Source organism: Paraglaciecola polaris LMG 21857 (assembly GCF_000315055.1).
Lineage (GTDB): Bacteria > Pseudomonadota > Gammaproteobacteria > Enterobacterales > Alteromonadaceae > Paraglaciecola > Paraglaciecola polaris.
The window spans coordinates 1-45,977 of record NZ_BAER01000083.1 but is presented as its reverse complement, the minus strand read 5'-3'; the positions used below and the strand labels follow the sequence as shown (position 1 = coordinate 45,977).

The following is a 45,977-nucleotide window of genomic DNA, read 5'->3' as shown; positions in this document are numbered from 1 at the left end:
AAGTAAGCACATTTAGTGGTAAGTAGGGTATTTCAACACAAAACCTTTATTTCGAGCGCTGCTCAAACGAGATACGCATATTGGCAATATGTGCATCTAATGCTAATTTTGCAATTTCATATGCTTTCGCGCTGTCGGGAGAATTGGGATACTTTTTAAATTCTTCAAAGGCGACGTCAGACTGACGTAGGAGGGTATGTAATTTAATCTGCACAACATCCATATTATGACTTTCTCGAATTGATTTTTACCCTTCCAGATTAGCAAATGCCACGTTGAACGCAAACTAGATATGCCATGATTTACAAATATTTACATTACACTCGTCGGGTTAAATAAATTTCACTACAGCTAAACATACAATTGCCAGTAGAACCAAAACAGGTGCTTCATTTAAAAAGCGATAAAAACGTGATGAATGGGTATTTTCGTCTCGAGCGAATACTTTTACCAGATGGTAAAGATAAAAGTGATAAGCATACAACAATGCGACTAATAGCAATTTGAGATGTAACCAACCTGAGCTTGCCAACCACGAAGTGCCGTATTGGTAAATAAGACTGATGCCAAATATCAAGGTGAGTAGTGCAAAGGGGGTGATAAAAAACCACAATTTACGTTCCATCACTTTAAATTGATCCCGCACGGCTTGAATATCCGTTTGCGCATGGTAAACAAATAGTCGGGGCAAATAGAAGATCCCTGCCATCCATGCCACCATGAAAAATATATGTAACGCCTTGAGCCATAATATGCTCATTTAACCTTCTCCGCGTGAAAAATAGTCATGACTCCGCTAGTACTGAGCTTTATGTAAATAGCTACGCAGCATGTTCCAGGTGATGACACCTGTTATATTGCTCGGCTCATTTTCATACACATACACAGCTCCTTCACGGCTGCTTTGTAATAATTGGTACACTTCCGCTAACGTAGACTGAAACGGCACGCCTTGCATGGTATAAAAAGCCAACGATGACTCTTCCCGGCTAAGGCTAATATCATATTGCACAAGGGAATATTGCACGTCGATTTCAACGCTATTGCATTGCACGACAGGGTGAGTAGGTGAGGTTTCCAAAAATTGTAAAATATGATGTTGCTGGGCATTATTGAACAGCTTAAATTCCTTGTCCATCACAGCCAATACACCGGTTTTCTGCAAGGCTTCCAGCACCGATGAAGTGCTATAGGGCAATTTTTGATAATCTAACTGACGAATGAATATCGAACTGTTACCTAAAAACTGCGTAGATGTGACATAAGCTGGCACAATCACCAGAATCGCTGGCAGAATAAGTTCAGGGCTATAAGACAGCTCCATAACTGCGGATAATGCAGCAAGTGGCGCATGCACCACAGAGGTCATTAACCCAGCCATTCCCAGTAACGCAAAACTACCGCTTAGTTGCTCAATGTTATCCACCGCGAGCCCTAAAGGTGCAGCAAGTAAAGCTCCGCTTAACATCCCAAGCACAAACACCGGTCCCATAATCCCACCAGGGATCCCTAACCCGATTGCAATAATAGTGATGAAAAATTTGGCGCACAACACAGCGACAAGTAACAACACGTCTTGTTGTTGCAATACCATATCGTGCACCGAGAAAAAGTGTGCACCTAATGCCTGAGGTAATATATAGCCTACTATTCCAGTGATGACTGCCGCAATTAGCAGGCGCTTAATCATGTTAAAGCGCTGAAAGATATGCATTACTTTCATCAGAGCGTTATTGAATAACGTTGCTAGGCCTCCGAGCAAAATACCGAAAATAATTAAATATAGGTATATCCAGCGGCTGAACTCAAAAAACTCAATGAAATCTAATTCTTGGGCTTGGCCAAATACCGCCCGGGTCATAACCGTGCCACACGCAGCGGCTAACATAATAGGAATAAAAATGTGGATCTTATATTCGCGTAACACCACCTCCATCACGAATATAACAGCAGCAAAAGGTGTATTAAATGAAGCAGAAATACCAGCCGCGATACCACAGCCAGACAAAATACGAATACTGTTGTGCGGTAATTTAAGCCATTGCCCAAAAAAGCTACTACCAGCGGCACCAAGATGTACAGATGGACCTTCCCGCCCCACAGAAAACCCACTGGCCAACGCGAATGCACCACCGAAAAACTGGTTAATAGTAGTGCGTAGAGGTATATGTCCAAAACGCTGTTTCACCCGGTGAATGACAAACGGGATCCCCATACGATAGTGTTTAAAACCCGTTAAATAAGCCACGCACAGGATCAAAAAGACACCAATTAACGGCATAAGAAGGCGTTCGAGTCCAGATAAAGACGTGAAATTATTCACTTCGTCGAGGTACAAGAGCTGCAGCCACTCGACGCTCAAGCGAAACAAAATAATCAAAGATGCAGCACACACTCCACCAATAATACCCAGCAAACACAACTGAATAGAGGTGCGCGGGGTAGCCAGCTCTTGTCGAAATGCATCAAGGGACATATATTAGCGCTGTTAATATATTACAGAATGGCAATATCTTACCACAAGCCGCTGTAATGTAAGGAGTTACCTTATTTATTTGGTTTTATTGTGCTAACAGGGTCAAGCAATTTGTGAATTATTCAGAGTTAAAGCGACGTTTTGGTCCTTACCAGTTCTATACAGTGTGTTTTTTTATATTAGCAGTAACGGCATCCTTAGCTTTTTCCTTTGGCTTTAATTTGAGCCAAGAACAGCAGCAATTATTAAATCAGTTAACAAGCAGTAGTCAGAGTTTGCGCTCAGAAAATGCCAACTTTTCACAGCAAGTAAATGTGATGAGCGTCGAACTAGACATAGCAAAATCGACTCAACGCAAACTAGCCGAAGATGTAGAACACGCGCTTGCCCGAGAAGATTCACTGCGAAAAGAACTGGCCTTTTATCAGCAGGTGATGGCACCTGAACTAACCGCTACTGGCCTTGCCATTGATGGCTTTGCAATAGAGAAAACCTTAAGTGAAGGATATTTCCGTTTTAAATTAGTGTTATTACAACAAGATAAAATTAAAGCAACACTCAATGGCAATGTGAACTTAGAATTACATGGCAGCGAAAACGGCCGCCCTGTGAGTTATAATTTCGATCAATTAAACGCACACGAAAATGGTGCACTGTCATTTCGTTTCAAATATTTTCAAATGCTGGAATGTGAATTTCAGTTACCAGAAAGCTTTTTACCGGAGAAGGTGGTCATCAATGCACAAGTGTATAAGTACAAACGTAAGCTAGGAGAATTAAATAAAACCTTTGATTGGGCACTATCGACGAGCGAATAGTTGATTAGATTAGTCAGGTATTAGATAATGCCCTCATTATGTTAGCTCGTTTATGTAAAACGTTCAGACCCGCGCTATCCCAATTCACTCATTTGTATACACAGAGGTAATTTATGTCGGTGCAAACAGCAGTCCCTATCGAATTCTCCGACGCCGCCGCACGTAAAGTTAAGGCGCTAGTTGAAGAGGAAGAAAACCCTAACTTGAAATTACGCGTTTACGTAACAGGTGGCGGATGTTCAGGTTTTCAATACGGCTTCACGTTCGATGAAAAAGTTAATGAAGGTGACACCACTATTGATAAAGACCAAGTTACATTAGTCGTCGATCCGATGAGCTTACAATATTTAGTCGGCGGCGAGGTAGATTATACCGAGGGCCTTGAAGGCTCGCGCTTTTTGGTAAATAACCCGAATGCCACCACAACCTGTGGCTGCGGCGCGTCATTTACTGTGTAATAACAGCAATACTTGTGGGAACTGTTGCAAAATGGTCTCCCGCATTTTGTTTACCCTTATCCCTGCCATTTATGTCCTTTTTGCTAAAACTTGCGTGAATTTTTTTCATTTGTTCCGCCAAAGTTACGTAACATTCAATTAACACGTCTAAGCCAAAGCTATCTAACCACTTGAAATAAAGAACTATTTACAGGTGGCATGGGTTATGTATTACCTTCCTTGAAAGTAACCTCTCCTAAGTGATTTACGGAGAAACGCTAACCGAGGAACGAATTATGAAAAAATTAACCTTAGCATCAATTATCAGCAGTATCCTAGCCACAACCGCAATTGCGGCGCCACAAGATATGGACAATAAACAGGCTCCTACGCCCGCAGATAGTACCTTCGCAACGCTAGATAAAGACGAAGATGGCTTTATCTCACAAGGTGAAGCGAGCAAGGACAATGTGTGGAATTACTTTGTTAAAGTCGATGAGGATGCCGACGGACAACTCAGTCCGAATGAGTTTAATACCTATGTGAGCATGTACGGCGACGCGGATATGGATAACGCTGAAACGGAAAATTCAGATCCAGAAAACGCCTTGGATGACTCAGACATGGATGACTCAGACATGGATGCTTCAGACATGGACGATTCAGACATGGATGCTTCAGACATGGACGATTCGGACATGGATGCTTCAGACATGGACGATTCAGACATGGATGCTTCAGACATGGACGATTCGGACATGGATGCTTCAGACATGGATGACTCAGGTATGGATGATGCAAAGATGAATGCTGAGGAAACAGAATCTGCAGTCGAACATGAATTAAGCCAAGCAAAGCAAGATGCAATTTCAGCGAAGGCGCAAAACAGCAACGCTATGGCCGAAAAACAACTCACGCAACATGATAATCATGATGACGTTAATGCCAATACAACGCTCGATGACCCGATGAAGGATGCTGAGTCCAATGCTCAAAACGCACTAGACAATGCAAAAGAGCTGGCTATCCAGGAGCAAGATACATTAAAACAAGCCCATGAAAGTAAAAAAGCACAGATGTCTGAGCAAGGTAACAACGCTAAACATAAAATGACTGAATCTTCGGACGAAAAAATTAACTCCGATTTAGAACAAGACAATCCGGCGCTGAAGGCTCCAGAGCAACCCGCTCCTATCAAGCAAGAGTTTGCAGAAGTGGATGTGAATGCCGATGGGTTTATCAGTAGAGAGGAAGCTAAAAACTCGGAAATTGCCGAACACTTTGATAATGCTGATATCGACAGCGATGACAAAATTAGCCAGCAAGAATATGATACTTTTGTAAAAGGTCAACAATTAACCGCTCGGTATTCAGTACGCTTTCCATATGAATCTGAATAATTAATTTATTGGATAGTGTAATTATACACACAAGCCGGATCCATAAGGAGCCCGGCTTTTTCATGCTTTGCATCAAAATCAGGGCTTAAAAAGGGTAGGCTCGAGCCCTATCATGATTGTGCAAGACTGATAAAAATCCCCCTTTAACTCGCTGGTTTGTGACTCGTGCGCACCGCTCGATAACACACTGAGCAAGTTTTGACACATACCCCCATAGACATATCAAATAGTGCAGCGAACAATAAAGCAATGCCGATACCCCAGCCCAGCGCAGAAGGATTCAAAGGCACCGTATAACTGTACTGATTGACTGTTTCTTGCAAAATCTGCGGATTGTGATCCGTCAGTAAATAGTAAGCTCGTTTAATTATCCCTGCACTCAGGTTGTCCCACTGTGCCTGCAAGGATTGCTCCCGCTCAAATATTAGTTGCACGTTTTCTGCATCACGTTTAAAAACGCTGTCAGTACTGTTTCGATAATGCGTAATTAGCTTCTCGATATCGCCCTCAAAATAACGTTCAGCCGTGAGTTTAAATCCCGCCAAATTCTGCTGGGCTTCAAGTAAATGGGCATCCACGCGCTTCTGGTACTGATCAACGAATGCGGGTATTTGCACACCGCACAATAGGCCTATCGCAAAGATAGCAAGTCGCAAATATTCTCTTATGATCCTCATACGTCTCCCATTTAAGCCATGCTCCCGATTACACTCATACCCTAGCGCGGTTTTGTATACCCAAATTTGAGCGGTTGAGATTGCTTAGGCCAAGCTTGGCACCTATGATAAAACTTCTTTCACGGGGGCGTTATGTTTAATCCAGTTACATTGTACAAACCAACAATGTTTATTTGCTCAATGACTATTTTATTCAGTAGCTTTGCGCAAGCAGCAAACCCTGTTTTGAGCAGCCAAATCGCTATGTCATTTGGTGCACACTGCCCGACATCCTTTTATGGTACGGTGCTTTCTAATGATGCAAGTGCCTGCCATATATTTGCCGACACGTTACCAGCATCATTAACTTATCATAGTAAGGTGTCCCCTAACGAGCTCCAAGCATTCTTCCGTCAACAAATAGACGGACCTATCACGCAAGGCGTGTCGCAAAACCGTATATTGATACGCCTAACTGATAACCGAAAAATCATCGTGATATCCCCAGATGGTGACGGCAGCCAAGTGGATATACTGGTCAACCCTAGTTGACATAGAATTGTTTATGCCCTGATTCTACTTATCTACTTTTAGCCCAACGTCTGGCATTGTCTTTGCTATATCTCCTGTAAGTAACAACACAGGCAACAACTGTCAAAATTTTGGCAGGCCTTTAGGAGCAAGTATGGAATTGGCAATTATCTTAATGATGATATTAATCGTGGTAGCGATTGGTGCTGTGAAATTGAATGAACCCAGTTTAACCTTTCCGTTTAAGAAAAAGACGAATCTATTCACCCCCGTCGAGCGCAGTTTTGTAACGCTGATTGATGAGGCTGTTGGCAACCAGTTTCGTATTATGTGCCGGGTAAAGCTATCTGATGTAGTGGCGACCCGTGAAAGCGTCAATAAGAAAACCAGCAAAAGTGCATTTAGTCGAACCAGTGGTCGTCAACTCGATTTCGTCTTGTGCTCCAGAGAAGACATGTCACCTGTTATAGCCATTGATTTAGTTCACGCTAATCAAAATGGTAAAGATGGATATAAGCGCCAACGCGATTGGTTTGTCAGTGGTGCATTGGATGCAGCTCGTATTCCTCATGTACGTATAAAAGTTCGTTCTGGCTATACCGCACAAGATATTCGTCAATGTATCGATGCTAAGCTCGCCTCGGTGCGCATTGCATCAAGCAATACCCCCCTTATATCAGGGACGGCCGGTCAGGTAAAAGACCCAAACGTGGCAACTCGCCCAACCAAACCTTTGGGACAAAACCCCATAGCGGCGTAAAATTCTGTTAGTTACACAGAGTTAGTAATATCAATGTGCTGAATAACAAATATAAAAAAACCAGCTTTCGCTGGTTTTTTGTTAACTAGGAATATGAATTAGTTGTTAACGAATTCAACGCCCAATTTAATGTCGCCACGTAGGCCTTCTAACATTGACTCTTTAGCTTTCTGCTCGAAATCACTCAACTCACCATAAGGTAGAATTTCTTCTACGCCATTTTTACCCAAACGAACTGGGTGTGAGAAGAACTGTGCATCATCGCTGTTGGTTTCAACATAAGTGTATTCCACTACGTTTTCACCGCGCATAGCAGATACCAGTGACAAGCAGAAACGTGCCGCTGCTTGACCCATAGACAAGGTCGCAGATCCGCCGCCAGCTTTAGCTTCAACGACTTCAGTACCCGCGTTTTGAATACGTGTTGTCAAGCTTGCTACTTCTTCGTCAGTAAACTCAACCCCTTCAACTTGTGAAAGTAAAGGTAGAATTGTCGTACCCGAGTGACCGCCAATAACAGGAACATGTACGTTAGCTGGATTCAGACCACGTAAGTTACCGACAAATGTCTCTGCACGAATAACGTCTAGGGTCGTCACACCGAATAATTTGTTTTTGTCGTATACACCCTTAGCCTTCAACGTTTCAGCAGCGATAGCCACTGTCGTATTAACCGGGTTGGTAATAATACATAAACAGGCTTTAGGGCAATTATCTGCAACAGCATCAACTAGGTTTTTAACAATACCTGCATTGATGTTGAACAAATCTGAACGATCCATACCTGGTTTACGTGGCACACCAGCGGGAATAAGCACAATGTCACAACCGGCTAATGCTTTATCTAGGTCGTCTTTACCGAAGCCTTCGACTTTAACATCAGTGGGTATGTGACTTAAATCAACTGCAACGCCAGGTACAACGGGGGCAACGTCATATAGGGCGAGTTCTGTGCCAGCTGGCAATTGAGTCTTTAACAACAATGATAACGCTTGGCCTATACCGCCAGCTGCACCTAATACCGCTACTTTCATAATTCTCTCCTGTGGAATGCTAATCAATTCGCGAACGAAACACTAATGCAAGACCCGCGAAAAAACAATTAAATGCTGAGCTGGAATTGTTCGAATTTCTATGTATGGGCAAATTGCTTAACTTCAAGTACTAAGGCAAAATAGCCAGCATAAACAGAGGAATATATGGCTACTAATAAGCAAGAAGAACTCATCAAGGCATTTAAGGATATTTTAAAGGCCGAAAACTTTGGATCTCAAGGCGATATTGTCGACGCGCTCAAAACGCAAAACTTTGATAATATTAGTCAATCTAAAGTGTCACGCATGCTCAGTAAATTTGGTGCGGTGCGCACACGTAACGCCCGGGGCGATATGGTGTATTGCTTGCCGCCCGAGCTAGGTATGCCTACCGCTCGCAGCCCACTGCGTCAGTTGGTATTAGACATAGTACACAACAATGTCATGATCATTATTCGCACGAGCCCTGGCGCAGCACAATTGATAGCAAGGTTACTCGATTCCTTGAGTCAAAAAGATGGCGTGCTCGGCACTATCGCTGGTGACGACACTATTTTTATCGCCCCATCCGATATTAATCAAATTGAAGAAATACGCGTGCGTGTCGAAGCGCTTTTTGAAAATGTTTAGTATCAATCTCCCCTTTGGGCCCGCTCACTCTCTGTATCTTTGTTAAAGAGGTGAGCACAATAAATGATTATGTTTTTATTTGTGGCCAGATTCTAATTCGACATCAATCCACACTAGACGATGATCGGAAGATGATTGGCGATCTTTAATCAGACGATATTGAAAGTCTTGCGGCGCAGGCCAAAATACGCCGCTGTCAATCACCTCACCTAGTTTGGTACTTGGTAATACATAATCAGCCCGCATTCGCCAAAAAGCCGTGTGAGTTGCCGCATAGGCATTATTTTTAGTGTGTAACGATGCACCTTTGCTGGTCGGTATCGCGCTGACATTCATTGCCTCGTGGCTCAGCAATGCTTGAATTCCATCTTTGTCCGCATCTCCTTCTTCAATTGATGCGTTTAAATCCCCTAGAATAATAAATTCTTCGCTGCTAATACCACCAGACACGCCTTTGTCATCATAAATATAATCAGCTTTTGGTGAACCCGATATGTAATCTACCCAAAAGCGAATCTCGTCATGGTTGCGTTTCCCGTTACGGTTTTCAGGTCCATCAAATACCGGTGGTGTGGGGTGGCTAGCCAATACATGTATAATATTGCCATTGATTTTTACTGGAACATCCCAGTGAGACTTTGAAGAGAGTCTAAAAACAGACTGAGCTTGAGCAGAATACCAATCCTCACCGTCATCGTTTTTAATGCTATCGATGAGCCCATTTGGCATATCTTTCCACAGAAAGTGCTGGAACGTTCTTATTTGTGCCGTCTCAATCGGGAAGCGACTCAGTATCACCATGCCGTATTGACCAGGATAAAGACCAAAAGCAAACGTATCGCCACCGTTTTCAGCGCTCGAGCCATCGTGATTTAAATCAATCCCAGAGGGCACACCTGTATTTACCGGCGCCGTATAATGATAGGGGTAATCAATAGGGTCAGCGCCGTGTTGCGAAAACGCCAAGTAATTCTTGATAAATGCCCGCACACCTTGAGCATCATCCCCAGTGTAATCGAATTCATTAAGCAGGATAATATCAGGGCGAACCCGTTGAATGATTTCGGCAATATTGCGGATTTGCTGATGTTGACCCGAGGCGAGACGCTCAAACAGCTCGGCGCCTGTTGGCTGATGATTTTTAGGTAAGTAATTACTCGCTTCCATACTCACATTAAACGTCCCAATTCGTATCGATTGTGCCTGACTCACTAACACCACTCCCATCCATAATGCGATTAAGATTAACGCTTTATACATTTATGATTTCCTTAAACAAATAAAAAAGCCGGCTACAAGAGCCGGCTTCTTAGCATTATCAAATTAATGATTAGAACGTGTATTTAACACCAGCTCGAACTTCCCAAAGTGACGCATCAGCCACTCTAGTCTGTCCTGCAGGCGTAATAAATGCGTTATAAACATATTGACCTGCGTCGTTGATTGAAGCATCAACTACAGATTGTTGACGTGGGAACGACGCTTCTTTCAAAACCCCCCAATCATCATTCAACAAGTTACCAATATTTTCGATAACGATGAAGGCACTTCCTTTATGACCTTCGTAGAAGCCTGCGAATTCTTGGCTAACTTTAACGTCGAACTTAACCCACCAGTCACTGTTAACGCTATTACGGTCCATGATTTCACCGCGAGTAAGGCCTTCCGCATCAATAAACGCATTGAATGCATCTAAGTCAAACCCTTCACCGTATATTACGCTAGCATCATTAACTGTTGGGATATAAACCAACTGACGGTCATTGCTGTCGCTTTGCCCCAATGTATCGTTAAGGAAGTTATCGCCATCATTTCGATCTTGGTTATCAAACGTGTAGCTGTAAGGACGTCCTTCGTTCGCTGTTCCGAAAAGGCTGAAGCTAGTATTGTATCCGTCAAAGAATTCATGCTTATAAGACAAACGAAGCGTGAAGCGATGAGGTATTTCAAAGTTAGAGGTTGCTATGCCAGGGTTTTGAGGATCAAAAACTGCAGTACTTGTGTAGTTCGAGAACGCTACAGAGCTAGTCATAGGGCTAACTTCATTTGATTCGGTGAAAGCATAAGCAAATGATGCATCTAAACCGAAATCAAAGGTCTTACTTAAGGCCAATGAAATTGACGTCGAATCACCTGAATCACCATCGACGTTGGTCAACAAGTAATCTTGTGAACGGCCGTTGCTAGTGTAAATTGGGCGTCCGTCAGGCGCTGTCTGGTCAGTAAGAACGCGTGAAACATCACTGATAATCGCAGCGTTTTGCTTCTTAGAATATAAATAGTCAACCATCAATACATAGTCGTTTTCGAACGTATATGTACCACCAATTGCATATTTCCACTCAGATGGGATTTCAAAGTTGGGATCTTGGAAGTTAAGGCCACGGTTAGAGGCTGTTCCGCTAGCAACGCCGTCAAACAAGTCTTGAGGAATATCATAAATTGGGCGACCTTCACCAGTGAACGCCATGTCAAATACAGATGTGCCAGAGCGGTCTTGCTGCTCTACTTGTATTACACCATTGTTCGAATAGTTGTTAGACAACCAAACGTTAGGATTACCACCCGAATACAAACCAACACCGCCTCGCACTTCTAACTGCTCTGTCAACATCCAGTTAACGCCCAAACGAGGTTGAAGCAAATCGATACCGTCTAAGTTTTGCTGATTAGAGAAACCATATGTTTCTTCAACAAATGGGTTTTCAGGCGGCAAATCATCACTTGAGTACCAGTCATAACGAAGGCCGTAGGTGATCGTCATATCTTGGTCTAACCAGTAATACTCGTCTTGGATATAAGCAGTATGGATATCGTAAGAGAAAGCCGCAGCAGCATCGTTAACGTCATTGGTTACAGCAGCATTTTCGTAAGTGATACGGAAAGGCGTTCCAGCTTCGAAATCATCAATAGAACCGAAACGGTATTCACCTTCAGCTTCTTGCACGAACAAGTTGAAAACATCTAAACTTTCAAACTCATAACCACCAGTAATAATGTGGTCACCTGTTGTGTAGGTACCAGCCAACTTCAATGTATCTGTGCTGTAACTCAACTTGTTAGCATGGCGAGAATCATCGGCACCCAGATAAACAGTTGCACGAGAACCGTCGTTTTCGGTAGAAATCTGAACTTCACCAAAATCTGTTCCGCCTAAAGGAACTACATTTGCATCGTAGTCAGAGGTACCGATACGTAATTCGGTTGAGAAATTATCAGACCAATCAGAGTATAAAGACCCTACATATGACTCTAATTTTCCGCCTTGCTCATAATAATGGTTAGAAAACTCATATTCGTCAGAATCCCCATCAGATTCACGGATAGTATTACCATCGTTGTAGTTGTAAACAAGAGACGCACGATGATCGGCATTAATCTGCCAATCAAGTTTAAGCATGATTTTTTCATCTTCTACCGGAATGCTAGTTGTAAATGCACCCGGATCATAGCCGTAGATATCGTTAGCTATTTGTTCAATTCGGTCTAGTTGAGCCTGAGAAACACCTGCAACCTGAACAGCTTGATTTGAGTCTGCTGAACCACGGTCAAACAACGTCGCCCCTTCAAGTTTTTCATATGAACCGAAGAAGAATAATTTGTCTTCGATTAATGCGCCGCCAACATTGAAACCGTAACGCTTTTCGTTAAAGTTGCCTACCGTTAGCTTCTCGCCTTCCAATTGATCACCACGAAGAGAGTCATTGGTATAGTCGAAGAAAGCCCCACCATGCCATTCATTTGTACCAGACTTAGTCACAGCATTGATGTTACATGCTGTAAAACCACCGTACTGAACATCGAAAGGTGCTAATTCCACTGCGACTTGATCGATCGAGTCATAAGAAAAAGGAATTCGAATGGTTGGATAACCATTGCTATTCAACCCGAAGTTATCGTTGGTACGGATACCGTCGACCGTCAAACTGTTAAAACGTGAGTTAGCACCGGCACACTGAATACCGTCGCCGAAAGCTTCATCTACGTAGATACGCGGATCGATACGTACTAAGTCTTTGATATCACGGTTAATGGCAGGAGCTGCCTCCAAGTCAGATAAACTAAAGTTAGCCACGGGTCCAGAAGCGCCATAGGTTGCGTTGGTTACGCGGCCGCTTACTGTAATAGTTTCAAGGTTCTCTTCCTGTTGAGTGGCTAAATCTAAATTAAGGCTTTTAGTTTCGCCTAAATTCAAGAAAACACCTTGCTCAACCGTTTTATTGCCTGATTGATCCATCACTTCTACGGTGTAAGGACCACCAACACGCACACCACGAAGGTTATAACGACCGGTTTCGTTAGTAGTCAACACTTTCACAGCCCCTGTGCGGGTGTCTGTGATAGTAACTGTTGCGTTTGATACTGATTGACCACTTTGTGAAAGAACTGTACCGCCTATGCTTGAAGACGTTTCCTGCGCAAGAGCAGCAGAAGACATGCCTAATGACATGGCTACCGCAAGCGCGATGCTGGTGAGTTTAGTTTTTCTTAGCATTGTGTGTTTCCTAAGGTTTGTGAGTATTAAATCGTGTTAATTTTTATGCCGCTATTATTTTATTTTTATGTTGCATTTATATTACTGCACTGACCAGTAACCAAAAAATTTGACTAACTGGTCAAAAATTCCCTGCCCGCTTTCTTATTTTCTTTGTAAACGGTCACTTTTATTTTTATACGTCATGAGGTGACACGATTTGTGACAAACTTTGACTTAGCCAGTGTGAACAAATTTTGCTAAGTAAAAACCCCTCAACAACATTCATAACTTCTTATTATTAATTATTTTAAATCAATAACTTACCGCCTTCAAATAAATTTACCTATTGCTTTAAGTAAGACTAACTGGTCAAATCAGTACAACAAGTAAAAATACCGAACTTGAGTGCAGAAAAGAATTTTGTCGATTAACGCGATTGCCTTGCCCATCCTATCCGGAATATTTATGCTCGCCAGCTGGTATGCAGGTGTCTATTCAAGCGTAATAAAAAGTGAAAATTTATCTAATTTAATTTCGCAATCGCTCACTTGCCAAACAAAATCGGTAAAAAATAGTGACGAATTTGTTGCATTTATAACCGATCAAGGAATGGCGAGCAAACTTCTTTCTGCATTATGTAGCAACCAAACGCTCAATCGTCAATACGGTAAGGTCACCGTGCAGTGGAGCCACAACGAGCAAGAAATTATTCAGTATGTAGGTAAAGGAATTGCTGATCTTGCCTTGGTCAAAGAAAATGTCATGTTGGCTTTTGCTGCAGAAACGACTTATAGATACCAAACTGTAGCTCAATACAAAGACTACTCCACTTATTTAATCTCCTTAAAAGAAAAACCAAAACTGACTAAACAATATTTATGGGGTAAACGCTTGGGGCTGTTGGACTACCCTAGCAGCCGCTCGGGGCATATTGTACCTAAAGGACTACTGAATGAGCTGGGCATTTCAGAAGCTAATATGGATATTGTGTATGTAAATTCTCATGAGGCACTGCGCGACCTTCTTGCAACAGGTAGCGTGGATATCATCTCGTCATTTTGGAAAGATATCGATGATCAACGCTTCTCGGCAAATTATATTACACCGATAAAAACCAAAGTAAGCGGCAGCAAATGGTATTTAAAAATGGAGACCCAAAATACTGATTTGATTTGTGAAATTCAAAAAACTTTATTGCAACTATCAAGCAAAACACAGTCAGATTATTACAGCCAGCTGCAACTTATCCCCAACCACTGCCAGTTGCCTTTAAATGCAAAGATACCGGTGCCAGATGAAAAATAAATTTATATATGCTGCGGTATTTGTGCTGTCATGGCTGATATTTCAGTTCGCATTTGTCATTGGAGTACATTTTCAATCCACTGCTAACCAGACACAATCTTTAGCCAGTGTTGAGAAGCGCATTGCAATCGATCTGCCAAAACTCCGGCTAGCTAACCCAAAATTTAAAACCGTTGCAGACTCTCGTTCTGTCAGTCGTTATTTATCTGACCTAAATGCAGCTTTGGATCTACAGTCTTCGCCGTTATATGTGATCAGCATTCAAGGGATTGCAGCCCCCGATGTGATACCAGCCAAAGCGCCTTTAGAAGCATATTTGCTGACAAATGACCAAAAAATCGTCATTCAGTACGCAGCAAAATCGCTGACTTTCTTAGACTATTTTGGCACTATTCCACTTTTATTGGCCTTAATTATCAGCCTGTTATGTATACGGAAACTACGTACCTCACATAATAAAGCCGCTACTGTGATGGACGAACTAGAAACAATCGCGAGCCATCAGTTAATCATCGATTTAAAAAGTAAAACATTAGCTTATATCGATACGAGTACCGCGATAGTTTTACCCAATAAGCCCTTCTGTTTTTACGCTGCCTTAGTTGATTTTTGCATACAAGATAAAAGTGCCAATTTAAGCAATAGCAGTGATGTACCTGATGAACTCGTGCAAACAGCAAACAAGTACTTTTACCGCTTAATAGATTTAGGTCACACAAAGCGGAAACGTCCTGACTTTGCTGCAAACTTAGATAAAACCCTCAGTGAAATTCGTTCGGCGCTGGATGATATATTCGTCGACTACCAAGATGAAAAAGAACAATTTTATCCGCCAAAAGCTCAAGGTGAAGGTTCACGTTCAAAGTTACATAATTATGCATTGCCTAATATTAAAGCAGATAAGGTTCTCTTCATTGGAAAATAACCATCAGAGTTCACGCAACACTGACGCTCAGTCTAGACGCTCAAATACTTAATCCTAAGTGTAAAATGCGTCTATCCGCCTACCAAAAAACTTTCTGGCTTCATGAGTAGCAGAAAATTTCATACAAACAAACTTGACCAGTTGGTCAACAAACCGTAATCTTGTTGCGTTAATGTTAACCAATGGGGCTGACATTGTACTGGTTTACGAATTGTCATAAAAATTGCTATATAAATGGGCTGTGAAAACTGACTTTTTCACCGTTCGCTGGTATCTTTCAAGCAATCTCATATCTATCAATTCGGAGTAGTATGTCTGCCCCTCTCGTTATCGCTATCTCCGGTGCTTCTGGCTCGGGTAAATCGCTGTTTACTGAGAATTTATTAAAAGAATTTTCTGAAGACGGTAAACATGTACAAATTCTTCGTGAAGATCATTATTACCGCGCTCAAGATCATCTACCGATGCAAGAACGCGAAAAAAATAATTATGATCACCCCAAAGCATTTGAACATGAATTATTAGTTGAGCATCTACAAGCCCTGAAGAACTGGCAGTCAGTTGATTATCCTCACTACTGCTATAAAACGCATACACGCTTGGCTCAGACCGAAAAACTAATGTCAGCACCGGTTATCATTATTGAAGGTATTATGTTGTTAGCGAATCAAGAGTTACAACCCTTATTCGATATCAAAATCTTTGTTGATACGCCCCTAGACATTTGTTTATTACGGCGCATGAAACGCGATATCGCTGAACGTGGTCGCACCTTGGATTCCGTTGCGAAGCAATACGAATCGACTGTTAAGCCTATGTATCATCAATTTATCGCACCTAGTCGTTTCACTGCCGATGTGATTGTGACCCAAGGCGGGAAAAATCGTATTGCCCTGGATGTGATTAAATCACATATTCAGCAAACTTTACTTTAGCCCGATAAAATAACGACGACATAATAACAATAATTAAGGAGTTAGGATGGTCAGCTTGATTGGCATCGCCGTTCTGTTCATTCTTGCGATATTGCTCTCTGCACATCGCAAGTCAATAAACTGGCGCACCGTGGGTGGAGCATTTGCCATTCAAGCCATAATTGGCGCATTAGTACTGTATTTCCCTCCAGGAAAAGACTTTTTATTAGGCCTGACGGTCTACGTCAAAAATATTATCGAATATAGCCAACAAGGTATTGATTTCATTTTTGGTCAATTAGGGAACAAATCCTTAGGATTCATTTTTGCTTTTAACGTGTTGCCCGTTATTGTATTTTTCTCGTCATTAATCACCGTCCTTTATCATTTGGGTATCATGTCTTGGATTATCCGTTTAATAGGCGGATTCTTGCAGTTCGCACTTAAAACAAGTCGTCCTGAATCCATGTCAGCCGCTGCCAATATATTTGTTGGCCAGACAGAAGCCCCCCTCGTCGTTAAACCTTTTATTCCGCATATGACACGTTCGGAACTGTTTGCCATTATGGTTGGCGGGTTAGCCTCTATTGCGGGCTCCGTCATGGCCGGGTATGCGGGTATGGGAGTCGAGATAAAGTATCTGTTGGCCGCTAGTTTTATGGCTGCTCCCGGCGGCTTGCTGATGGCTAAAATCATCATGCCTGAAACCCAAGAAGTTAAGAACGAACTAGCTGAAGTCGATAACGAGGAAGACAAGTACGCTAACATCTTCGATGCAGCAGCTAGCGGTGCAGCCTCAGGTATGCACTTAGCGCTCAATGTTGGCGCCATGTTGCTTGCTTTTATTGCGCTTATCGCTTTATTAAACGGCCTCATTGGCTGGGCCGGCGGAGTTGTCGGCATTGAAAACTTAAGTTTCGAAGTCATACTGGGATACGTTTTTCAACCCCTAGCATGGGCCTTAGGTGTGCCATGGGATGAAGCCAACCTTGCGGGTAGCTTTATTGGACAGAAAATGGTCGTCAATGAATTTGTTGCTTATGTAGACTTTTTGAAATATCAGGCGGATTTGTCACCTGGTACGCAAGCTATCGTAATATTTTCGCTGTGTGGCTTTGCTAACTTTTCATCCATTGCAATATTAATGGGCGGGATCGGCGCATTGGCGCCTACCAGACGTAAAGAAATAGCTCAATTGGGCCTCAAAGCTGTATTAGCCGCAACCTTGGCCAATTTAATGAGCGCCGCCCTAGCTGGCCTATACTTGAGTCTTTGAACCATTACTCATAATAAAGGAATGAATGCCAAGGTGGGCACTCCATTCACACTACACGACAGACAGGAAAGAATATTATGCAATTGCTAGCCGTCGATTATCTAGCGCCTGACGCAGACAAAAAATTCGTAGAATCACTACGCCAAACGGGTTTTGGTGTACTTAAAAACCACCCCATTGAACAATCTACTGTTACGAGTATCTATCAGAACTGGCAGGCTTTTTTTAACCGTGATGATAAACTTCATTATGCATTCGATAATCAAAGCCATGATGGTTTTTTCTCTACCAAAGTATCAGAGACCGCCAAAGGTTTTAAAAAGAAAGATATTAAAGAATACTTTCATTATTACCCTTGGGGGAAGTGCCCACCAGACTTGAAACAAGAGTTACAAGATTATTATCAGGCCGCCAACAACTTAGCGTCTGAATTACTTGCTTGGGTTGAGAAGTATTCACCTTCAGAAGTGGCCGCATTATACAGTGAACCGCTTTCAGGCATGGCGAAAGATAGTGATCAAACATTATTGCGGGTTTTGCATTACCCACCCATTACGGGTGCTGAAGAGCCTGACGCAATTCGCGCGGCAGCACATGAAGACATTAACCTGTTGACTATTTTACCGTCCGCTAACGAACCCGGCTTACAGGTTAAAGGGACGGGAGATGAGTGGATCGACGTACCTTGTGATTTCGGAACCTTAATTGTCAACATTGGAGATATGCTCCAGGAAGCCTCAGGGGGATATTTCCCATCAACATCACACCGGGTCATTAATCCTAAAGGTGCTGATCAATCTAAATCACGCATATCACTGCCATTGTTTTTGCATCCACGTCCCGAGGTCGTTTTATCTGAACGACATACAGCCAAATCTTACTTGGCTGAACGTTTGCGGGAACTGGGCGTGGCATAAATAGATTTAGCTACCCCCATTAGAACCTACCTTGTGGATAGCCATCCGTGAGGTAGGTTCATGTTAAACGAAAATTCGCTTATTAAGAACGACTCAGTAAATCTAACTTTCCTTGGTACAACTCTTTCTCCTGCATGTTCTTAGCGGTGCGCTTCGCTTTCTTCAAATAACGTTCGGTTTCTGCTACCTCACCAAGAGCAAAATAGGTTTTTGCTAAAGCAAAAAAGATTTCATGACGCGTTTTATCGATAGCAAGTGCACGATTGAAATGTGCTAACGCTTGCTGTAAGTCCCCACTGTCATAATCCCTTCGACCTAAATCCAAATGGTAATAAGGGTTGCGTAATCGTTTGCTTTCTACACGGGCAAGGATCTCAGCAGACTGCTCAGGTTTATTTGAGTATGCATAGAGATAGGCTAAATTCTCCCAGGCAGTTAAATTATCAGGCGACGATGCCAGCGCTATTAAATATACCCGCTCAGCTAAATCAAATAGCTTAGACACTCGATATAAGAAACCCAAATTCACTAAGGCTGAATCAAAGTTTGGTTCTACTTTTAGGGCCGCTGAAAAATAAGCGTAGGCTAAATCTCGCTCATTATTGATCAGGGCGTCAGCGCCTTTATTATTGTAAAACATTGCAATCACTTGGTTTTTACTAAGGATTTTTCGCGGAAAGTGTTTCTTCTGGGTTTGTGGATCAAAATCAATTTGGTACCCACGTTTATATAAATAAAACGAGTTGGTGCTTCGCGCTTGGGGGATTATCTGTAAATTAATATGCCCGTTTAACAAACTTACGCCTTCTCGACGCGTCCAATATTCAGGTATTTGAATGTCCTGAAAACGTACACTTAAATCGGCTTCATTGGCCAATGCGTAGGTCATAATCGATAAAGACAAACAATTTGCGGCCCGATTATGAAATGTCTCATTGGCCGTCGTATTTGCATCGCCCCGGTAAAGTAAGTCGAAATTTAAACGCTTAAATATACTGCGTGCTAGGGTTTCCGTACGCTCGATTGGATCTTGTATATGGCCAACTGTTTGCTGAACATAAGTTCTTGCTTCTTTATCTAAACGGAAGATGTCTTTTTCTGACTCTATTGAAATGTGCTTGGCACTAGGGAAGGCTTCATCATCAAAAATGGGACCGGATACGTGTTTTACGATTGGCGCACTCTGACATGCTGTTAACATAAACGTAAAGATAAGAACTAACCAGAATGTATGCTGCTTGGTAAAGTGGTTCACAATACTTCTCCTCTTTGCTACTCCTTTAAATCTAGTTAAAAAGAGCGCTTTTTACTATAGCTCAGAGGTATATTTTGCAACATTATATTAACAGACACTAAACGTAGAATTTACACATACTTATATGGTTTATATTCAGAGCTGATCAAGTGGCGCTGGAAATACGTCAATGGCATCCGTAATCAGCAGACTTTTTAAGGTGTCACTATTTTGGGGAGCAAACTTTTGGATTTGCGCAAAGAGTAATTCCATCGTCGCCATAGCATCGTCTAGGGCGTTGTGCGCGGGTACTGCAGGTAAATTATAACGCGCACGGCATACAGGTAATACAACAGCATTCGGCGGTGGTGGGCGTAAATTTCTAGTCAACTGGTATAAACCAAAGCGCAAGGTGTCTAGCGTAACTACGGTAGGTAAAGGAATATTCAACTTCTTAAATACACCGTTTAGAACCGTCATGTCCAAACCAGTACAGTGAAAAACCCAAATGTGGCTGCTGGCATATTGTTTCAACTCTTCAAGCGCAATACGCACTGGTTGGCCTTGGGCGATATCTTGGGCTGTTAAGCCGTGTATGACTGGGCTTTGGTTTAACGAGGCAGTCGTTGACACGACTTGGTAGAAACAGCTTTGCATCGCTATCTGCTTACCCTTTCCTTCAACCCAACCAATTGACAGAATTTTAGTATCGTTTAGGTTAAGTGAGGTCAATTCTAAATCTATACACAGAAAAGGTATTTCCCTCAACGGCATATTTAACCACTCTGGAGGTATTTGTGGTTTAGGGGCAAACCACTTACGTATTTTTTGCCACATTAAATATCCCTCTTAGTCTCGATTAGCCTAACCCGCCGGCAAACTTAAACACGGCAGCTTGCTGAGTACGGCGAATAACCCGCATGGCTTCTTTTAATTGGTACTTCTCAATGGACGATAAGTCACTGATTGAGACGTAGTTGTCGGTGACTTTGTTTTGGATTTGATGACGCCAGCGTAATCGATTAAACAACAACCAAATATCCCGTAGATTTTTGACATCTTTACTGGATAATCCCGAATGCGTTAACAGTCCATCTAAACGATGGGGAATAGACGGCATAGTTAAGCCGTTGGCTAAGGAGTATATACGCACTAAATTATTGATGATCGCCACGCCGCTGTTTTTCAAATCGATACAATCTTTTTTCCCTAAGCCCTTTTTGTAAACAAATTTTTGAAACATAGATAAAGGAACATGCCCTTCACTTGCGTGGCGCGTTAAGGCCGCAATAAATCGGGACTGTTTGAGCAGTTCTTTACGTTCAGTATGCAATTGATTGAGTAAAAAACGATTCCCTGCAACCGCACGTACATCAAGAAAAATATTACAGTTTAAAATAGCTTGAGGGCTTGGCTCTCTTACCCAAGACTCCGCTTGGGCGACCGCCTGTTCTACCGATAAACGCAATTCTGGGTTACTGGCCATAATATTGCCAGTACACAGCTTGATCCCGCATTTATCAAGTCCTCTGCACACGTACTCGGCCATATCGGCAAAATACTGTGCTTGTTCAGGATTCGGCTCTGTCGAAAATAGCATGCCATTGTCTTGATCAGATCCCATCGTTTGGTCTTCTCGCGCTTGCGAGCCATAAACCAACCAACAAAACGCTAACGGTGCTTCACCATGTTGTTGTTGAAAAAAACCAATCAGCTTGCGAGTCATGATATCGGTTGCTTGAGATAGCACTTTGCCCGCGATATCAAAATCACCTAAACGTTTGGCATGTTTAGAGAAGTAATGAGGAAGTTGCCAAGACAATCGTGTTAAATCATACAGAGAAGGGGCTTTGGTAAGCTCGTTAATAACAAATAATACATTACCACGTTGGTGGCGGATCATGTCGCTAGCGGTCAACATGCCAAGTGGCACACCAGTATTTTTATCGACAACCGGTAAATGATGAACATTGTGCTCTGTCATCATGCATAGCGCGTCAAATAAAGTGCGCTGATCATTAATTTTCACTGGATCTCGGGTCATGACCTCACTGACCGATAGGTTTACATCGGTTTGCTGGGCGACCACTCGATTGCGTATGTCTCTGTCAGTTAATATACCGACCAAAGTTTGCTTATCCGTTATCACCAGCGACGACACGCTGCTATGGGACATTTTCTGCACGCCTTGCAGAATACTGCTGTGGATATCTTCACTCACGACCCCATCCGATATAACCTCTCGGATCGGTTTATATAACCACATAGACTTGGAATCATCTACCTGCTCAGTGTAAATTTGCTCTGAAGTGTAATTTCGAAAAAATATCTCAATACTAGGATGATTTTTAGCGCATTGCGCAAAACCCTTTTTGGGAATGCAATAGACTAAGCCTGGACTGTCTACTTTAACCGTGATCTCATTTGGTTGTTTTTGCCATAAATTATCACACCCAAAATAATCTCCATCACTGACATGACGCTCAGCTTCTGCGGAGTCTTGCACCGAGTATTGACCATTGTAGATGAGAAACAATGCGCCCTGTTGTTGCTTTAAAATACCGGTAACATCTTCTTGGCTAAAGTAGGCAACAGTAATAGATTGCGCCAGAACATTGATTTCTTGTTCGTTCAATGAATCAAAGGGAGCGGAATCACGCAGAAATTCTAATGTATGCTGGGGAATATGATTCATAACTATTTTCTACCAATAACTAACAATAAAGCGCAGAACAAAAGAATACCTTAGTTATCGATAAATTCGGTACATATTAATGAAGAAGTGCGCTTAGTGGATTGCGTTTATTAATGCAACAAATGCGCTTTCGGGTTGTGGCTTAAAGAAATGAAAACCTTGGATCGCTGCGACGCCCTTATCACTAAAGTACGCCCGTTCTTCGAGAGTTTCTACCCCTTCAACGACGCACTCCAACGAAAAGTGCCGGGAAATATAAATGATGGCTTCGACAATTACCTGATTATCTGCACTTTGATCAATTTTAGCCACAAAACTACGATCGATTTTGACGGATTTTAATGGCAACTTATGCAGATAAGATAACGACGAATAACCACTTCCAAAATCATCCAACATAAAATGCAAATTGTGAGCGGCTAAGGCATTCATAATACTGATAGCAGTGGTAATGTTTTCCATGGCTACACCTTCCGTTATTTCTAATAGCAAGTATGAATGAGAAATATTATACTCATCTATCACTGCTAATATCTGCTCAACAAAATGTGCTTGGCTGAACTGGCGAGGACTAATATTGACACTGATGTAACGTAATTTACCCCTATCAAACCAATCGCGATTCTGCGCGATCAACTCGCAAGTATGCCTTAAAACCCAAAGTCCAATATCAACAATAAGCCCGGATTCCTCCGCTACCGGTATAAAGTCTTGCGGACCGACCCAGCCTAACGTTTCGTCATGCCAACGTATTAATGCCTCAGCGGCCACAACCTTACCGTCAACATCCACGAGCGGTTGAAAATATAAGCTAAACAATTGTTCACGTAGTGCGATATGAAGGCGTTGCTCCACACTAGAACGAAATGCTGACATTACTTGTAATTCTTGACGATAGAACATGTAACCGTTACGGCTCGTATGCTTAATTTTGTACATAGCAACATCTGCATGTTTGATGAGATGTTTAGCCTGCTCACCAATGGTTAAGTTCGCACTCAATTCAGGAGAGGGAAACAAAGCAATCCCTATGCTAAAACTGGTATACACAGAACAGTGAGATAGCTCAATACTCTCACGCGTAATGTCGAGCATTTTATCGGCTACCTTAGTTGCCCTCGTCACAGCGCTTTGCTCATCACTGCCTATATTGCTCAGTAACAAGATAAATTCATCGCCACCCACTCGCGCCAAGGTATCATCACGGCGAATGCAGGTTTTCAATTGACTGGTAATATTGATCAGCAATTCATCACCTACAGAATGGCCCGACGTATCGTTGATTAACTTAAATCTGTCCAAGTCAATAAAAAATACCGCACCAAACTGCCCCCGCTGCTGAACATTTATCAGCAGGCTTTGCAAATTGATGCTTAACATTTTACGGTTAGGTAATCCGGTTAATACATCCTGATAGGTTTGCCTTCTAAGTTGTTCTTCGATTGCCTTACGATTCTTGATTTCATCAACAAGTTTTTGATGCTCCAAACAGGCTTGGCAACTCACGGCTAAGCGCTCAAACAGCGGTAGCAGTGCATGTAACACTATGTCATCTATGGGTTGTATTCTTCGCTCAAAGCTAATCGCGCCAAAATGCGGAATTTTAAACAGATAAAAGAAGCTTTGCCCTTTTTTGTGGCAAAACGTCATCATGTCCAATTGATTAAACTGGTATACCTGTTCGACCAACCAGTCGTTCACTTCGTCAGATCTATGGTCATAGGGATAACAAAGCAAATCATTTTCTTTGCCAGCCCTAGGGGCCTCCTTAAACACAACGGCTCGGCGTAGACTTAAACGCTTTTTTGCTCTGTCTAAAAAAAGTTGCAGCATTTTGTCTAGATTGAGATCCAAACCAATGTGCATAGCCAGTTCGTGCTGAATTGAAATGATTTGGAGAGTACGGCTCATTTCGGTCATCTATATTCTAATCATAAATCTAAGCAATAAAGTGCAGTAACGCAGAGCCGTGCTCATCATCTGACCCGTTCCTCAGCGTTGACTCGAGCTAGTGCCGTTACAGCAGTTTTATTATGCAAACTCAATATACCGCTTTCATCTAGGGCAATCTCGCCTAACACTAACCCGCCAACAAGCCGATGATGCTGGCCCAGTTCAGCATGGATTTGCTGTAATTCGCGAGTAAATTCGTCACGCAGAAACAATTGCCGACTCACACAATCGAACAATATACAGTCACCCATATGTTGTGTAGATATCATATTAACAAGCGTATTTCTCACCGCTCCTGATGCTGCTGAAATTAATTTTTGCGCGTCCCCGCGCATAATATACAACATGGTGTTTTCCGGTATGTCTCCAGCACAAATCAGTCCTTTTTCATCAACTTTAATGGGATCGCGAATAAGGACTGTGTCGTCCAGCCGTGCTAAGCCAAAAGGAAAGGTTTTCGCGATATCAAAAAAGTCGTGCTCATCAAATAACAGGGAGCTGTGCTCTTCGACCACACGTTGATAAAGTTTGTCCGCGGACTCAAAATTGAGTTCAACAATTCGGTTATCATCGACTTTGTTCGCTAAATAAGGACCCGCGAGCACTTCCCAACCATGCCCAACGGCTAAATCCCATTCAGTGGTCATTTCGACCAATAACATGGCATCTTGATGCATACCTTTAGGGCTGAAAAGACAGGGCTGCGGATGAAAGGCTAAGGTACCTGCTCCGCCGCCGAATACGCAACAATCATCAGATATCGAATGCAGTACCTGTTGTAAATAACCATCGATTTGCCTTGATAAGGCATCCACCATAATCACAACTGAGTGAACAGACGAGGAAGTTAAGCTTACATTTACGGAATGAGGCGAGATGTTTGAAATATTTTCAATTACCGAGACATGTATATCATTGGCCAACCCCACCGCCAAAATCCCTTTAGGCTCGAATCGAGAGTTGACGATAAGACCAGGGAATACCCCACCGAAGATTGGCACTTTGAGTTTATTTACCCATAGGTTAAACGTTTCCCCCCAAGATGCGGCCTTATCAGTGCACAGGAGCATGATCCCCTTAGGATTACTGGACATCAGCAGGCTCACACTCTCGGCTAACGCTTGAACTGTCACATCCGAGGTAAATCGTACATCGGTAAATACCGCCATCAACGTCCTTGTCACTGCAAAAAAATTTTAAATGTTTGATATGACAACAATAATAGCTAAAAACGCTTAAATTACCAGCGCTGAGTGACGACTGCTCAACCAGAAGTTGGCGGAAAATAAAAAGCGCCGGAACGAGTGGGCGCTTTTGTAGTAAAGGGGTATTTTTAACACCCCGATATTGATTGTATCGCTACCGATTCGTTAATGCGCAGTTGCCTCTCCCGCACCTTTTGGATAACGAATATCCTCGACTAATTGCTGGATCTCTTGGGGGGCTTCCTTCGTCATTTTAAAGACCAATAACGCCACAGCGAAATTAACCAACATACCGATTGCTCCAATGCCTTCAGGCGAGACACCAAACCACCAGTTTTCAGCCACATTGGCTGCTGGGTTAACAAACTTAAAGTAGATAATATACGCAGCAGTAAAACCTATTCCGGCGAGCATGCCAGAAATAGCGCCTTTGTCATTCATACGCTTCATGAATATCCCCAAAATGATGACAGGGAAGAACGACGAAGCTGCTAAGCCGAACGCAAAGGCAACTACTTGTGCGACAAATCCGGGCGGATTAACACCAAAGTACCCTGCAATAACGATAGCAACGCCTGCCGCCAGACGGGCATAAAACAGCTCTTTTTTATCCGAAATATTTGGCATTAAATTACGCTTTAATAAGTCATGGGATACCGACGTTGAAATAACCAACAACAAACCTGCTGACGTAGAAAGCGCTGCTGCAATACCACCAGCTGCGACCAAAGCAATCACCCATGCTGGTAGATTGGCAATCTCTGGATTGGCCATGACAATAATGTCCCGGTCTACGTGCATTTCATTGCGCTCATCACCTGAATAGAACATTTTACCATCTTGGTTTTTATCGTCCCAGCTGATAAGTCCCGTTTTTTCCCAGCTAGTGATCCAACTTGGTGCTTCGCTGTGAGGTGTGCCGGTAGCCACTTGTTCATTAACCGTTGGGCCATTAATGGTTTCTATCATGTTTACACGTGCAAATGCAGCGATAGAAGGCGCAGTAGTATATAAAATAGCGATAAATAACAATGCCCAACCCGCGCTCTTACGGGCATCACGCACTTTGGGTACGGTAAAGAAGCGTACAATGACGTGGGGTAATCCAGCGGTTCCCACCATGAGAGCGGCAGTAATGCAGAACACATCGAACGTGCCTTTTGTGCCGGACGTATACTCGTTAAATCCCAGCTGGGTTGAGAGCCCATCTAATTTGTCGAGCAGGTACACACCTGACCCGTCCGCCAAGGACGCGCCAAAACCTGTTTGCGGTAACACATGGCCTGTTGCCAGTATTGAGATAAAGACAGCAGGCACCAAGTAAGCAAAAATCAGTACGCAGTACTGTGCAACTTGGGTGTAGGTTATACCTTTCATGCCGCCAAGCACTGTGTAGAAAAATACGATTGCCATACCGATAACAACACCGGTGACAATATCCACTTCCAAGAAACGACTGAAGACCACACCAACTCCGCGCATTTGACCTGCTACATAGGTAAAACATACAAATATCGCGCAGATAACCGCCACCGTACGTGCAGTTTGAGAATAATAGCGGTCGCCTATAAAGTCCGGCACGGTAAACTTACCAAACTTCCGCAGATACGGAGCAAGACACAAGGCAAGTAATACATATCCTCCGGTCCAACCTAGTAAATATACAGCACCGTCGTATCCCATGAATGATATAAGCCCAGCCATCGAGATGAAAGATGCTGCTGACATCCAATCCGCAGCCGTTGCCATACCGTTAGCAATCGGGTGAACTCCGCCACCTGCCACATAAAATTCTTGTGTAGACCCAGCTCGCGCCCATATGGCAATGGCTATATATAATGCGAACGACGCGCCTACGATAATAAAGGTTAATAATTGAACATCCATAGCCCTGCTCCTATTCTTCGTCGACGCCGTAGCGCTTGTCGAGTTGATTCATTTTGTACATGTAGATAAATATCAACGCGACAAAAACATAAATTGCGCCTTGCTGGGCAAACCAGAAGCCCAACTTAAAGCCAAAGACCTGAATTTGGTTGAGTACGTCCACCAGCAAAATACCGAAACCAAAGGACACAACAAACCAAATAACCAGTAGTTTTGCCATCAGAGCGAGGTTCTCCCGCCAGTATGCTTTTTTGTCGTCTTCATTTCTAAATGCCATGTTGTTTCTCATTCAAGGTTAATAAGATGTAAATAACTTTAGTCTTATGTTTTATAAGACGGAATGAGACCATGGTCTTACTGGGTGATTTAGTGCAATAGGCTGTGCTAAAGTCCTGATAAATAAACGTCTTACGCCGAAAATAAGTTGAGAGTTTTATGGCACTAGGTTGGATGGTACTCGCCATCATCTATTTAACGGGCTTGTTTTGGGTAGCCAAATGGGGTGATGGCAATAGTGCGCTAGCAAAACGAATAAGCTCGCATCCAGCGATTTACTCGTTAGCTTTGGCCATTTATTGCACCGCATGGACGTTTTTTGGCTCGGTAGGTGAGGCATCTAGAGATACTTGGGATTACCTACCCATATTACTCGGGCCTATGTTGCTGTATCTATTTGGATATCGATTTTTACGCAAATTGATTGCCGTAAGCAAACGTCAGCACATCACCACCATTGCTGATTTTATTTCATCACGTTACGGTAAACGTCAAACTATCGCCTTACTCGTTACTTTGATAGCGCTACTGGCGACCATTCCTTATATAGCATTGCAGCTAAAAGCGGTCGGTTCAGCATTTTTAATGTTTTCAGGGCAAACTCACGCTGAGTTAGTCGTACTGGGTGCCACCACTTTTATCGCACTATTTTCCATTTATTTTGGTACTAAGCACACAGATGTCACTGAGTATCGTCGGGGTTTGATGGTTGCCATTTCTTTCGAGTCGGTGATAAAACTATGTGCACTTATTGCGGTCGCCACTTTTGGTTATCTAGCCTATAGCCAAACTTCTAGCGCACCATTACTTGGCAAATTTACGACCTACGAAGCAATGGACAATATTTTGTCGTTTTCGTTTGTGGCCCAAACCCTAATGGCAGCTGGTGCTGTGGTGTGCCTACCCCGGCAATTCCATGTCGCCATTGTAGACAACTTAAAGCTCAGTCACTTAAAAACTGCACGCTGGTTATTCCCACTTTATCTTTTGTGCATTGCGGTCCTGATCCCCATTATTTCTGCCGCTGGGGATGAAATGTTTCGCTATACAAGCCAAGAGCCCGATACCTATGTTTTGGGTATGGCAATCAACAGCGGCAGTATATTGTTGCAGATGCTGGTCTTTGTCGGCGGGTTATCCGCTGCTACAGCCATGATCATTGTCGCTACTTTGACCCTTAGTACCATGCTAACGAACGATGTCATTTTACCGAACTTACTGTCAGAGCATCGCAGCGCCAATGCGCCCCCGAATTTCACTAAACGTATTTTATTGATCCGTAGGTTGGTGATTGCTGGAATTCTGTTTTTAGCTTTTTTGTATTATCAGCAAATGACTGACAGCCGCTCGTTAGCTTCTATCGGCTTAATTGCTTTTTCCTTAGTGATACAACTTATGCCCGCCATAATCGGCGGTTTGTATTGGAAACGTGGTCATGCACAAGGTGTTTATGCGGGCTTGATGGTCGGGATAGGCTCGTGGATATTATGGCTATTGCTGCCGTTATTAAACGACTCTGGGCAGAATTTGTTATTAAACGACACGATTAATGCCGTAGCCATTTATAGTTTACTCGCTAACACCCTTGCCTATATGTTGTTTTCATATGTGGCCGATGTGCGTTTAATCGATCGGATCCAAGCTGAAGCTTTTGTCACCACCACAGATGATAAAAGCAAGCAGCACAATACACCGCGCACCCACACTACAGTTGAAGATTTGCAAACCCTATTGAGTACCTTTTTAGGTGAAAAGCGCTGCCGTCAATTGCTCAGTGATTACCAGCAACGAAATGGCCAAATACTCAACCCCGCCGAGTCTGCCAGTGAAGAGTTTGTGCTGTTCAGTGAACGGGCGTTAGGTGGAGTCATTGGTGCGTCTTCTGCCAAAGCATTAGTAGACAGCGCCATTAGCGGCAAGAAACTCAATTTCGAAGAAGTCGTTAACTTTTTCGACGATACAACCCAGGCAATACAATTTAACATGAGTGCCTTAGTCGCCTCCCTTGAAAGCCTAGAGCAAGGCATAAGTGTGATCGATCGGGATCTCAATCTAGTCGCGTGGAATAAAAGCTACTTAGCACTTTTTAGTTATCCAGCAAATATGATCCGTGTGGGTCGTCCCATCGAAGACTTAGTCAGGTACAACGCTCAACGCGGTGAATGTGGCTCTGGGGAAGTAGAGTATTTAGTGCATAAACGACTTGAGCATATGCGTAAAGGCACCAGCCATCGATTCTTACGCCAACGAAGTGATGGACGAACATTGGAAATGATTGGCACGCCTTTGCCTGGCGGTGGCTTTGTCACCAGTTTCAATGATGTTACTGAACACATTGAGACCCAACATGCCCTCAAAGAAGCGAACATAGATTTAGAAAATCGCATTCAAAAACGTACACAAGAAGTGCAAACCATCAACGCTGAATTGAGATCTGAGATACAAAGGCGTGCCCAAGCAGAAACACAATTGGTGAGCGCTAGAAGCACTGCTGAACAGGCTAATGCCAGTAAAACACGCTTTTTGGCACTGGCCAGCCACGATATTTTACAGCCACTCAATGCCGCAAAACTTTACCTTGGGGCGCTGCAAGAAGCCGTATTAAATGACGACGCCCGGCAAACTGTGGGGAAATTATCAAACAGTATTCAAGCCAGTGAGGCATTAATAGCGACATTACTGGATATTGCACGACTCGATCAAGGTGAACTTCAGCCTGAGCCTCACGCAACCAATGTTCAAGATGTGTTACAACCACTTGTGGCTGAGTTTGAGCTTATTGCCGAGCAAAAAGGGTTACAACTGCGCTCGCGTATTCCTGAAATATGGGTAAAAACAGATCGCACTTATCTTTACCGCATCATGCAAAACTTCCTGTCAAATGCGCTGAAATATACAGAATCAGGTGGTGTGTTGGTATCAGTCAGGCAACGGGGAGATAAAGTATTATTCCAAGTATTCGATACTGGCACGGGTATCGAACCACAACAATTAGATAAGATTTTCAGCGATTTTTATCGTGTCAGTGGAAACCAGCAACAAGGAGTTGGCTTAGGTTTAGGAGTCGTGCAACGGCTAAGCGCAATTTTACAAGCCAATCTGCGCGTTAGCTCCAAGCTCCACCATGGTAGTTGCTTTAGCATCCAATTACCCCTTTGTGAACCTCTCAAAGCCAAGCCCGTTATGAAAGTTAACAAGGTGGGCTTACATGAACTAAAAGTGCTGTGCGTAGACGACCAAATGCAAAATCTCGATGCCCTGCAATCCTTACTGGTGAAATGGAAAGTTATCGCGCATTGCGCGCAAACGCCCGCCGATGCACTAGCCTCTCTTGGTGACTTTACACCGGATGTCATTTTAATGGACTTTCAATTAAGCAGTGATGTAGATGGACTACAACTTATTGCGTTATTAAGAAGGCAGCTCGCAGAACAAACACCAGGTCAGGTTCCGGCAATACTGATCACTGCGAACATTGAAACTGGGCTGATTGAACGCTGCCAAGAACAGGGCTGTGGATACTTATCTAAGCCAGTTAAACCCGCTAAGTTGAGGGCGTTGCTGCAGGCGGCTCAAGCTGAAGTTGCGAGGCAATAAGCACGGCTTGAGTACGATTATTAATATGTAATTTCTTGAAGATCGCAGTCACATGGGCTTTGACGGTAGCAGTGGCAATATCGAGGTTATAGGCAATTTGCTTATTCAGCAATCCATCACGCATGTAACAAAGTACCTTGTACTGAGCAGGCGTTAAACTTGCTATTTTGTCGGCCAGTTCAGTAAAAGCGTTGTCCAACTCCACGCCGTCACTGGCATAACCTTCAGGTAGCCAAATATCACCTTCAAGCATGCTAGTTACTGCATGCGCAATCTGCGCCGCCCCCGTTGTTTTAGGGACAAAACCGAGGGCTCCGAGGTTAATCACCTTGGTAATGATAGTCGGTTCATCCAAGCCAGAAACCACGGCCACCGGCAGCTCAGGAAACAACTTACGGATGTGAATTAAGCCAAACAAATCACCGCTACCCGGCATATGTAAATCAAGTAGCAGTAAATCGATGTCTGAGTGTTGTTCTAATAACGCTACGGTTTGCATCAGATCGGCGGCTTCTAACAGTTTTAAATCACTGAAAGACATAGTCAGAGCTCCGCGTAAAGCATCGCGGTACAAAGGGTGATCATCTGCAACAAGTAGCGTTATCATATTTGGCTGTTATTTTTACTCGACGCTAGCGATTTAAACGCTGTTCTATCAACGTGTCAACTACACTTGGGTCAGCCAAGGTGGAAGTATCTCCCAGTTGCTCATACTCATTTGCCGCAATCTTACGTAAAATACGGCGCATAATTTTACCAGAGCGTGTCTTAGGTAACCCTGCAGACCATTGAATAAGATCAGGAGTCGCAATAGGACTCAACTCTTTACGTACCCAATTAGACAACTCTTTGCTTAGTTCATCCGTGACCTCGACACCCTCGTTAGGCATAACATACACGTATATACCCTGACCTTTTAAATCATGGGGATAACCCACTACAGCCGCCTCCGCTACCGCGTAGTGAGACACTAACGCGCTCTCGATTTCGGCGGTTCCTAAACGGTGACCAGAGACATTCAGTACGTCATCAACACGCCCAGTGATCCAAAAATAATCATCCTCGTCACGCCGAGCACCATCTCCCGTGCAATACGTGCCCGGATAAGTCGTGAAATACGTTTGCACAAAGCGCTCATGATCGCCATAAACAGTCCGCGCTTGCCCTGGCCAACTGTCTTTTATGATCAAGTTGCCTTCAGTAGCGCCCGCTAATTCATGACCTTCGCCGTCCACCAATGCGGGCTGTACCCCGAAAAATGGATGACTCGCGGCTCCTGGCTTCATGGCGGTTACGCTTGGCAGTGGCGTGATCATGGCGCCACCGGTTTCGGTTTGCCACCACGTATCCACAATAGGACAACGAGACTGACCAACCGTAGTGTAATACCATTGCCAAGCTTCAGGGTTAATGGGCTCGCCAACAGAACCGAGTAGACGCAATGACTCACCACTAATTCCCTCGACAGGGAAATCTCCGTGAGCCATTAATGCACGAATAGCAGTCGGCGCAGTATATAGAATGTTGACCTTGTGCTTATCGATTATCTGACCGATACGGCGCACGTCTGGATAGGTCGGTACACCTTCAAACATCACACTTGTTGCACCATTCGCTAGAGGCCCGTACACAATATAACTATGACCCGTTACCCAACCTACATCGGCCGCACACCAATACACTTCACCGGGTTGATAGTCGAACACGTACTTATGGGTCATTGATGCCCAAACTAAATAACCACCCGTGGTGTGTACGACACCTTTTGGTTGCCCAGTTGAGCCAGAGGTATACAAAATGAATAACGGGTCTTCAGCGTTCATCGCCTCAGGAGGACAATCCGTTGAACAATCAGCGGTTAAGTCATGCCACCAGATATCATTTTTACCCCAACTCACCTCGTTCCCCGTATGCTTGAACACGACAACTTGCTCCATACTTGGACAATCATGCTCTGCAAAAGCAGTATCTACGTTAACTTTAAGCGGGATATGCTTGCCAGCTCTTAAACCTTCATCGGCAGTAATCAACACCTTAGCTTGACAATTGTTCACGCGATCGGCGATAGCATTAGGTGAAAACCCACCAAAAATAACCGTGTGTACCGCGCCAATTCTGGCGCAGGCTAACATGGCATATACAGCCTGTGGGATCATCGGCATATAAATGGCAACCCTGTCACCTTTACACACGCCTAACTTGCGTAAACCGTTCGCAATTTTAGCCACTTCATCGTGCAAACGATGATAAGTAATAATGTCATGACTATGGGGGTCGTCACCCTCCCAAATAAACGCTGTAACGTTACCTCGTTTGGCCAAATGTCGATCGATACAGTTGTAGGCTACATTCAATTCGCCATCTTCGAACCACTTGATGCTCACATTGTGTGCGTCGAACGAGGTATTTTTAATTTTAGTGGGGGCTTTAATCCAATCGATTGTTTTGGCTTGTTCGGCCCAAAATTCAGTCGGTTGTTCCACCGACTGAGTATACATACGCTGATAATCGTCAGGTGTAAGGTGGCTGCGCTCTTTAGCGTGTGCTGGAACAGGATAGATTTGTTGCGACATAATTGACTCCAAAAACTGAATACACAAATAAGAATATTGAGCACTGTACTCGTAAGCACGTAAACCGGAATGAGACCTTGGTCTTATCCTTCAATTACAAATAGTCAAACAAAATAGCACAAGCCTCCATAATATTTAACAATCCTCTAGTCTGCGCGCCTAACATTTAAAAGCATGGCGATGTGTTCGCCCCCATCAGCACTATCTGGTGTTTTCCCGTAAAATTCAGCATACGACCCTGGTCTCATAGACCATGCGCTTATAGCGAGTTGTCAAAACCTGTTCCAAAGTAATTACCGCCTCAAATCATAACGATGGAAATCAAAATGACACTCACTCGGCAATTTACTCACTTGGTAATTAGTGGACTCGTAGTCAGCTCTATTATGGCCGCTTCATGCTCTAACGCTAACCCGTTACAAGAAACCTCTTTCACATTTAGCGGTTATATCAAAGCCGATGCAATGGTTAGCCAATATAGTGATGGCACATTAGGCTCAGGCAGTATTGGACGAGATTTTTATATCCCTAGCCTCACGCCAACTGGGGGAGTAAAAGAAAGTGCTCAATTTGACGCCCATATCAAGCAATCCCGTTTTCGCTTTACGACCACTACCCTGCTCAGTAACAATGATAAAATCACCGGTGTGCTCGAGTTTGATTTCCATACCACCCCTGACGGTAACGAGCGAGTAAGTAACTCCTACCAACCACGTATCAGACACGCTTTTTTAAAATACAATAATTGGTTGATCGGACAAACCTGGTCGACTTTTCAAGACGTTAGAACACTCCCAGAATCGCTAGATTTCATTGGTGTAACCGACGGCACGGTATTCGTCCGTCAAACTATGTTGAAGTACACATCAGGTGCATTCGAAGTATCTTTAGAGAATCCAGAAACAACGGTTTCACCATTTGGCGGGAACGGGCGCATTGTCACCGATGATAACTCAGTGCCCGATTTAGCTGCCCGCTATACCTTCAACCAAGCCTGGGGCCATGTTGCAGTAGCAGGTCTAGTCCGCCAACTCGCTTACGAAAACAAGCAAAATGGCAATGACATTGACAGCGCTGAGGTAGGGTATGGACTGAGCATCACCAGTAAAATTAAATTGGGCGAAGATGACCTGCGTATCATGGCAAATATTGGCACGGGTTTAGGTCGATACATCGCCCTTAATGCAGTAAACGGTGCCGTATTGGATGCCAACAATGAACTTGACGCCATTAACGTTCGTGGTCTTACGCTCGCTTATCGCCACTTTTGGGACGAAAAATGGCGCAGTACTTTCAGTTATGCTGTGTTCAGCGCCGACAACGATACAACTTTGACTGGTGTAAATGTGCTTAAAGAGACTTACAGCGTAAGAGCAAATATTCTTTATTCCCCTGCTCCTGAACTGACCTTTGGCGCAGAGTATGCGTATGCACAGAAAACCCTTGAATCAAATATAGACGGTGATATGAATCGCCTTCAGTTTTCGGCCAAATATGCGTTTTAAGCACGATAGGTCACCTGCATTACGAGCTTAAACTTGCAGCAAATCCCAACTTGCTTGCTCGTTTTGCGCCATCATCTTTTTGCTGGCGCTTTTTTATCTTCAGCGTGCCCCGTAAAAAAGTCTAGGGGTTCGTCCATTAAGCTGATTTGTTCCATATTCATCCCATACGTAATAAACTTCGTTCATTATTTTAAGTTAAGTGAACAATACATTATGAAAATTGCCATTTTAGGTGCAATGGATGAAGAAATTACGCTGCTAAAGCAATCAATCCGTCAGTTGCAAGAACACAAACATGCTCACCTCACTCTTTACACCGGGCAACTTAATGATGTAGACGTGGTGCTGGTAAAATGCGGCATCGGTAAAGTCGCGGCTGCCGTTGCTACCACAATCATAGTCGATAAATTCGCTCCTGATTACGTGGTCAATACCGGTTCTGCTGGCGGCTTTGACCAAGCCCTCAGTATTGGCGATGTCGTTATCGCTAACGAAGTCGTTCACCACGATGCCGATTTAACCCATTTTGGCTATGCGCTGGGGCAATGTGCAGGTATGCCTGAAACCTTCGTCTGTGACCCCACGCTTATTGATGCAGCTGAACAGGCAGCACACTCATTAGGAGAAGTCAAAATCAAACGCGGACTTATTTGCACTGGCGATGCGTTTATTGGCAGCGACGAAGCCGCTGCTAAATTATTGGCTAATTTTCCAACAATTGCGGCAGCTGAAATGGAAGGAGTTGCGATAGGACAGACCTGTCACTTACTTGGTGTTCCCTTTTTAGTTATTCGTTCCTTATCGGATATAGCAGGGAAGGCTTCCACTGTTTCCTTCCAAACCTATTTAGAGCAGGCCGCTAAGCACTCTGCAATGTTGGTAATGGGTATGATATCAGCGCTCAACAACCAACATCATTCAGTCTAATAACCTTGCCTAGTGACATTGATGCATTAATGAGTTCCCCCTTACTTCAGCCTGTTTGGGTGCTGGGGGTGGTCATGCTGATTGAAAGCGTGCTGCGCTGGCCTGACCGCTTCCACCCTCTGAGCTTTGCGCGCATTGTGGCGGATCGAATGGCAGACAAAGTCCACCCATCAGCGGATAGAGATGCATTACAACAGCGCATATCTGGCACATTAGCTCCATTAGTTTTAATAAGCCCGATAGCAATAATATTAGCCATTTTTACCAATATGGCCGAATTCCCACTCTTTTTCGACGGACTTCTGCTGTTAGTTGCACTGCAATACCAGTCCATACTGCTGCGCGCTAAAAAAGTGCAACATGCCCTTACGTCCAACAAAAAAGTCCTCGCCAGACAAACCCTAGACCCAATGGTCTTACGTGAGACAGCATCGCTTTCTGAGGTGGGAATGATTAAAACCTGTATTGAAAGTTTACTGCTGCGCTTTCATCAGCAATACGTGTTTACGATTGTAGTGTTTTTACTATTTGGGCCGGTTCTCGCGTTGTCAGTTCGTCTGACTTATGACTTCTCTCACTGCTGGAATATCAAGCTCAAGCGCTTCAGATATTTTGGTCAACCTTGTGCCAAGTTTCTTGCAATTATTCAATGGTTGCCACTGCGCATGTCAGCTGCGATTTTTGCCTTGTTAGGCAACGTATCTCATGCGTTCAAGGCGTTACGTGCCTTACCCGCGTCGAGTAGCACCCATCAAGTCGTACTCGCGCTACATGGTGGTGCATTAGGAGTACAGTTAAGTGGCCCGGTTATTTATGATGGATACAAAAAGCGCTCAACCAAGTGTGGCGGCCAGCGTTTTGCTCTAACCCACGATATACAAAGTACGTTCAATCATATTCTGTTAGCTAAATTTTCCCTTTGGGCATTAAGTTTATTTGTCGTCGGTGCGCTATACGGATTAAGTCAATAGCATGACTATGCAAAACTCATGAACGCTTTGGTATCTTATGTGATAAACCTTACCCGGTTGTTCATTTTAACGATTTTTTATGTTTGTTTTATAGCGCTAAGCGACGCCCATGCAGAAATAGCAACCCAAGCGAAACCTAGCATCATCAGCTTGGCGCCACATACCACTGAATTAATCTATGCGTTAGGTGCAGGTCAACAGTTGTTGGCGGTCAGTGACTTCAGCGATTTTCCAGAACAAGCGCAATCCTTACCCAAGGTTGCCAGTTATCATGGGCTAGATTTTGAACAAATATTGCGTTTATCTCCAGATCTCATCGTAGCTTGGCAAGGTGGCAATAAACCGCAAGATTTAACCAAGCTAGCAACCTTAGGGTTTAAAGTGTATTTGTCTGGTCCTAAGCAACCTGCTGGAATTTCACAAGATATACGTGCATTAGGAGCCTTTATTGCTAGAGCTCCGGAAGCAGAAGTACTGGCGAGTGACTTTACGCGTCGTTTATTAAGCTTAAAACAGCAGTTTGCGGGCGCTCCACAAGTCGATGTATTTTATTATATGTGGCCGACACCACTGATGAGCATAGGGCCAAACGCTTGGGCAACACACCTGCTAGAAATTTGTGGTGCACACAATGTGTTTGCCAGTGCCCCAACTGACTATCCACAGGTCAACATAGAACAAGTCGCGCGCAAGCAACCGACCCTCATGATTGCAGCCATGCACGTTTCTCCCGACGAAGCAGAATCGTTCTGGCATGATAAACGCGATCTGATACCCGCCCCTGTAATTGTCGTTAATCCCGATAAACTCCACCGCTTTACCCCCCGCCTCCTTAATGGACTGACCACTTTGTGTAATAAAATACGCAACAATGGGTAATGTTTTTCCTTCCACTTGATAAATTCTGTTTTTGCTTCTAGAAAATCATTAAGCGAACATCGGTCCAAATCATCAGAGCGGTATATGCACCAAAAGTTTGCGTTCAAAACTGCCTTAGGTAGTTGCTCTATTCGCGTTTCAAAGGATATAGTTGTTTCTACATTTAGCGGTGCCTGCTGCGATCTGATTGCCCAGCGTTATGTAAGAAGTTTGACTCAAATCGTTAAGGAATTTAACGGTCTCCCTTGGGCCTACCTTGGTAATGCGCAGCTTCATCTCGCCGCCACTCCCCAAGCAGAGCGTTATCTGCAAGAGGCATACATCATGGCGGTAGAAAATAACTGCGTCGCTGATGCCTATTGCTTAACGTCTGTGGTGGGTATATCCCAGCTCGAAAACCTCCGTAAGCAAGTCGGGATTAGTACGCCAATTAAAGAGCGCCTATTTGATTCAATCTCATTGGCCAAGCGTCAATTAGAGCAAGAGCTTGCCGTGCATTTACCTGCAACCATGGTAAAGACTGGGTAAGTAGTATCATCAGAGCGTAGGCACAATTTCAATCTGTGGCATAATGCCCGTATGCTTTACTGATCAGGCTGCTTCAACTACATGAATATTACGTTAACCACCCCAGCCATGTTATTTCCGGCGATTTCTCTGCTTTTACTGGCTTACACCAACCGTTTCTTGACTCTGGCAAGCACGATTCGAAATCTTGACCCAACCCAAGATCAAGAAAATACTCACGCGCAAATTAATAATTTACGAAAACGTATTCAGTTGATTAAACGCATGCAGGAATTTGGCGCGTTTAGTTTTTTTCTGTGTGTGCTGTCCATGCTTGCTATATACGCCAATTATCAGACTATAGGCAGCAGCATATTCGCAGGGAGTTTAGTGTTGTTGTTATATTCGTTGGGTTTGTCGGTAAGAGAGATAAATATCTCAGTAGAAGCACTGGACTTGCATTTAAGTCATTTTAATCTGGATAGAAAAAAGCGCAAATATTCCCGAGAAAAATCACAATAAGAACACGCGGTATATTCAACTAAATGAGTACACCGCCGTCGTCCATTACGCTATCGTCACACGGGCAAACTTACGTTTCCCTACTTGAAATACGGCTTGTTTAAGTGATGTGAGCAATACTTTTTGATCCACCACTTTTTCGCCATCCATTTTCACCGCGCCTTGTTTGATCATACGCATGGCTTCCGAGGTAGATGCCACCAAGCCTGTGTCTTTAAGCAAATTGGCAATAGCCATGCCCTCGTCCCCAGGGACAAAATTAAATTCTGGCATTTCGTCGGGGATAGCATTTTTTTGAAAACGCTGAATAAATTCGTGATGCGCAGCTTCAGCAGCGGCTTCATCATGAAAGCGTGCAATAATCTCTTTGGCCAAGGCAATTTTAATGTCTCTTGGATTTGTGCCAGCAACAACTTGCTCTTTGTATTGCTTAATTTCCTCAATGGGCTTAAAGCTAAGTAAATCGTAGTAACGCCACATCAAATCGTCAGAAATTGACATTATTTTACCAAACATATCACTTGGTGAATCAGTAATACCGATATAGTTGCCCAGCGACTTAGACATTTTTTGTACGCCGTCTAACCCTTCAAGCAAGGGCATCATCAAAACGGTTTGTGGTCGCTGACCTTGGCCTTTTTGCAGCTCGCGCCCCATTAGTAAGTTAAAACGCTGATCGGTACCACCTAACTCTACGTCAGATTCTAGCGCGACGGAGTCCCAACCTTGCACAAGGGGATATAAAAACTCATGGATGGCAATGGGTTGGCCATTTGCGTAACGTTTTTTAAAATCATCACGTTCAAGCATGCGCGCAACAGTCTGGCTTGACGCCAGTTTAATCATGCCTGACGCACCTAAGCTTTCCATCCATTGTGAATTAAAGCGAATGGTTGTTTTAGCAGGATCGAGGATTTTAAACACTTGTTCTTTGTAAGTTTCAGCGTTGGCGAGTACGTCTTCTCGGGTAAGTGGCTTACGAGTGATATTTTTACCTGTCGGGTCGCCAATCATTCCAGTAAAGTCACCAATGAGGAAAATAACTTCATGTCCAAGCTGCTGAAATGAACGTAGTTTATTGATTAAAACTGTGTGGCCAAGATGCAAATCAGGCGCTGTAGGATCAAAGCCTGCTTTGATTTTTAACGGTTTGCCTTCTTTTAACTTGGCAATCAGCTCTTCTTCCAACAATATTTCTTCAGCACCACGCTGAAGCTCAGCAAATGCGCTCTGCCAATCTGCCATCTTAGACCCTTATCAATTTGTGAATATGAAAAATTTTAAGCAAGCATTTTACGTTGCAGAGACTGGTATTGAAAGGGCGTATAAGGATTAATCAGCTTAATATTGCCGCCCATGCGACGTTAAAACGTACAAAAAACGACCTCCCTATAGAAAATACTGCTCAATCATTATATTCTGCACACTTCAAAGTCGTATGAGTTGAATTTTCCCGTGGTACAAAAAGCTTTTTCACAGTTACCTAAAGCCCATAAATGGGCCGTTATCTCCCTCGCATTCATCGTGCTAGTTCTGGCTTTATTTCCTTCAGATCGGGCCAGTGCGTCCCGTAATACAGAGGCTGCACTGCTCGAAATAGGCAAGCGCTACGAACTCCCTATTGCTACCGAACATCTAGTCACTAGCACCGAGGCAGAGATAAATGATGACCTCGAGTGGAAAACCTTTCAGGTTAAACGGGGTGACACTTTAGCCAAGATATTTTCACGTGCAGGGTTGTCGGCCAGGGATACATATAATGTCAGCAGCGCTGGCGATTTAGCTAAAATGTTACTTAAAATTCGTCCTGGTCAGTTGGTGTCTTTGCAAATTGATAATGACGGCGAATTTTCTGGCCTAGGTTATGCCTTTTCGAATACTGAAACCTTGCTTATTCAGCCAGATGAAACCGGTAAATTAGTATCCAAAGTAGATAAAAAGCACGTAGACACCCGCTTAAATTACGCCCAAGGCGAAATCAATAGCAGTTTCTGGAATGCCGGTGTAAAAGCGCATTTGTCAGAAAGTCAGATTATGGGTCTTGCGGCTATTTTTGGTTGGGATATCGATTTTGCCTTAGAGATACGTCAAGGTGACAACTTTAACGTCGTGTTTGAAGAAAAATACATAGATGGTGAGTTTGTTGAGTACGGCGATATCGTATCCGCTGAATTCACCAACAGCGGAAATACGTTTACCGCCATTCGTTACTCTGATGGAAACTATTACACCCCTGAAGGCCGCAGCATGCGTAAGAGCTTTTTGAGGGCCCCTGTTAGCTTTAAATACATCAGCTCTAGCTTTAAAAAACGCCGCTTCCACCCAGTACAAAAGCGTTGGAAAGCTCATCGTGGAGTGGACTACGCGGCGAGCCGAGGCACGCCGGTTATGGCTGCAGGTGACGGAAAAGTTATTCGCTCGTCGTACGACAAGTACAATGGCAACCACGTGTTCATTCAGCACGGTGAAAAGTACGTTACGAAATATCTGCACTTTACTAAACGAAATGTCAAAGTCGGGCAAAGCGTAAAACAGGGCGATATAATCGGTACCGTTGGCTCTACTGGCTTGGCATCTGGCCCGCATCTTCACTACGAGTTTTTAGTCGACGGTGTGCACCGCAATCCTCGAACCGTTGCCCTGCCCAAAGCATTACCCATAGCGCAAAAAGAGCGAGCGGCTTTTGAACTCGTCGCAAAACAACAACTGGATCTACTAAGTACCAGTAAGCGCATTATGTTGGCAATGAATTAACGCGCACTTTATTGGATGCCTAGTGTAAGCGATACACTGGCAAAACTACGAATCTGATAAAGAATGGCAGCCTAACAACTAGCTAGATGAAAGCTTTTAGCACACCTTATTTTGCGCTTCCTGCACTGAAAAGCACAGGTCGTGAACTCTTTAATAAGGCTTGCTTGCAATGTCAGGTCGCGCTTATATGCAAAAGGCACCCAAACTACCTTGTGATCTTCACGGCTAAAAGTATTGCACTGCATATAGAGTAATTTTCAGCGACTGAAGCCGTTTATATCTTTGCTGCGGGAGCGACAAAGTATGCTCCCGCTTTGTAAGGTGAGCTCAACCAGTGAACCAGGCTAGCCAAAAAACCATATTCGGCACATATTGCCCTCATCATCGATGAAAGAAATAATAATGCATAAAAAAAACAGTCGCCCACTAGATACCATCGACTTAGCCATACTTGCAGCTCTATATGAAGACGCTCGTACGACTAATAAAGACATTGCCAAACGGGTAGGTTTAGCGCCGTCGTCATGCCTTGAGCGGATTAAACGGCTGCAAACAGAACACATTATTCAGGGTGCTTCTTTGCAGGTTGATTTAAATGCGTTAGGTGGTCATATACAGGCAATGATCTCTATTCGGCTGTCAGACCACAACCGCTTAGCAGTAGACGAGTTTGTGGCCGAACTACTGCCCTTACCAGAAGTGCTAAGTGTTTTTCATATGGGAGGGAATATCGACTTTTTACTCCATGTGACCGTCACTGATTCGAGTCATCTACGTGATTTTGTGTTTGATCAGCTCACCGCTAGACCTGAGGTTAATCACGTAGAGAGCGCTTTGGTTTATGAACATAGAAGTTCTCAGCAGTTACCTCAGTTTTAACACTGAGTATTTCGAGGTTATAACTCGAAATACTCGGTAAAACACTTATACAATTGGGTGCCACTCAAAATAGAAGCCGAAGGAAAATGTAACATAGGGATCAAATCGCATTCAGCCAGCATCAACTCCGTCGCATTAGGGGTATCTAACTCATCTACGTTAAGTAATTTAGCCAAAGGTTGCCCCTTTTTGACTGTCTCACCCGGTTTTGCTAAATATTCCACCATGCCGCCCTGCTGGGTATACAGAACTTTATAGTTTTTCAACATAGTCGCGATACGGCGCATGGATTGCGGTTGAACATCGCTCCCTAACAAACAGCCTTTGGCATTAAGGTACGCTAAAATGCTGTCGGCATCATATTCGCCTTCAGAAAAGTTAATCACCTCTTGGCTGCCCATTTCTAACGTAAAAGCTTCAACGCCAAACTCAACCAATTGTTGGCGCTTATCACTGAGTAATGTTTGTAACGTCCACCAAGGGCAAAAAGTGGCTTCGTCTAATGCTCCCGCGAATTTATTTGGGATCAGGATAACGTGCGGAATATTAAATAAGCTGGCTGATGCTTTCGCGTATTCAGGCACATAAATATGTCTGGTAGAAACAGGACCATTATGTAAGTCGAGTACGAAGTCAGCATCAAACGCCAACTGCTGTAGTTTCAAATTTAGTCGCTGTGCCAAACCTATGCCCCAAGGTTCTTCCAACTTATCCGCCAATATTTGTTTGATCTGCTGACGAAAGCGCTCTTTTATCTGCTCTATTGATTCCTCGTCTTGCACGCTTTGTGCAAAATCGTGGATCAAACTCTCATCATAAAAATAGCCTCGGTTCCAATTCGTACCGTTGACTGGGTCGAAGCGTCCTAGGGTATATTCTCCGGCTTTGATATTGGTACCCACGGGATTACAGTTAGGTACCAAGATGACTTCGCCGCGAATGGGTTGTTGCTTCAAAAGTTGAATCAGGTGATAAATAACCACATTTCCTTGTATATAATATGTAAAATTAATACAGGTTACTAATAAATATTTATAATTATTAACAACTTAATGGTGTTTAAGTATCTATTTTTTAATCCGTCATTTTTTTAAAAAGATACTTTAGTTTTTGGTTTAGATGTCTAAAAATAGAGCAGTATTAAGATAACTTGAATTTTTTAGGATACTTTACCGTTATGCAGAAACTGGAATCCAATACTACTTATTGTGAGTGCATTTATACTATCCCAAGATAAATAGTCATTGGCTGAAACTTCCTTTTTGTATCAAGGTGCTATGTTCAAACATCTTGAGCTATACCACCAAACTTATTAAACATTACCTTGTAGCACTAGTATTGAATATGAAAAAATAATGGTCCTACTGTCAGCATGAACTAAGTAAAGTACCGTCATAATTCTATTTGATGGAAAATCAAAGGTAATTCCAATGCAGTCACCCAACGTAACGTTTTCAAAAGAATACCTTGTAGTCGCCCAAAACGCATCTGGTAGAAATTTAAATGTGCCAATCTACAAGTTTGTTAGCAGTGTCCCTGGTCCTAAAGTATACATTCAGAGCTCCATTCACGGAGCGGAAGTTCAAGGAAATACAGTATTACTACACATCTTAAAGGCTCTCCAAAGTGCTAATTTAAGAGGAGAAGTTACATTGGTACCAAATTGTAACCCCGTTGGTAGTAATTTGAAGTCAGGTGAGTATACATTGGGGCGGTTCGATCCAGTAAATGGTCAGAACTGGAATAGGGCATATCATTACAACGAGGACTTAATCGCAGAATTCTCTGAAAAAATTAACCCTGAAAATTCTATAGAAGAAATTAAATACGAGTATCGACAAAAACTGACGGCCTCAATAGAAAAAAGACTCGAAAATGAATGGGGTTTGGGGCTCGCAGAGTGTTTAAATTTAAAGTTACAGCTTATGGCTTTACACGCCGACATAGTTTTAGACCTCCACAATGGACCTGTCTCGACAAGACATATTTATGTTCCGGAATATGCAAAAGAATCTTCAAAATATTTTAATATTCCCCACGTTATTCTGATCCCTAACAAGTTTTCTGGTGCATTAGACGAAGCGACTTTTTGCCCATGGTGGTCCTTGAGTGATTCACTACATGAGCGATTTCCCGGGGTTAATTGGGATTTTGGAATTGAGGCATTTACAGTTGAAATGGGCTCTCAGGAGGTAATTGATATTGATGCTGGAAAAGTCGATGCAGATGGTATTTTATGTTATCTCTCATACAAGGAATGCTTTGTGACTCCGCTAGAGCACCCTAAGATTATGACACGCCAAGCAGTTTACCTGAAAGACTATAAAATAATGTATAGTCGTTTCGGAGGAATGGTCGAATATGTTGCGAAGCCAGGGCAGTACATAAAGAAAGGCGAAGTGATGGCTCGTGTATTGAATATTGATGAGCTAGAAGGTGAAGATGCTGTTAGTAATGTTAACGCTCCATGTGACTTGATACCTATATTACATTTCCCTTCGGCTAGCGTGCTGGGTGGTACACAAATATATAAGTGCTTTACCAATTACTTTAAAATTTAGACTATTATCAGCATCCGGCAGCATTCACTTATCATTCTGCAATGAAGCAGCTGATCGCTACTCTGATACGTAAACACCTTTTTACGCTATTCATTAGTCGTTCTGTTGTGGTCATAAGCCGAATACTCGAACGCTGATTCAATGTCTGACTTCTCTATGGCTTCGTCCACGAGACTTTTAGATTTTCTGTTCTACGAACTTCTACTTATTTGAGGATCAAGCCCTCCATCGTCTACAAGCTGCTAATAGCAATAAAAAGTATCGTGAGATCCAAGCATTTTTTACAGGCTTACGATACATTCATAAACTCTTCGGCTAAATAAATTAGAGCCGCTTTATTTTTAATGATTGCTGATCTTCCTTTAACTATGAGAAATCGCCCCCTAAGTTTATGCTTGCCGTAAAGGTAGTGCCTGCCTAACACTCAGCTATATCCAACTATGAGAAATCGCCCCCTAAGATTATGCTTGCTGTAAAGGTAGTGCCAGGCTAACTC

At 43.3% G+C, this 45,977-nt stretch carries 39 protein-coding genes and 1 pseudogene; 22 read left to right on the top strand and 18 right to left on the bottom strand.

Features of this window, described 5'->3' with window-relative positions:
* Positions 1–46: 46 nt before the first annotated feature.
* The 3 genes from GPLA_RS23750 to GPLA_RS14820 all read right to left on the bottom strand — a co-directional run bounded on the left by GPLA_RS23750 (position 47) and on the right by GPLA_RS14820 (position 2,476).
* On the bottom strand, positions 47–214 hold the full coding sequence (locus tag GPLA_RS23750; RefSeq protein ID WP_193362953.1) for a hypothetical protein: 168 nt from the start codon (positions 212–214) through the stop codon (positions 47–49).
* 117 nt (positions 215–331) lie between these two features.
* The gene (gene hemJ, locus GPLA_RS14825) at positions 332–760 is read right to left on the bottom strand and encodes a protoporphyrinogen oxidase HemJ (RefSeq protein ID WP_007105754.1); all 429 of its coding nucleotides are present in this window, start codon (positions 758–760) and stop codon (positions 332–334) included.
* 36 nt (positions 761–796) lie between these two features.
* Complete coding sequence (locus GPLA_RS14820) at positions 797–2,476, bottom strand: chloride channel protein (protein ID WP_007105753.1); 1,680 nt, start codon at positions 2,474–2,476, stop codon at positions 797–799.
* A 113-nt stretch (positions 2,477–2,589) separates the two neighbouring features.
* On the opposite strand from GPLA_RS14820, the gene GPLA_RS14815 reads away from it, so the two are divergent.
* The 3 genes from GPLA_RS14815 to GPLA_RS24225 all read left to right on the top strand — a co-directional run bounded on the left by GPLA_RS14815 (position 2,590) and on the right by GPLA_RS24225 (position 5,131).
* Positions 2,590–3,294: a DUF6776 family protein gene (locus GPLA_RS14815; protein ID WP_007105752.1), complete on the top strand. Its 705-nt coding sequence runs from the start codon at positions 2,590–2,592 to the stop codon at positions 3,292–3,294.
* A gap of 113 nt (positions 3,295–3,407) precedes the next feature.
* Positions 3,408–3,752 (top strand): iron-sulfur cluster insertion protein ErpA, encoded by a 345-nt coding sequence (gene erpA / locus GPLA_RS14810; RefSeq protein ID WP_007105751.1) that lies wholly within the window; start codon positions 3,408–3,410, stop codon positions 3,750–3,752.
* Between the two features lie 275 nt (positions 3,753–4,027).
* The gene (locus tag GPLA_RS24225; RefSeq protein ID WP_007105749.1) at positions 4,028–5,131 is read left to right on the top strand and encodes an EF-hand domain-containing protein; all 1,104 of its coding nucleotides are present in this window, start codon (positions 4,028–4,030) and stop codon (positions 5,129–5,131) included.
* Between the two features lie 143 nt (positions 5,132–5,274).
* On the opposite strand, the gene GPLA_RS14800 is transcribed toward GPLA_RS24225, so the two are convergent.
* Positions 5,275–5,808 (bottom strand): DUF2937 family protein, encoded by a 534-nt coding sequence (locus tag GPLA_RS14800; protein WP_007105748.1) that lies wholly within the window; start codon positions 5,806–5,808, stop codon positions 5,275–5,277.
* Positions 5,809–5,940: 132 nt separating this feature from the next.
* Here GPLA_RS14800 and GPLA_RS14795 point away from each other — a divergent pair, with 132 nt between their 5' ends.
* Positions 5,941–6,339 carry a hypothetical protein gene (locus GPLA_RS14795; RefSeq protein WP_040514940.1) on the top strand — a complete coding sequence of 133 codons (399 nt, stop codon included), beginning with the start codon at positions 5,941–5,943 and terminating at the stop codon, positions 6,337–6,339.
* A gap of 133 nt (positions 6,340–6,472) precedes the next feature.
* Entirely contained in the window at positions 6,473–7,078 is a 606-nt protein-coding gene (locus GPLA_RS14790) for a DUF2726 domain-containing protein (protein ID WP_007105746.1), read from the top strand.
* Positions 7,079–7,176: 98 nt separating this feature from the next.
* Here the strand turns inward: GPLA_RS14790 and mdh are convergent, their stop codons facing one another.
* Complete coding sequence (gene mdh / locus GPLA_RS14785; RefSeq protein ID WP_007105745.1) at positions 7,177–8,112, bottom strand: malate dehydrogenase; 936 nt, start codon at positions 8,110–8,112, stop codon at positions 7,177–7,179.
* A 165-nt stretch (positions 8,113–8,277) separates the two neighbouring features.
* Between mdh and argR the strand changes: the two genes are divergently transcribed.
* Positions 8,278–8,742, top strand: a complete 465-nt coding sequence (argR, locus tag GPLA_RS14780; RefSeq protein WP_007105744.1) for a transcriptional regulator ArgR — start codon at positions 8,278–8,280, stop codon at positions 8,740–8,742.
* Positions 8,743–8,817: 75 nt separating this feature from the next.
* Here the strand turns inward: argR and GPLA_RS14775 are convergent, their stop codons facing one another.
* Both GPLA_RS14775 and GPLA_RS14770 read right to left on the bottom strand, forming a co-directional pair.
* A complete protein-coding gene (locus tag GPLA_RS14775; RefSeq protein WP_007105743.1) occupies positions 8,818–10,002 on the bottom strand; it encodes an endonuclease/exonuclease/phosphatase family protein in 1,185 nt (394 codons plus the stop codon).
* A gap of 70 nt (positions 10,003–10,072) precedes the next feature.
* Positions 10,073–13,237 (bottom strand): TonB-dependent receptor, encoded by a 3,165-nt coding sequence (locus tag GPLA_RS14770; protein WP_007105742.1) that lies wholly within the window; start codon positions 13,235–13,237, stop codon positions 10,073–10,075.
* A gap of 387 nt (positions 13,238–13,624) precedes the next feature.
* Here GPLA_RS14770 and GPLA_RS14765 point away from each other — a divergent pair, with 387 nt between their 5' ends.
* The 5 genes from GPLA_RS14765 to GPLA_RS14745 all read left to right on the top strand — a co-directional run bounded on the left by GPLA_RS14765 (position 13,625) and on the right by GPLA_RS14745 (position 18,556).
* On the top strand, positions 13,625–14,524 hold the full coding sequence (locus tag GPLA_RS14765) for a PhnD/SsuA/transferrin family substrate-binding protein (protein ID WP_226993121.1): 900 nt from the start codon (positions 13,625–13,627) through the stop codon (positions 14,522–14,524).
* Positions 14,514–15,449: a hypothetical protein gene (locus GPLA_RS14760; protein ID WP_007105740.1), complete on the top strand. Its 936-nt coding sequence runs from the start codon at positions 14,514–14,516 to the stop codon at positions 15,447–15,449. Before GPLA_RS14765 ends, GPLA_RS14760 begins: the two co-directional genes overlap by 11 nt.
* Before the next feature lie 311 nt (positions 15,450–15,760).
* The gene (gene udk / locus GPLA_RS14755) at positions 15,761–16,384 is read left to right on the top strand and encodes a uridine kinase (protein WP_007105739.1); all 624 of its coding nucleotides are present in this window, start codon (positions 15,761–15,763) and stop codon (positions 16,382–16,384) included.
* A 46-nt stretch (positions 16,385–16,430) separates the two neighbouring features.
* The gene (locus GPLA_RS14750; RefSeq protein WP_040514938.1) at positions 16,431–17,639 is read left to right on the top strand and encodes a NupC/NupG family nucleoside CNT transporter; all 1,209 of its coding nucleotides are present in this window, start codon (positions 16,431–16,433) and stop codon (positions 17,637–17,639) included.
* Positions 17,640–17,716: 77 nt separating this feature from the next.
* Entirely contained in the window at positions 17,717–18,556 is an 840-nt protein-coding gene (locus GPLA_RS14745; RefSeq protein WP_007105736.1) for a 2OG-Fe(II) oxygenase family protein, read from the top strand.
* Between the two features lie 82 nt (positions 18,557–18,638).
* Here GPLA_RS14745 and GPLA_RS14740 read toward each other — a convergent pair whose 3' ends face one another.
* The 7 genes from GPLA_RS14740 to GPLA_RS14710 all read right to left on the bottom strand — a co-directional run bounded on the left by GPLA_RS14740 (position 18,639) and on the right by GPLA_RS14710 (position 27,807).
* Positions 18,639–19,811 carry a tetratricopeptide repeat protein gene (locus tag GPLA_RS14740; RefSeq protein ID WP_007105735.1) on the bottom strand — a complete coding sequence of 391 codons (1,173 nt, stop codon included), beginning with the start codon at positions 19,809–19,811 and terminating at the stop codon, positions 18,639–18,641.
* Positions 19,812–19,946: 135 nt separating this feature from the next.
* On the bottom strand, positions 19,947–20,627 hold the full coding sequence (locus GPLA_RS14735) for a 3'-5' exonuclease (RefSeq protein ID WP_007105734.1): 681 nt from the start codon (positions 20,625–20,627) through the stop codon (positions 19,947–19,949).
* 22 nt (positions 20,628–20,649) lie between these two features.
* Complete coding sequence (locus GPLA_RS14730; protein ID WP_007105733.1) at positions 20,650–22,485, bottom strand: DUF294 nucleotidyltransferase-like domain-containing protein; 1,836 nt, start codon at positions 22,483–22,485, stop codon at positions 20,650–20,652.
* A 93-nt stretch (positions 22,486–22,578) separates the two neighbouring features.
* Positions 22,579–24,396 (bottom strand): putative bifunctional diguanylate cyclase/phosphodiesterase, encoded by a 1,818-nt coding sequence (locus GPLA_RS14725; RefSeq protein ID WP_226993120.1) that lies wholly within the window; start codon positions 24,394–24,396, stop codon positions 22,579–22,581.
* 65 nt (positions 24,397–24,461) lie between these two features.
* Positions 24,462–25,607 (bottom strand): FIST signal transduction protein, encoded by a 1,146-nt coding sequence (locus GPLA_RS14720; RefSeq protein ID WP_007105731.1) that lies wholly within the window; start codon positions 25,605–25,607, stop codon positions 24,462–24,464.
* A gap of 201 nt (positions 25,608–25,808) precedes the next feature.
* The gene (locus GPLA_RS14715) at positions 25,809–27,530 is read right to left on the bottom strand and encodes a sodium:solute symporter family protein (RefSeq protein WP_007105730.1); all 1,722 of its coding nucleotides are present in this window, start codon (positions 27,528–27,530) and stop codon (positions 25,809–25,811) included.
* A gap of 10 nt (positions 27,531–27,540) precedes the next feature.
* Entirely contained in the window at positions 27,541–27,807 is a 267-nt protein-coding gene (locus tag GPLA_RS14710) for a DUF4212 domain-containing protein (RefSeq protein WP_007105729.1), read from the bottom strand.
* A gap of 158 nt (positions 27,808–27,965) precedes the next feature.
* On the opposite strand from GPLA_RS14710, the gene GPLA_RS14705 reads away from it, so the two are divergent.
* The gene (locus GPLA_RS14705) at positions 27,966–31,403 is read left to right on the top strand and encodes a PAS domain-containing hybrid sensor histidine kinase/response regulator (RefSeq protein ID WP_007105728.1); all 3,438 of its coding nucleotides are present in this window, start codon (positions 27,966–27,968) and stop codon (positions 31,401–31,403) included.
* Here GPLA_RS14705 and GPLA_RS14700 read toward each other — a convergent pair.
* Together GPLA_RS14700 and acs are read right to left on the bottom strand one after the other, a co-directional pair.
* Positions 31,351–32,010, bottom strand: a complete 660-nt coding sequence (locus GPLA_RS14700; RefSeq protein WP_040514935.1) for a response regulator transcription factor — start codon at positions 32,008–32,010, stop codon at positions 31,351–31,353. The genes GPLA_RS14705 and GPLA_RS14700 overlap by 53 nt on opposite strands.
* Before the next feature lie 25 nt (positions 32,011–32,035).
* The gene (gene acs, locus GPLA_RS14695; protein WP_007105727.1) at positions 32,036–33,976 is read right to left on the bottom strand and encodes an acetate--CoA ligase; all 1,941 of its coding nucleotides are present in this window, start codon (positions 33,974–33,976) and stop codon (positions 32,036–32,038) included.
* A gap of 386 nt (positions 33,977–34,362) precedes the next feature.
* On the opposite strand from acs, the gene GPLA_RS14690 reads away from it, so the two are divergent.
* The 6 genes from GPLA_RS14690 (at position 34,363) to GPLA_RS14665 (ending at position 39,287) form a co-directional block, all read left to right on the top strand.
* On the top strand, positions 34,363–35,481 hold the full coding sequence (locus GPLA_RS14690; protein WP_153810574.1) for a DcaP family trimeric outer membrane transporter: 1,119 nt from the start codon (positions 34,363–34,365) through the stop codon (positions 35,479–35,481).
* Between the two features lie 213 nt (positions 35,482–35,694).
* The gene (locus GPLA_RS14685; RefSeq protein ID WP_007105725.1) at positions 35,695–36,408 is read left to right on the top strand and encodes a 5'-methylthioadenosine/adenosylhomocysteine nucleosidase; all 714 of its coding nucleotides are present in this window, start codon (positions 35,695–35,697) and stop codon (positions 36,406–36,408) included.
* A 29-nt stretch (positions 36,409–36,437) separates the two neighbouring features.
* Entirely contained in the window at positions 36,438–37,379 is a 942-nt protein-coding gene (locus tag GPLA_RS14680; protein ID WP_007105724.1) for a cobalamin biosynthesis protein CobD/CbiB, read from the top strand.
* A gap of 39 nt (positions 37,380–37,418) precedes the next feature.
* Entirely contained in the window at positions 37,419–38,258 is an 840-nt protein-coding gene (locus tag GPLA_RS14675; RefSeq protein ID WP_226993119.1) for a cobalamin-binding protein, read from the top strand.
* 84 nt (positions 38,259–38,342) lie between these two features.
* Positions 38,343–38,786, top strand: a complete 444-nt coding sequence (locus tag GPLA_RS14670; protein ID WP_007105722.1) for a hypothetical protein — start codon at positions 38,343–38,345, stop codon at positions 38,784–38,786.
* Positions 38,787–38,867: 81 nt separating this feature from the next.
* A complete protein-coding gene (locus tag GPLA_RS14665; RefSeq protein ID WP_007105721.1) occupies positions 38,868–39,287 on the top strand; it encodes a DUF2721 domain-containing protein in 420 nt (139 codons plus the stop codon).
* Positions 39,288–39,332: 45 nt separating this feature from the next.
* Here GPLA_RS14665 and tyrS read toward each other — a convergent pair whose 3' ends face one another.
* Positions 39,333–40,532: a tyrosine--tRNA ligase gene (tyrS, locus tag GPLA_RS14660; protein WP_007105720.1), complete on the bottom strand. Its 1,200-nt coding sequence runs from the start codon at positions 40,530–40,532 to the stop codon at positions 39,333–39,335.
* Between the two features lie 210 nt (positions 40,533–40,742).
* Here tyrS and GPLA_RS14655 point away from each other — a divergent pair, with 210 nt between their 5' ends.
* The 3 genes from GPLA_RS14655 to GPLA_RS14650 all read left to right on the top strand — a co-directional run bounded on the left by GPLA_RS14655 (position 40,743) and on the right by GPLA_RS14650 (position 42,920).
* Entirely contained in the window at positions 40,743–42,041 is a 1,299-nt protein-coding gene (locus GPLA_RS14655; RefSeq protein WP_007105719.1) for an OapA family protein, read from the top strand.
* An 86-nt stretch (positions 42,042–42,127) separates the two neighbouring features.
* Positions 42,128–42,295 carry an anhydro-N-acetylmuramic acid kinase gene (locus GPLA_RS24355; RefSeq protein WP_153810573.1) on the top strand — a complete coding sequence of 56 codons (168 nt, stop codon included), beginning with the start codon at positions 42,128–42,130 and terminating at the stop codon, positions 42,293–42,295.
* A 148-nt stretch (positions 42,296–42,443) separates the two neighbouring features.
* Positions 42,444–42,920, top strand: a complete 477-nt coding sequence (locus GPLA_RS14650) for an Lrp/AsnC family transcriptional regulator (RefSeq protein WP_007105718.1) — start codon at positions 42,444–42,446, stop codon at positions 42,918–42,920.
* Between the two features lie 17 nt (positions 42,921–42,937).
* Here GPLA_RS14650 and GPLA_RS14645 read toward each other — a convergent pair.
* Positions 42,938–43,915, bottom strand: a pseudogene (locus GPLA_RS14645) (peptidase M14); the annotation flags it as partial.
* Between the two features lie 435 nt (positions 43,916–44,350).
* Here GPLA_RS14645 and GPLA_RS14640 point away from each other — a divergent pair.
* Positions 44,351–45,481, top strand: coding sequence for a M14 family metallopeptidase (locus tag GPLA_RS14640; protein ID WP_007105716.1), 1,131 nt, complete (start codon positions 44,351–44,353; stop codon positions 45,479–45,481).
* The last annotated feature ends 496 nt before the right edge of the window (positions 45,482–45,977 follow it).

What these genes read in the sequence shown, in the direction of transcription:
- hemJ (WP_007105754.1), bottom strand. Translation starts at nt 760, where the DNA reads ATGAGCATATTATGGCTCAAGGCGTTACATATATTTTTCATGGTGGCA.
- GPLA_RS14820 (WP_007105753.1), bottom strand. Translation starts at nt 2,476, where the DNA reads ATGTCCCTTGATGCATTTCGACAAGAGCTGGCTACCCCGCGCACCTCT.
- erpA (WP_007105751.1), top strand. Translation starts at nt 3,408, where the DNA reads ATGTCGGTGCAAACAGCAGTCCCTATCGAATTCTCCGACGCCGCCGCA.
- GPLA_RS24225 (WP_007105749.1), top strand. Translation starts at nt 4,028, where the DNA reads ATGAAAAAATTAACCTTAGCATCAATTATCAGCAGTATCCTAGCCACA.
- GPLA_RS14800 (WP_007105748.1), bottom strand. Translation starts at nt 5,808, where the DNA reads ATGAGGATCATAAGAGAATATTTGCGACTTGCTATCTTTGCGATAGGC.
- GPLA_RS14795 (WP_040514940.1), top strand. Translation starts at nt 5,941, where the DNA reads ATGTTTAATCCAGTTACATTGTACAAACCAACAATGTTTATTTGCTCA.
- GPLA_RS14790 (WP_007105746.1), top strand. Translation starts at nt 6,473, where the DNA reads ATGGAATTGGCAATTATCTTAATGATGATATTAATCGTGGTAGCGATT.
- mdh (WP_007105745.1), bottom strand. Translation starts at nt 8,112, where the DNA reads ATGAAAGTAGCGGTATTAGGTGCAGCTGGCGGTATAGGCCAAGCGTTA.
- argR (WP_007105744.1), top strand. Translation starts at nt 8,278, where the DNA reads ATGGCTACTAATAAGCAAGAAGAACTCATCAAGGCATTTAAGGATATT.
- GPLA_RS14775 (WP_007105743.1), bottom strand. Translation starts at nt 10,002, where the DNA reads ATGTATAAAGCGTTAATCTTAATCGCATTATGGATGGGAGTGGTGTTA.
- GPLA_RS14770 (WP_007105742.1), bottom strand. Translation starts at nt 13,237, where the DNA reads ATGCTAAGAAAAACTAAACTCACCAGCATCGCGCTTGCGGTAGCCATG.
- GPLA_RS14760 (WP_007105740.1), top strand. Translation starts at nt 14,514, where the DNA reads ATGAAAAATAAATTTATATATGCTGCGGTATTTGTGCTGTCATGGCTG.
- udk (WP_007105739.1), top strand. Translation starts at nt 15,761, where the DNA reads ATGTCTGCCCCTCTCGTTATCGCTATCTCCGGTGCTTCTGGCTCGGGT.
- GPLA_RS14750 (WP_040514938.1), top strand. Translation starts at nt 16,431, where the DNA reads ATGGTCAGCTTGATTGGCATCGCCGTTCTGTTCATTCTTGCGATATTG.
- GPLA_RS14745 (WP_007105736.1), top strand. Translation starts at nt 17,717, where the DNA reads ATGCAATTGCTAGCCGTCGATTATCTAGCGCCTGACGCAGACAAAAAA.
- GPLA_RS14735 (WP_007105734.1), bottom strand. Translation starts at nt 20,627, where the DNA reads ATGTGGCAAAAAATACGTAAGTGGTTTGCCCCTAAACCACAAATACCT.
- GPLA_RS14730 (WP_007105733.1), bottom strand. Translation starts at nt 22,485, where the DNA reads ATGAATCATATTCCCCAGCATACATTAGAATTTCTGCGTGATTCCGCT.
- GPLA_RS14725 (WP_226993120.1), bottom strand. Translation starts at nt 24,396, where the DNA reads ATGAGCCGTACTCTCCAAATCATTTCAATTCAGCACGAACTGGCTATG.
- GPLA_RS14720 (WP_007105731.1), bottom strand. Translation starts at nt 25,607, where the DNA reads ATGGCGGTATTTACCGATGTACGATTTACCTCGGATGTGACAGTTCAA.
- GPLA_RS14715 (WP_007105730.1), bottom strand. Translation starts at nt 27,530, where the DNA reads ATGGATGTTCAATTATTAACCTTTATTATCGTAGGCGCGTCGTTCGCA.
- GPLA_RS14710 (WP_007105729.1), bottom strand. Translation starts at nt 27,807, where the DNA reads ATGGCATTTAGAAATGAAGACGACAAAAAAGCATACTGGCGGGAGAAC.
- GPLA_RS14705 (WP_007105728.1), top strand. Translation starts at nt 27,966, where the DNA reads ATGGCACTAGGTTGGATGGTACTCGCCATCATCTATTTAACGGGCTTG.
- GPLA_RS14700 (WP_040514935.1), bottom strand. Translation starts at nt 32,010, where the DNA reads ATGATAACGCTACTTGTTGCAGATGATCACCCTTTGTACCGCGATGCT.
- acs (WP_007105727.1), bottom strand. Translation starts at nt 33,976, where the DNA reads ATGTCGCAACAAATCTATCCTGTTCCAGCACACGCTAAAGAGCGCAGC.
- GPLA_RS14690 (WP_153810574.1), top strand. Translation starts at nt 34,363, where the DNA reads ATGGCCGCTTCATGCTCTAACGCTAACCCGTTACAAGAAACCTCTTTC.
- GPLA_RS14685 (WP_007105725.1), top strand. Translation starts at nt 35,695, where the DNA reads ATGAAAATTGCCATTTTAGGTGCAATGGATGAAGAAATTACGCTGCTA.
- GPLA_RS14680 (WP_007105724.1), top strand. Translation starts at nt 36,438, where the DNA reads ATGAGTTCCCCCTTACTTCAGCCTGTTTGGGTGCTGGGGGTGGTCATG.
- GPLA_RS14670 (WP_007105722.1), top strand. Translation starts at nt 38,343, where the DNA reads ATGCACCAAAAGTTTGCGTTCAAAACTGCCTTAGGTAGTTGCTCTATT.
- GPLA_RS14665 (WP_007105721.1), top strand. Translation starts at nt 38,868, where the DNA reads ATGAATATTACGTTAACCACCCCAGCCATGTTATTTCCGGCGATTTCT.
- tyrS (WP_007105720.1), bottom strand. Translation starts at nt 40,532, where the DNA reads ATGGCAGATTGGCAGAGCGCATTTGCTGAGCTTCAGCGTGGTGCTGAA.
- GPLA_RS24355 (WP_153810573.1), top strand. Translation starts at nt 42,128, where the DNA reads ATGAAAGCTTTTAGCACACCTTATTTTGCGCTTCCTGCACTGAAAAGC.
- GPLA_RS14650 (WP_007105718.1), top strand. Translation starts at nt 42,444, where the DNA reads ATGCATAAAAAAAACAGTCGCCCACTAGATACCATCGACTTAGCCATA.
- GPLA_RS14640 (WP_007105716.1), top strand. Translation starts at nt 44,351, where the DNA reads ATGCAGTCACCCAACGTAACGTTTTCAAAAGAATACCTTGTAGTCGCC.